We start from the raw sequence: 56,228 nt of genomic DNA on the forward strand, positions 1-56,228 counted from the left end.
CTCCGAGCGCCTTGCCGAAGCCGGTATCGAACCGTCGGTTGGCAGTGTCGGCGACAGCTATGACAACGCTTTGGCCGAGACAATCAATGGCCTTTACAAGGCCGAGGTGATCCACCGGCGAGGCCCATGGCGGTCGTTCGAAGCGGTCGAATATGCCACGCTGGAATGGGTCGACTGGTTCAACAACCGACGACTGCTGGAGCCCAACGGCAATATCCCGCCCGCCGAAGCCGAAGAACGATATTATGCCATGCTGGACGACCAACCCATGGCTGCGTAACTTAAACCAAATGGCCTCCGACAAACCCGGGGCGGTTCACATCGAAGCAGTCGAGCGCCGCGAGGATCAAATCAAGGCGAAGTTCGTTGCTGCGTCTGCAAACCGGCCTTGTGTTCGCGCATCGTATCGAGCTTCGCTGTTAACTGGCGGAGAACCCGCGAGCGATGCGCGTAAATATTATGGCGCGTCCCCATCCGTCCATTTGCAAGCTCGCTGGACAAGATGGAGTGGGAGCACGCGCCGTCTCTCAGCCGCACCGGCGCCTAGGGCATGGAGTGCGATAAATCCTATATGGGGTTGCATTGCCGTAATTACTACAGGCGGCTCATCCCTTATTTGCCGATGTTGCGCGAAGGGCAGCGTATAGCGGCCCGACGCACTGAAGCTCCCTTTCGGTGAGCTATAGCATTTTGGCGCCGGGAAGATGCTGTTGAAGACCGGAGGCGAAGTGAGATCAGTGTATTCGCATCCAGATAGGCCCCGCCGAAGGTGAAAGTTAGGTTTTCCATCGCGACAGCACGCCGTCGACCTCGATGCCCTGAACCCGCGCCTTGCCGGCATTGATGATCAACGAAGTATTGGACAGATCGTTGGTCGAGTCATTATCACCGTCGAACTCTGCGGAATGCCGCCGAGGATCGATTGCAGATTCTTACGCCGGCCTTCTGATCGTCTGGGGCAGATCGTTTCGGTGGAGCATCATATAGGCGGATAGGGCGGCGGGTTGTCATGGGGCGAGGTAAGCTCATCCTGAATGCATAATATAATGGAGAGATCATGATGCATGCGCCTTGGTATCCCGGCTGGAATGTCGTCGGAGTGATGATCTCGCTCCAGGTCGGTGTCATCGGCACGATCATTTATGCATTCGCCGTGATGGCGGTCCCCATTTCCGAAGCACTGGGCGTTTCGCGCACGGCCCTGATGCTGGCGCCGATTTTCGGGCAGGTCGGCGTGGCGCTGTCGAGCGCGGGGATCGGGATAATCCTGGATCGCTTTTCCGCCCGTCAGGCCACGGTGATTGGATTGCTTGCCTTTCTTGTCGGGCTTGTCGGCATGGCGCTTGCAACGCAATTGTGGCAGCTCCTGATGATTTTCGGCACGCTTTTCGTCCTTGCCAAGCAACTCACCGGCCCGCTGGCCGGACAGATCATTGCCGCGAAATGGTTTGTAAGACGTCGGGGGGCAGCCCTGAGCCTGGTGACGATGGGATCGTCCATCGGCGGTTTCGTCGTGCCGCTGCTGATCGGTTTTCTGATGCGCAGCATGACCTATAATGATGTGCTGCTGCTGCTTGCCGCGTTGTGGGCCGCGCTGTTGCTGCCCGCGGTGCTGATCGGCCTGCAAGGGCCGCCCACAGAGGCGTTGTTGCGCGAGGAAGCGGCGGGATCGATGCAGCCTCAGTCATCCGCTCTTCAAGCCATGGTGCCTGTCAGGGCCCTGCTGGCCAACCGCAACTTCCTGGTGGCCACCGGGGCGGCAATGATCCTCGTGTTCGTCACCATGGGCGTGCAATATCATATGGGCGGGATCGCTCATGACATGGAAATGGACATCACGGGCGGCGCGCAACTGCTCGCGAGCTATGCCGTCGCCAGTTTCCTGGCCAAGTTCGGATGGGCGGCTGTCGTGGACAAATTCGATTCCCGGATCGTGTTCATCCTTGCGGCCTTGCTCATCGCCCTGGGCGTCTGTGCGCTGATGCTGGCGAATTTCCGGACGATGCTTCTGGGATCGGCGCTGATCGGATTGGGAACGGCCGCCATCATGCCGCTGCTGGCGGTTATGCTGGCGCGCGAATTCGGATCGGGATCGATAGGCAAGGTGCTGGGCATTGCCTTTACCGGCGTGCAGATTTCCGCGCTGGCGCCTGTCAGCGTGGGCCTGCTCCGCGATATTGGCGGCAGCTATCACCTGCCGCTGACGGTTTTTGCCGGGCTGGTGGGAGCTGGAATGCTTGCGATCCTCTTTTATCACAGCGATGCGCCACCGCCGGCCCGGTTGCCCAAAGGCGCATCCGCAGCCGTCGATTGATTGGCTGGCCATTGGGCAGGCGGGGCGCAGGCAAAGACCCGGCGGATCAGGTGAGATAGCGGGCGCGAATACGGTCCCCGGTTACGCCGTCCACGCCCAGCACGTCCACGATATAGCCATCGATCGATCCGCATCGCTGCGCGATCGCGTCCCATGCGCTTGCCAGATAGGCGGGTTCGACCGTCAGGACCGTGCGGGCGCCTTCGGTGTCGACGGCGATCTCGTAGGTTTCCTTCAGCCCGCGTATCAAAGCAGGGAGCCGGGCGTCGATGTTGCCCGCGACATTGCTCAGCAGATAATCTTCCATCAGATCGTCCCGGTGCACCTGGAGCAGATGGTGGGTGAAGGCGGCGAGCAGCCCGGTGCGGTCCTTGCCCGCGGTGCAATGGATCAGGACGCCTCCTTCCGCATGGGCGAGCGCCTGGAAATAACGACGGAACAGGTCGATATGCTGCGGCTCGAAGGGAAGGTCCCGATAGTGATCGATCATGAAGGTCCGCATGCCGCTGCCGCCTTGGGGGGCATTGCGCAATGCGAGGATATGGGGCGCATGTTCGGAGGCATCGACCATATCGCCGGACGTCAGGGCAGTTAGTCCCAGACGTTCCAGCCAGACCGTCGGCTGGCGGCGCTGTTCCGGGGCGCGGCGCAGATCGACGACGGTGCGGATGCCGAGCGACGCGATTCGCGCTTCGTCCGCCGCGCTTGCCCGCGCATGGTGGGCGGAGCGGAAAAACACGCCTTTTTCCACATGCGCCCCATCCCTCGTGCGCCAGCCTCCATAGTCGCGGAAGTTGTTGACGCTGGTCAATGGCAGGATGCGGGTCCATTCGATTGCTGGCCGTGCCCGTTCAAGGCTGCTTCCTTCACGCCTGCGCCACGGCCTGTTCGACCAGTTCCCGCACGGCTTTCAGATTGACGTTGGTGGAGGCGGTATAGGGCAGGGCATCGACGATCAGATATTTGGCCGGGATTTGCGGCGAGGCGAGGCGGTCGCGCAGGTGGCTGTCCAGTTCCCCGGCGGTCGGATTATGTGCCGGATGCCGCTCGATCACCGCCACCGCGACATGCGCGGGGCGGTTGCGCGCGACGATGCCGATCGCCAGATTCTGCGATATCCCTTCCCCTCGCAGCCAGCCTTCGAGCGAATTGCTGAAGGCCGTCAACTGACCCCAGCTCCGCCAGCGCCCGCCAAATTCCATCGCGTTCGTGGCTGGATCAGCCCGCATATTCTCGCTGATACGGCCCGCTACATCCACATCACTCTCCATGCCGGCTTTTGTCGGGTGCCATATCAATATGACGGCGCCCGACTACAAGCGTCCGCTGAGGTTATCGAGCTTGCGATGGAATGCCGGTGATGTGAAGAGTCATCTTCCGGACGTTTTGGACGGACGCTGGTCGAACCTTCGGCCGAACACTTCCTCGGCCACGCGATTTTTCAATATCTCGAAGACATGCCGGGGCCGGGTAAGAAAGAACTGCGCTTTGCCCAAGCGAGGATTCTCGCCCGGCATCTGGAGCCGCGATAGCGCTGTCGAAGGTCGTAATTACGTCCATGTGATACATGCCTGCTGCGGCTTGACGGCTGCGCCTGTCGATGCTGCATGACGCGAACAGGACAGGAGATGATGATGGCAAATGTGCTCGATCGCGAGTCGACGGCAGAAGAGGCGCTTGGAAAGATTGATCTTTCGGGCAAAGTGGTCGTCATTACCGGCGCAACTGCTGGCCTTGGTGAGGAAAGCGCGCGAGTCATGGCAGGCGCCGGCGCGCATGTCGTCATCACCGGCCGTAGCCAGGAAAAGCTGGCCGCTGTCGTCGAGCGTCTTCGCGCCAATAGTCCGGACGCGCGGGTCGATACGGTTATGCTGGAGCTGGCCGAACCCGAAAGCGTACGGGCCGCGGCGCGGCGCATCCTGGAAATCGCACCCCGGATCGACATATTGATCAACAATGCGGGCGTCATGGCGCCTCCGCTCGAACGCAATAGCCTGGGCTGGGAATCCCAATTCGCGGGCAATCATATGGGGCACTTCATTCTCACCGGTATATTGCTTCCCGCAATAGTTGCCGCAGCACCCTCCCGCATCGTCAATCTCAGTTCTTCGGGTCATCAGATCGCGCCGGTGAACTTCGACGATCCCCATTTCGAGCATCAGGATTATGATGCCTTCATCGCCTATGGGCAGTCGAAGTCAGCGAACATCCTGTTCACCGTCGCACTGGCGGATAAGTTGAAGGACAGGGGCGTCACCGTGAACGCTGTCATGCCGGGCGTGGTCAAGACCCCGCTTTTCCGGCACATCGGGGGGACCGGTACGATTGGCAGTTCCGGCATGTTCGTCAAGGAAATCCCACAGGGCGCGGCCACCCAGGTCTGGGCCGCCGTGTCTCCGGATCTGGAAGGGGTGACTGGGCGCTATCTGGAGGATTGCGGATTCGCGCCCGTGAACGACGATCCCGCGAGTGTGGCGACGTTCGGCTACCGCAGCGCGGCGATGGACAAGGCGGCGGCTGCGCGTCTGTGGTCATTGTCCGAAGAACTCGCGGGCGAGCGCTTCGACACATAGCCCCGGCGCCGGCCGGGGTGGGCGGCGAACGGATCGCGCGCGTCAGCCGGGTGAAGGGATCGAAGGGAGGGCTTCGTTTCGGACGAGATCTCGCCCCCCCCCCTTGGACAACGACTATTGCGTGGCAATCGGGAAGATTCCGCTGAACAATAATCGACATGCCGGCAGCTCTGCGCGGCCCTGAAGCCCTGAATCATGGAGGGCTGCCGAAAGCCTTGCCATCGGAGAGGCAAAGCTCCGCCTGTGCCGATGTCCGGTAAAGGCGGTTGGCTGGCGGTTCCGGTGTTGCTCAAAGAGCAATGAGCCTGTCCGCCATGTGCATTTTCAACCACGAAGCGCTGATGTTTCTCATAATAATTGTGTAAAATCAGTATATTACGTAAATGGCACGCCATTTGCTGAGAGTTCCCCGTCTTGCCCACGCATCAGCCTGGGCGCACTCACCATTGGGGGAAGCTCATTGTTTAGGAATAGGATCTTTCTGCAAGCAACCCGGGTCGTCGGCCCAGGTGCGCTTGCCATTCTGGGAGCTGGCCACGCAGGTATCGGCTATGCCAATGAGGCTCCGGCGGCTCCCGAAGAAACCGTGCCGGCCGACGCTTATTCCGCGGAAGCGGGCGGCATCGTCGTCACCGCGCAACGCCGCGAAGAACGGTTGCAGGATGTGCCGGTCGCGGTCACCGCGCTCGACAGGAATCTTTTCACCGTAGGCGGGCTAGGCCGCTCGGCCAATGAGGTGTTGAACCTGGTTCCCAACGCGTCGGCGGGCACGCAGCAGCATGGCCGCCCGCGCTGGTGGATTCGCGGCGTGGGCGCGGGGCAGCAGCAACTCGATCTTGCGAGTCCGGTCGGCTTTTACCTGGACGATGTTTATATCAGCAACGCCAGCGCCACCGGCCTGCCGCTGTTCGATCTGGAGCGCGTGGAAGTGCTGCGCGGGCCGCAGGGCACGCTATGGGGCAAGAACACCACCGGCGGCGCGATCAACGTCATTTCCAAACGGCCCTCGCTGAACGGTTCGGACGATAATTATGTGAAGCTGGAATATGGCAGCTATGACGACAAGATCGCCGAGGCAGGCGTCGGCACGACTCTTGTGGACGACAGGCTGGCGGCGCGTGTCTCCTTCCGCTTCGACGATCGCGACGGGCGGTTCGACAATCTCTTCACCGGCGATAAGTCGAGCCAGGTCAAGGATATCGTCTTGCGCGGGCAGTTGCTCGCCAAGCCGAGCGATACGCTGGAAGCGCTGCTCAGCGTCCACTATCGCGATTATGACACGGACGGCACCTACTGGACCACGGCCAGCTATGCCGCCGATGGCGCGGTCCGCAACGGCTATGCGCCATCGACGGACATCAACGACATCAGCACCAACGCGTTGGAATGGAGCCGCAGCAAGCAGTTCGGCGGATCGCTGCATCTCGATTGGGACGTTGGCGACTTCACGCTGACGTCGATCACCGGCTATGAGCGGTTCAAGACGCGTGGGGCGGGGGACAGCGATTATACGCCGCTGGAAATCTCGCGCAGCTATTCGCGGGCCCGGTCCAGCCAATGGACGCAGGAGCTGCGCCTTGCATCCTCCCAGAAGGATCGCCTGAGCTGGATCATCGGTCTTTTCTATTTCAACGAGGATATCCGCTCCAACAGCTATTCGGCCACGCTGCCGCAGGGTTCGGTTCCGGCTTTGGCGGGAACGACGGCGCCGGACGCCTTCAGCGACACCATCTATAGGCACAAAGCCGAAAGCGGCGCCGTGTTCGGCAGCGCCACCTTTGCCTTCACCGACAGCGTGAAGCTGACGCTGGGTGGCCGCTGGACGCGCGAGACGAAGAAGGTGGACTTCGACCGGCTGTCCTCGCCCACGGCGGATGCTACCGGATGGAGCAACTATGCCCAGTGGTGGAACAGCTATACCGGGACATATGGCGGGCCGGGGACGTTCAGCGGGTCGCTCAAGCGCACATGGGATGCGTTCACCTATGACATCACGCCGTCCTGGAATATCGACCGCAATAACCTGCTTTATGCGAAATTCTCGCACGGTGTGAAGTCGGGCGGGTTCAATACGGCGGCAACCCTGCCCGTCGCGCTGATCGCCGTCCGGCCCGAAAAACTCGACGCCTATGAAGCCGGTTACAAGTCGAGCTGGCTCGACGGGCGCCTGACCTTCAATGCCACGGCCTTCCATTATGACTATAAGGATGTGCAGGTGAATGTCGTCGGCCCCAATCCGGGAGCCGTGGGCGGCGCGACCGTCTCCTACCTCCAGAACGCGGCCAAGGCGAAGGTGGACGGGGCCGAATTCGAACTGACCTTCGCGCCTGTGGCAGGGCTGCAGTTCAATGCGGCGCTGGGCCTGCTGGATACGGAATACAAGACGTTCCAGGTACTGAACGGCGGCGCGAATCTGGCGGGCGCGCAGTTCGTGCGTTCGCCCAAGGTCACGTTGAACGCGGGCGCATCCTACAGCTTCGCCGTGGGCGACCTGGGCAAGATCGAGCTTGCGGCGGATGCGCGCTACACTTCGCGGCAATATTATTATGTGACGCCACAGGACAAGGTGAACCGCTATTATCTGACGCAGAAGCCCTACACGCTCACCAATGTGCGGGTCACTTACACGACCAGGGATGAAAGGATCAGCGTCACGGGGTTCGTCAACAACCTGTTCGACGTGCGCTATCTGAACCATGCGCTTCCGGGCGCCAATCCGGCCTTGGGCGTGACCGGCGATACGGTGGCATGGGCCGATCCGCTGACCGCGGGCGGAGCGGTGTTCTTCCGCTTCTGAAAGCAAGGCGGGCCGGGGCGTGTCCCCGGCCTGCCACGGCGGCATGACAAAGGGCCGGGGCATTGACCCGGCCCTTTGTCATGGGCGTTGAAAGACGTTTATTCGGCGGCGGCCAACAGCGTGCGCGCCTGACGGCCCAGCAGGGGCAGCACTTCCTCGCCGATGCGCCAGGCTTCCTCCAGATGCGGCGTTCCGGCGAGGATGAAGGCGTCGGCGCCGCGCGCGATCAGATCGGCGAGCCGCGCCGCGCATTGTTCGTAACTGCCCACGATCCCGAGGGCAGGACCGCCTCGCAACAGGTTGAACCCGCCCCATAGATTGGGCGCGACGATCAGTTCGTCATAGCGGCGCGCGTCGGTGGGGCGCAGCGCCGCCTGCCGCGATGCGCCGACCGAGTCCGTCGGCTGGCCGCGCCAGCGTTGGCGGGTTTCCTCGCTGACATTTTCAAAGCCGATGCGGATATCGCGCCATGCTTCCTCCTCGGTCGCGCGCGCGACAAGGTCCACGCGAACGGCGCATTTCTGTTCCCTGCCCAGAGCGGCCGTGCGTTCCTTCACGCGCGCGAACTTGTCGCCGAGCTGGTCGAAAGGCTCCAGCCACGACAGATAATAATCGGCATGGCGCGCCGACGTCCGCAAGGCGGCGTCGGAAGATCCGGAGAACCAGATTTCGGGAAATTCCTCGCGCCGGAGCAGGGGCGGCAGGCCGCCGCCGCGCAATTGGTAGAAGCGGCCGTCATAGGAGACGTTCGGGGAATCCCAGACGCCCCGGAAGATGTCCAGAAACTCGCTCGTCCTGCCATAGCGGTCGTCATGGGCGAAACTGTCGCCCCACCAGAGCTGGGCTGGGCCTCCGCCGCCGGTGATGATGTTGAACAGCAGGCGTCCGCCCGTCGCGCGTTGCAGGCTTGCGGCCATGCGGGCGGTGTGGACGGGGTTGCCGAAACCGGGCTGGAACGCGATCATGAAACGGAAACTGCGAGTTTCGCGCGCCAATAGTGGTGCGATGACCCATGGGTCGTCGGTATTCGGGAAGGAGGGGATGAGGCCGCCCAGAAAGCCGACGCTCTCCGCCGCCTTCGCGATTTCGGTGAGGTGGTCGATATAGGTGAAGCCGTCCGGCTCCCCGTCCCGGCCAAGACCGGGCGCGATATTGCCGGGCTTGAGTGGCGACCAGTCGCCGCGCTCATAGCCGCTGGTGTGCAGGCTGTTATGGCATCCATGCGTCGGCAGGCGCCAATAGAAGTCGATGGACATGGCTTTCTCCTTCAGGCCGCCTTGCGCGCCGCGCCGGTGCGGGCGCGCAGGCGAGGCAAAAGATGCTGGCCGACGCGATAGGCTTCCTCCAGCGTGGGCACCGCTTCCAGCAGCAGTTCGGTGACGCCCGCCGCGGCATAAGCGGCCAGTTGATCGGCCGCCTCGTCATAGGAGGCGACCAGCGTGCCGGACGCGAGTGGAAGATGCTGGACATCGTTTTCGGCACCGTCGCGATCTTCCCGCACCAGTAGCGGCTGGATCAGACCAGCGGCGACCTGACGTCCTTCTACCGCAGTCAGTGTGTTCAGCGTGGCGATGCGCTCAGCCAGCACGTCGACAGGGCCAGGAGCAAAGAGGTGAACATCGGCATGGCGTGCGGACAGGGCCAATGCCCCGTCATCCTCGCCCTGCAGGAAGAGCTTGGGGAATCGATGCTGGTTGAGGGGCGCTTCGAAACCGCCGTCCAGAACCTCGAAATGCCTGCCCTGAAAGGTGAAGGGCCGATCCCGATGCACGCCGCGCGCGACGGTCAAGAATTCGTCCAGCCGTTGCCGCAGGTCCTCGTCCGGCACGAAGTCCGCCTCTGCCTCCCGGCTCGCGGCGTTTTCTTCGGCTGCGATCGCCCAGCCCAGACGGCCATGGGTGGCGCGCTGGAAGGTGGCCGCCTGCTTGGCGGCATAGACCGCCGATCCCACGGAGGCCGGAAATTCGGGCACCACCAGCAGGCGCGGTGTTTCGCGCGCGACGATGGCCGCGATGATCCGGCTTTCGTCCGCCTCGCTGCGATGCCGCACGAACAGGCCATCGAAGGCGGTCTGCGCCACGGCTCGCGCGACCTGCACATAATAGTCGAAGCGATTGCGGCTTGTCGCGCGCCGGTCGCGGATGAAGGCGGGCAGCGCGTGCTCCGTGCCCGGTTCGGACCGTAGGGGTTCGGCGGCGGGGTCGAGCCGCCAGTGGATGTTGAGGGTCATGCGGCGTCCCTTTCCTCTGCAAAGGCGGGTGTGGCGAGCGTGCCGGCGAACACGGTTTCATGGATGGATCGGCGGCCGTTGGGCGCTTCGCTTGCGTGAAATTCCGGGTCCAGGCCTTCTATCTCACCTTTGCGGCCCAGCGCGATGATGGCTTCGATGGCAAAATCGTCGGGAATATTCAGCCGTTCGCGGGTTGCCGCGCGGTCGAAACCGCCAATGCCATGCGTATGCCAGCCCAGCAGCAACGCCTGATGGGCGAAGGCCGCCCACGCCGCACCTGCGTCGAAACTGTGGGAGACATTGTCCACCGTCTCCCCGCGCCGGTCGAGCTTGAGCGCGGACAGGATCAGGACCAGGGCCGACGCACGCGCCGCCCACAGGCGGTTGCGCGGCATCAGCAGGTCCAGATAGCGTTCCCAATGCGCATCGCCCGGACGCGCGATCAGGAAGCGCCAGGGCTGGGCATTCATGGCGGACGGCGCCCAGCGCGCCGCTTCGAAGGCGCTCCTGAGCACCGCATCGGGCACGGCCTCGCCGGTGAAGCTGCGCGGCGACCAGCGGTCGGTGAAGAGTGGATCGACGGGATGATCGGCAATGCGGCTCATCAGCGCACCTCCCGGCTGGGAAGGTGGACCAGATTGTCCCTGGCTTCCTCGGCATCCGCGCCCGACGTCAGTTCCGCCAATATTTCGTCCTTCAACCGGTGCAGCAACGGCGAACGACGATCGCGCGGATGGGGCAGGTCTACTTCGACGATATGGCGGATGCGGCCCGGATTGGGCGACATCACGATCACGCGGTCGCCCAGGTAGAGCGCTTCTTCCACGTCATGCGTCACCATGACCATGGTGGAGCGCTGCGTCATCCAGATGCGCTGCAATTCATTCTGCACATGAACGCGGGTCAGCGCGTCGAGCGCGCCCAGCGGTTCGTCCAGAAGCAGCAGCTTGGGCTCCGTTACCAGCGCGCGGGCGATCGCGGCCCGCTGCGCCATGCCGCCCGAAAGCTGGTGTGGATAGGCTTTCTCGAACCCGGTAAGGTTCACCAGCGCGATATGATCCGCGACGATCCGGGCGCGCCGCGCCTTGGGCGTGTCCGTGTTGAGCAAGGCCAGCTCGATATTCTGTTCCAGCGTCATCCACGGAAACAGGCGATGGTCCTGAAAGACGATGCCCCGGTCCAGGCTGGTGGTGGCGATGCGTTCGCCGTCCAGCCGCAATTCGCCGCTATAGTCGGTGTCGAGGCCGACGATCAGGCGCAGCAGCGTGGACTTGCCGCATCCGGACGCCCCCACGATGCTGACGAACTCGCCGGGCCGCACGTCCAGATTGATATTGTCCAGAATCCGGCGGGCCTGCCCGCCGATCTGGAAGCTCTTGTCGAGATCGCTGATGGTCAGCGCCCCGCGGCTCGCGGCGGTGGGCGGCCTGTCTTCGCGCGCATGGGGATAGGGACTCATGCCTTGTCTCCTTGTCATTGGACCGAAGGTTGCCAGCGCAGCAGGGACTGGCGCAGGCGGCGGAAAATCTGGTTGATGAGGAAACCCAGCGCGGCGGTGACGGCGATCACGACCAGCATGACGTCCAGGCGCTGCTGCACCTGCGCTTGGCTCATCGCGACGCCGAGGCCCGAGCCAGCGCCCGTCAGCAGTTCCGTGCCGATGGTCGCGATCCAGGAAAAGGCGAGCGCCTGCGTGATCCCCGTCAGCACCAGCGGCATCGCTGCGGGCAGGAGGATGAAGCGGATGCGCTGCGCCGTGTTGAAGCGCAGGATGGAGCCGACATCCAGATAGCGGCGCTCCACCTGGGCGACACCGGCGTGGCTGTTCAGCATCGACGGGAAGAAGGCCGACATGCTGATGACGATCAGCTCCGTGCCTTCGCCCACGCCGAACCACAGGCCCATGAGCGGCAGCCAGCCGATCATCGGCACCTGCCGCAGTGCGTGGAGCAGGGGGCCGAGCGTCCGGTCGACCGGACGCCAGATGCCCATGGCGACGCCCGCAGCGACGCCCAGCGGCGCCCCGATGGCAAGACCGGCAAAGGCGCGCTTCAGGGTCGACAGCGTGTCGCGCAGCAGGTCGCCGCTGTGCAGCAGTTCCGCCAGCGCCCTACCCACCGCGGCGGGCGGCGCGAAGGTCGCGATCTGGGCGCTCGTCCGCCAGTGCCACCAGAGGATGAGCAAGGCCGGGACGACAAGGCCGATGGCGGCCCTGACGGGGAAACGGGCGAGCCAGCCGTTCATGCCGTCCTCCATCGGCTTGCGCGGCTTTCTATCCAGCGCGCGCCGCGATCGAGGAGGAAGCCGATCAGGCCGCTCACGATCACGCCGGCCAGCACCACGTCGATCTGGAAAAGCTGGCGGCCCATTTCCATCATCTGGCCGATGCCGCTGTCGGCCGCCAGAAGTTCGGCCGCCACCAGCACGACCCAGGCGCGGGTCAGGGATATGCGCAGGCCCGTCAATATGGCGGGCACCGTCGCGGGCAGCAGGATGCGCCGGATCAACTGGAACAGGCGGAGGCGATAGATTTTCGCGACCTCGAACCAGTTGCGGGGCACGCCGCGAATGCCGTCGAAGGTTGCGAGCGCCATGGGAAAGAAGGAAGCTATGGCCACGACCGCCACTTTGAAAGGCTCGTCAATGCCCAGGAACATGACCATCATCGGTACGAAAGCGATGACCGGGACTTGCCACAGGGTCAGGAATGTGGGCGAGAAGGCGGCCTCGGCCAGCTGCGAAAGCGCTATCGTCGCGCCGAACGCCATGCCCGCCAGCGCGCCGATGACGAAGCCGATCAGCAGCCTTTGCAGGCTGTCGCCGACATGCCGCTGCAATTCGCCCGATGCGGTCATGTCCGCTAGGGCTTTCGCGACTCCGCTGGGCGGCACCAGCACCTGCGGGGGGAACAGGCCGGTGAGACAGGCAAGCTGCCAAAGCGCCAGCAACGCCAGCGGTGCCACGAAGGAACTGAGCGGCAGGCGCTCCAGACGGAAAGTGCGGCCCGTCTGGGCGAGGATCTGATAATCGAAGGCGCGGGTCGCCATCAGCGCTGCTCCTGCGCACTTTGCGACCAGAAACCCTCCAGCTTCAAATCCTTGAGCGCCTGTTTGACGAAACGGTCGTCCAGCAGGGCGTCTGCATCGACCTTGTTGCGGATCAGCCCGCGTTCCAGCGCATAGTCGGCGACGGAATGATAATGGGTGCGGAGCGCCGGGCTGAATATGGGGGAGAAACGCTCACGCCACGGAATGTCGGAATTGGCATAATCCTTTGCCACGATTTCTTCCGGCATCGCGCCGCGCGCGGTATCGCGGATGACTTGCGCCTTGTTGGCTTCGTCCGAAGACCATGCCGCCGCCCGGACGAAGGCTTCGACAACGATCTGCGTCAGGTCGGGATGGACGTCCACGAAGTCCTTGCGGCCGAAAAGTTCAGCGCGCATCCGCCAGTCGGCGGGCGCCTGCCGGGTGGACCAGATGACGCGCGCAATGCCCTTCTGTTCAAACAGCAGGCCATCGGACATCAGCACGGCAGCGTCGACGCTACCCGATTCCAGAGCGGCGGGCGTCGCGGCGGGATTGATGTTGACGATTCTGAAATCGTCCAGCTTCAGGCCCTTGCTGTCGACCAGCTTGGAAAAGGGCAGTTCCCACGGCCTGCCGCGATGAAGCGCGATCCGCTTGCCCTTGAGGTCGGCGAGGCTGTTCGCCGGCAATCCCTTGCGGACCACCAGATAGACGTCCTGACCCTGCCCGACGGGCGCGACGATCTTCAGCGGGACGCCGCCAGCCACCGCGATGGCCGCGGGAAAGTCGCCATAAGCGGCGAAATCGATCCGTTTGCCGGAAAACCCTTCATTGATGAGCGGCCCGCCGACAGCGGTGGACACGGGCGAGAAAACCAGATCCACCCCCTTTTTGGCCAGTTGCTCCTTCAGCCATCCCTGTTCGATGACGACGCCGTTGAGGCCGTTGAAAACCTGCTTGCCCTGATAGGGAAAAGCGATGGAAGCGATCGTCACCGTCTTCACCGCGCCTGCGCCATCGGCATTCCCTGATCCGCTGCACCCCGCGATGAGCGTGCTGGCGAGCAGCGCCATGGCAAGGATCAACCTGTCTTTGAATCGCGGAAGGAGGGAACGCTTGTTCAGATATGCCGCTAGGGAGGCTCCATGCTGCCAGATCGATTTTTGGAAAGGCTCGCTCGGCGAACATGCATGGGATGTGCCAAACCCGGAGTTCGGCTGTCCTGCGCGGGTCGTCTGGGCGGCGGCGGCGGCTGTCTGCTGATTTTGACGCAGGCGGAGGAGCCATGGTGCGCCAAATGAAGCGGTAAACCCGCCATGCTCGCGCGCAATCGGGCCATTCGGTCGGCGGTATGAAAGTGCGAAATTTTGGCATGGGCCTTGCGAATGGCCCTGGACATATGGTGGGTCTGGGCCGGCGCCGCCATGCCGGAGGCTGACCGATGTCTGGAGATGAGGATGCCGAACAGAGATGAGCGACCGGGCGCCTCGGTCGTGCCGAACAACCTGTGGGTGACGCGCTGCCCGATCCCGGCGGCTTCCGGCATCGCCTGCGCGAAGGGGTGGATGGCGGAGGCCTTCGTCCGCGACGGCATTGCTATAAAGCGCGTCCTTGAGCAGGGGTTGAATCTGGTCGAAAGCGACCCGGAAAATCAAGCGCGCCATCTGTTTCGCGAAGGCGGCAACATCCAGGCGCTTGCGGCGCGAGCCTTGGGAGCCGCCACGCGCGTCATCGGCCTGACATGGATCGACGAGCGACAGGCCATCATGGTGAGGCCGGACACGCCGCTGCTGCATCCTGCCGGCCTCAAGGGGTTGCGGTTCGCCCTTCCCGGCTATGCCCGTTCCCGCGGCGAAAGCATCGCGCGCGGCATGGCGCTGCACGGCATCAAAAGCGCGCTGGCGCTTGGCGGACTGACGCTGGACGATGTTCAACTGACGGAAATTCCCGCGCCACCCGTGGAGCGCGCCAGCGTGGAAGGGATGCGCCGTCTCTGGCTGGGGTTGGAGTGGCTGGCGGCAGGCCGGGTCGATGCCGTCTATGTGAAGGGCGCGGCGGGGGCCGAAGCCGCGCAGCGGCTGGGGCTGGACATCGGCATCGACCTCGACGCCTATCCCAGCCGTCTTGCGCGCGTGAACAATGGGACGCCCCGACCCATCATCGTCCACCAGCATATGATCGACCATCATCCCGAACTGGTCGAAAGATTCCTGGAGCAAAGCCTGCGCGCGGCCGATTGGGCGGCCAATAACCCTGTGGAGCTGAAAAGCATCCTTGCCGGAGAAACGCTGGCGGGGGTGGAAGGCGTGGACGCCGCCTATCGCAACAATTTCCATCGGGCCTTGCATCCGGACCTTTCGGACGACCGGGTGGAGATGTTGAAGATCCAGGCCAATTTCCTCTGGCTTCATGGCTTTCTGGAGTCGCCCGTGGACGTGGACGGCTGGATTTGCGGCGGGCCGCTCAACGCCGTTCTGAAGCGGCGGGCGCAATGCGCTCCACCGGTCCGGCCGCCGCTCTGAAAGCTCAGCTAGGCGAACGGATTTAATTTCTACTAAACTGGAAGACAATTAGCTGTTATCCTCCTGGCCGAGATGGAGGAGCTATGACGAGCATCTCGAAGACCCTTTCCAGCGATCGTTCGGACGTGGGGCTTGTGTCCGCCACCAACGGCGATGGCCGCCCTCTTCTCGCTTATGATTGCGAGACGCATCATGCCGTGGGGCCGCGCGCCCGCGCGCTGATCTTCAACGACCCGCGCTCGCGCGCCTTGCTCCCGCTGATCGAGAGGGTGGCCCCAAGCGATGCCAACATCCTCATCATGGGCGAAACCGGCACGGGCAAGGAACTGGTCGCCCGCTATGTCCATAGCCTCAGCGACCGGGCGGATACGCCGTTCGTCGCCGTCAATTGCGGGGCCTTTTCCGAATCCCTGATCGAAGGCGAACTATTCGGCTATGAGAAGGGCGCTTTCACCGGCGCCCATGTCGCGCGGCCGGGCTGGTTCGAGGCTGCCAATGGCGGAACGCTGTTCCTGGACGAGCTAGGCGACCTGTCCTTGCCGTTGCAGGTCAAGCTGCTGCGTGTGTTGCAGGAGCGGGAGGTGATCCGTCTGGGATCGCGCAAAGCCGTGCCGCTCAATGTGCGGGTCATTGCGGCCACCAATGTCGAATTGCAGAAGGCGGTGAACGAAGGGCGCTTCCGATCCGATCTCTTCTACCGGCTACAGGTCGTTTCCATCCCCCTGTTGCCGCTGAGGGAACGGCGCGCGGACATCCTGCCCCTTGCGCGGCATTTTCTGGAAATCTACGGTACGCGGCTGCGGGCCAATCGGCTGGAACTGAGCGCGGCGGCCGAAGAGGTCCTGTTCCAGCATGACTGGCCCGGCAATATCCGCGAACTGGAAAATGCTATCCATCGGGCCACCCTGATCTGCGAAGACGGGCGCATCCAGCCCACCGACCTTGCTTTGGGCAACCTGCTGGAAATGGGGGATGCCGTTTCCGGTTTCGCGTCGCTGGAAGAGGCCGCCCGCCCCTTTGTCGGGCGGTTGCTGAAAGGGGAGCATGCGGATCTGCTCGATCGGCTGGTCGCCTTTACCGTCCGGGAAGCTTTTCGCCAATGCAATGAAAACCAGATCAAGACGGCTGAAGCGCTGGGCGTCACGCGCAATGTGGTGCGGACGCACCTCAAGAATCTGGGACTGATCTGAAATCGGAAACGGCGCGCGGGTGAAAAACCAACAGGCGCGCTGTTCAATATCCCACAATCCTGCTTCGATGGTGTAACGGAAATCGGCTGAAATCAGCCATTTTTGGGTTGGCATGGCTCTTGCGAAACTACCGGACAACACAAGTCCGGAGAAAACGCGCCGTGTCGATACTGCTCAAACCCAAAGCCGCATCCGCCAACCGGCCCGACGAAATCTGGTTCACCCGCTGCCCGGTGCCGACCGCGACCGGCATCGCCTACAAACTGGGATGGCTGACCGACAGTTTCGAGGCGGACGGCATCGCCTTGCGGACATTGCAGGAATCCGGGTCGGACCTTGGCCGCCATCACTATGACCATCGCCTGCCCACCCTGATCCGCGAAGGCGGCAACATGCTGGCCATCGCCGCACGCGCGCAGGGAGAGCCGACGAAGCTGGTCGGCCTGACCTGGATCGAGGAAAGCCAGCTCATCCTCGCCCGGCCCGATTCCGGCATTGTGTCGGCGGCCGACCTCAAGGGCAAGCGGCTGGCTTTGCCGGGGTGGAGCCATAATGACATTCCCAGCCATGTGCGCGGCACCAGCATCGCGCGCGGCATGTCGCTGGCGGGATATAAGGGCGCGCTGGCCTCCGCCGGGCTGAGCTTCGACGATGTCGATCTGGTGGAAACGCCCGACCGGCTTCGCAATATCGGCGGCAGCGGGCGCGACCTGCTGCCCCGCGGCCAGAGCCGGCGCAGCGGCGTGGGCCGGCTCTGGCCGATCGAGGCTCTGGTCGAGGGCAAGGTCGACGCCATCTATGTGAAGGGCGCGGCGGCGCTCGATCAGGCGCGCGAGGCCGGGCTGGTCGTCGCTATCGACCTCGATGCGCTGCCCGACCCGCGCTTCCGCGTGAACAACGGCACGCCGCGCCCGATCACGGTGCACCAGAGCCTGATCGACGATCATTTCGATCTGCTGGTGCGCTTCCTAGCCGTCACGCTGCGCGCCGCCGACTGGGTGGCGGAGCAGCCCGACCGCCTGCGGGACATATTGGAATATGAGACCGAAGGCAGCCCGCAGGCCGTGGATCAGGCTTATGCGCGCCTGCACGAGGGGCTGCATCCCACGCTGGACGCGGAGCGGCTGGCCCTGTTCGACAGCCAAAAGAAATTCCTTTTCACCCACGGCTTTCTCAACGCCGATTTCGAGCTGTCCGGCTGGGTCGATCCGCGCCCGCTGGAGGCTGCAAGGGCACTGAACGAACAGCGCACACCCCTTCCCACTCTGTAACCGCAAGGAAATAAGCCATGTCCGACACATCAGGATTATCCAGGGACGTCATTGCCTTCATCACGCAGGCGGCGGACGATGCGCGCCGCGCTTTCCGGCTGCTCCGCGAAACGCGGACGATCTCCGCGAGCGGGACGCTGGGCTTTGCCGTGCGCGTGCCCGAAGAGGACAAGATCGTGACGCTGAGCTATGCGGGCCTGTGGGAAGACGATCCCGACAAGCCGCGTGTCAGCGTCATCGATTTCGACGGCAACCGCCTGTGGGGCGAGCAGACGGGCGGCGAGGCCCGTTACCTCAAGATCTTCAGGAAATATCCCGATTTTAAGGCGATCAGCCACGTCCACACGCCGCATCTGGGCGCCTATTCGCAGGCGCATCAGGAATTGCCTCTGCTCTATGTGCCCAACCGCCGTTTCCGCTTCACCGCGAAGCTGCCGGTCTATATCGACCGCCGCCAATTGGAGGCGGACTTCATCCTCGCTTCGATCGAGCAAGACCGCGACGTGCCCGGCATCGTGGAGGCCAATGGCGGCGCGACCATCTGGAGCTGGAAAGGCATTCGCGACCTCACCAACACTATCGTGCTGCTGGAGGAAGGCGCGCAGTTCCAGATTCTGGGACAAGCGCTGGGCGGGTCGCAGCCCTTTGGTCCCGGCGTTCTGGAACAGCAGTGGAAGATGGGCAAGCTGGTGCCGCCCGACGCGCGCGTCGATGACGACGGCACCATCCACCTGCCCCAGCCCGCCGTCGAAGCGGCGGAATGACCCAGTCTCCGGCACCTCATCCACGGTGCCGGAGCGCCCCTTTCGGAGCTATCCCCCATGCGTGACAAGAAGCGCCAACTCGCGCTCGCCGTTTTCCTGACCCGTCACGGCCATCATCCCGGAGCCTGGCGCCAGCCGGGAACGGCCAGCACCGGCAAGCCCGATTTCCGCTACTGGGCCGATCTGGTCCGCACCGCCGAGCGCGGCAAGCTGGACGCGGCCTTCTTCGCCGATTTCGTGGGCCAGAGCGGCGACAGCACCAGAGGAATCGAGCGGCGCCACGCCTTTCTCGACTTCGAGCCGCTGACCGTCATTTCCGCGCTCGCCAGCATCACCAGCCATATCGGGCTGGTGGCGACGGTGAACACCAATTTCGAGCAGCCCTATGCGCTGGCCCGCCGTTTCGCCTCGCTCGACCATATCAGCGGCGGGCGGACCGGGTGGAACATCGTATCTTCGCTGGCCGACGGCGCGGCGAAAAGCTTCGGCATCGACCAGCCCGCCAGCCATGCCGAACGCTATGCCCGCGCGGACGATTTCGTGGAACTGGCCAAGGCGCTGTGGAACAGTTGGGAAGACGACGCCTTCGACGGCGCGGACAAGGAGAGCGGCGTCTATCTGAACGCCGATGCCGTACACCCCGTCCATTATCGCGGGCCTTATTACCGGATCGATTCCGTGCTCGACATGCCGCGCCCGATCCAGGGCTATCCGGTGTTCGCGCAGGCGGGCAATTCGGAAACCGGCCGCGATTTCGCCGCGCGCCATGCCGAGATGATCTATGCCGCCGCCCAGTTCATCGAGGATGCGCAAGCCTTCTACAAGGATGTGAAGGCGCGCGTCGCCAGCCATGGCCGCGATCCCGATACGCTCAAGGTCATGCCGGGCCTGTCCTACACCATCGGCTCCAGCCTTCAGGAAGCGCAGGACAAGTTCGGCGCGCTGGAGGAGAAGGTCGACTTTGCGGGCGACCTCAACCTGATGGGGCAGGATGTGAGCGCCTATCCGCTCGACGGGCCGCTGCCCGACCTGCCGGAGCCCGAGAATGGCAAGGGGCGCTGGCGGCAACTGACCGCGCTGGCGCGGCGGGAGAACCTCACCATCCGGCAGCTTTTCCTGCGCTTCAATGCGGTGCGTGGGCATCGCGTGGTGTTGGGAACGCCGGTCGATATCGCCGACCAGATACAGGACTGGTTCGAGCGGGATGCGGCGGATGGCTTCAACCTGATCCCGCCCCTGCTGCCCAGTTCGCTGGAGGATTTCGTGGACCTTGTCGTGCCGGAGCTTCAGCGCCGGGGCCTTTTCCGCACGGACTATGAAGGCAACACCCTGCGCGAGCATCTGAACCTGCCGCGCCCCGCCAATCCCAACGACCGCACGGCGCGCGCCGCCGTGCCTATTCTTGAAACCGCCCAATAGGAGTCCTTCGTCATGACCGAGAAACTCGATACGCTCTGGTACACACGATGCCCGGTGCCGACCGGCCTTGGCATCGCGATCCAGCAGGGGTGGCTGGAGGATGCTTTCCGCGCGCAAGGCACGAGCCTGTCGTCGCTGCTGGAATCCAGCGATTTTTCCAAACGGGAGTCGCATTTCTCGCACACTGTCCGGAACAGCGTCCGGCATGGCGGCAACATCCCGGCGATCAGCGCGCGGGCGCGGGGGCGCGATACGCGCGTCATCGGCCTGTCCTGGGCGGATGAGACGCAGTTGATCCTCGCCAGCCCGGAATCCGGCATCACGTCCGTCCGCGATCTCAAAGGACGCCGCTTCGGCCTGCCCAACTGGAAGAATGTGGAAATCGACTTTTCCCGCGCGCAGGCCGTTCGCGGCCTGGAAAACGCGCTGCGGCTGGAGGGACTGGAAGTCGCCGATGTCGAGATCGTCGATCAGGACATCGACACCCATTATAGCGAGGGTCAGGCGGAAACGATCGGCGGCACGCTCGCCTGGAACGGGCGCAGCACCAGCCGGGCGCGGGCCAATAATCTGGAACTGATCGCGCTACTGCGCGGGGAAGTGGACGCCATTTTCCTAAAAGGGGCACATGGGGCGCAGGTCGCGCACCAGTTCGGGCTGACGACGGTGATCGACACGGGCGTCCATCCCGATCCGCTGGTCCGCGCCAATAACGGCACGCCGCGCACGCTGGCGGTGGACGGCCATCTGATCGACCATCATTTCGACGCCGCCGTCACCATCGTGGAGCAGGTGCTGCGCGCGGAGGCGTGGGCACAGGCGCACCCATCGGAGGTTCGCCGCTATCTGGCGCGCGAGACGAACAGCAGCGAATATTGGGTCAGCATCGCCTATGGCGAGGACGCGCAGAAAAGGTTGAAGACCGATCTGGCCGAACAGTCGGTGGCCGCGATCCAGGACTTCACCGATTTCCTCCATCGCTGGAACTTCATCCCGCAGAGCTTCGACGTGCGGGACTGGATCGACGCGCGGCCGCTGGAAGCCGCGCAAGCGCTGCCCATTGCCGTCTGAGTGGCGAAGGCACCGGAATCATGGGGGATAGGGTGAAAGTGCCGGACGCTTTTTTGCGACGCAGCCCTCTGCTGCGCTGCCTTGCCATTTATGGAGAGATGCCCGGCCGGTTCCTGCTGACCGCCACCCTGCTGGCGGGCGTCAATATCGCGCTGGTCGGGCAGCAGGTGCTGGTCGGCCATGCCGTGCAGGAAGCGCAACATGGCAAGCTGGTGCGCATCGGCCCGGACGGCCTGCTCGACTATGATCGCGCCTGGTTCTGGGTGGCGCTTCTCCTCAGCCTCTCGCTCGCCCGCGCGGCCGTGCAATATGGCGCGGGCCTGCTGTCCCTCTCCATCGGGCAGCGGCTGCTGACCATCTTGCGCGAGCGTATCCTTGTCCAGATCCAGCGGCTCGACCTTGCCTATCACTGGCGGCATGGCGTGGGTGAAATGGTGACGCGCATGACCCGCGACGCCGACAAGGTGCGCGACGCGCTCATCAATTTCTGGCGGCAGATTTTCGAGACGGGGCTGATAATCGCCATCTCGCTGGGGCTTTTATGGGTCTATTCACCCTGGCTGGCGCTGGCGCCCGCCCTGCTTCTGCTGGCCGGTATAGCGATGCTGTGGTCGGAAGCCGATGCGCTGGTCGCTCTGGATCGGCGGATCGGCGACGCCTATGACGCAGTGACGCAGGACCTGTCCGAAGGGATCAACGGCGTTCGCGTCATCAAGGCTTTTTCCCTCGGCGAAGCGCGCACGGCCCGCTTCCAGCGCCATGTCGACCTGTTCCGGGCGGAAGCGCGCGCGGCAATCCGCCATGCCTCCCGCCGGGTTCCGCTGCCACAGACGATCATCGCGCTGTCCCATGCGTGGGTGCTGGGCTTTGGGGCATGGATGGTGGCGCATGGAACGCTGGGCCTGGGCGCGCTGGTCGCGGCGATGCTGGTGGTCAATATGCTGGTCCTGCGGATCGAAGGGATCGGCCGCCTGTTGCAGGTGATCGCCGACGCCCGCGCATCGGCCGCGCGCATCTGGGAGGTGCTGGATGCCGAGCCGGTGATCCAGTCGGGCGGCAAGGCTTTACCCGCCGGGGCGATCGGCTTCCGTTTGTCGCATGTGTCGGCTTCTCCGCTGGGCGACGGCGCCGCCGTGCTGCGCGACCTCCATCTGGAAGTGCGGCCGGGCGAGGTCGTTGCGCTGGTCGGGGCCACGGGATCGGGCAAGAGCATGCTGACGTCCCTCCTTCCCCGGCTGGTGGAGGCGGATGAGGGACGCGTCGAGCTGGGGTCAGAGGCGCAGGGATGGCAGGATGTCCGCGAGGGCGACCTGCGTGAATTGCGCCGCCGCGTTCATGTGCTCCCGCAGGAAAGCTTCCTCTTTTCCGATACGCTGGCCGCCAATCTGCGCCTGTGCGCGCCCGACGCCACCGATGCGCAACTTCACGAGGCGTTGGACAAGGCGGCGGCCGGGGAACTGCTTTCCCGCCTTGGCGACGGGCTGGAAACCCGTGTCGGGGATCGCGGCGCCACGCTGTCGGGCGGGCAGAGGCAGCGCGTATGCCTTGCCCGCGCGTTGCTCGCCGACGCCGACATATTGGTGCTGGACGACGCCACCAGCGCGCTGGATGCGCGGACCGAGCGGCGGGCGATCGACAATATCCGGAGTCTGCGGAATGGACGGGCGCGGCCGCTGACCATGCTGATCGTGGCGAGCCGCCTGTCGACCGCCCTTGCCGCGGATCGCGTCGCCCTATTGTCGGGAGGGCGCATCGTCGCGGAGGGGACGCACGCGCAACTGGCGAACGACAACGCGGCCTATCGCGCGCTGATGGGACTATGACGGCATGAACGCATTTCGTGGCGACAGCGCCCTTTCCGACATCGAACTGGAAGAGAAATTCTCGCAGCGCGCGCTGAATCAGAGCGTCGTGGGCAGGCTGCTGCCGTTGATCGCGCCCATATGGCGCCAGATCGCGGCGGTGATCGGAATCGAGATCGTGCAGGTGCTGGCGATCTTCGCGCGGCCCTTGCTGATCGGTTTCGTCATCGACCGGGGCCTGCGGCAGGCAGGCCCAGGCGTCGACGCGCCGATCATCGCATGGGCCTGCGTCGGCCTTGCCGCCACATGGGGGCTGCGCTTCGCCCTGGGCGGGCTTTCGCAATATTATGCGGGAATCGCGGCGATCCGCGTGCTCAACGATCTGCGAACGCGCGTCTTCGCCCATGTCCAGACGCTGAGCGTCGGCTATTTCGACCGCACCAAGGCGGGCCGCATCATCGCCCGCGCGGACCGCGATGTCGATACGCTGGAGCCGCTGCTGATCCAGGGGCCGCCCGAGTTCCTGTCCGCCATTTTGCGCCTGTGCCTTTCGGGCTTCCTGTTGTGGCTGATCGCGCCGTCGCTGCTCGCGGGGCTGGCGGCGGTCGTGCCCATACTCCTCATCGCCACTTTGCTGTTCAAGCGCGTGTCGCAGCGCAGTTGGGCAAAGGTTGCGGAAAATCGCAGCCGCTTCACCGCGCATCTCGTCGAAACCGTGGCGGCCGTCCGCCTCATCAAGCAGTCCGGGCGGGATCAGGAAAATCTGGCGAAATATCGCGGACTGCTGGAGGATTTCAACAGGTCGCTGATCTTCGGCACGGTGCGTTCGGGCTGGTTCGCGCCGTTCACCGGACTGCTCACCACGGCCGGGCTGGCGCTGACGCTGGTGGTCGGCGGCAGGGGCATCGCGCTGGGCACGCTCACCCTTGGCGAGCTGGCGCAAAGCCTGTTCTACGTCTTTCTCTTCCTGGCGCCCTTGCAGGAGTTCAGCGACCTGTTCGAGCGCTTCGCCAACGGCACGGCCTGCGCGCAACGCATCTTCCTGCTGCTCGATACGAAGCCGGAAATCACCGACAGCCCCGCCGCATTGTCGCTGCCGGCGGTCAGGGGAGAAATCGAGTTTCGCAATGTCAGCTTCGGCTACAGGCCCGGCCGGCCGGTCATTCGCGCGCTCGACCTTCAGATCGGGGCTGGTGAGCTGCTGGCGATCGTCGGGCCGACGGGCCATGGCAAAAGCACTCTGGTTCAATTGCTGACACGATTTTACGATGCGGATGAGGGCGCGGTCCTGCTGGATGGGCAGGATATCCGCACCATCTCCGAACGCAGCTTGCGAAACCATGTCGGTGTCGTTCTTCAGGACAATGTCCTCTTCGGCGGCACCGTGCTCGACAATCTGCGGCTGGCGAAGCCGGAGGCGGGCGATGACGAACTCATCGCGGCATCGCGGCGGATCGGCGCGCATGACGTTCTGCAATCGCTTCCTCATGGCTATGCCACGCAAGTCGGTGCGCTCGGCAGTCAGCTCAGCCAGGGGCAGAGGCAGCTCATATGCCTTGTCCGCGCCTATCTTGCCGACCCGTCGGTCCTGGTGCTCGACGAAGCCACATCGGCCATCGACGTGAGCACCGAACGACGCATTCAACAGGCGCTGCGCGTCCTGTGCGAGGGGCGCACGGCACTGGTGATCGCGCACCGGCTGGAAACCATTCGATCGGCCCATCGGATCGCGGTGATCGAAAACGGGCGCATCGTCGAACTGGGGCCGCATGAAACGCTGGCGGCGGCGGGCGGGCATTATGCCGCCCTTTACGGCGCTTATGAGCGATCCGCGGGATTGGGGCCTGTCCCTCAACTCGCGCGTCGCCAACGCCATCCCGACGAGGACCATGTTCCCTCCGCCTGAACGCGGGACGACATACAGCCGGGATGCCGTGACAAGGATGAAAGCTTTCCCTGGGGTGTCCATGTGCTGATCGCTCATCATGTCGCCATTGTCGGCGGTGGTTTCAGCGGCACGCTGCTCGCCATCAACCTCCTTCGCTATGGCGCGCTCCGCGTCACCCTGGTCGAAAGGGAGCCGGACCGGCTGGCGCAGGGATGCGCTTATGGCGCGGCGCAGCCGAACCATGTCCTCAATGTCCGCGCCGGGAATATGAGCGCCTTTCCGGACGAGCCGGATCATTTTGTGCAGTGGCTGGAGCGCGAGGGACTGGGAACGGCATCCTGCTTTGCGACCCGCCGCGACTATGGGCGCTATCTGAGCGCATTGCTGGCGGACATGCAGCGGCAGGCCGGGGACAGGCTGACCATAATGTCCCGCAATGTGGAGGACGCCTTCTTCCCGCCCAGGGGCGGTTGTCTGATGCTCGCCGGTGGGGGACGGGTGGAGGCCGACATGGTCGTGCTGGCGCCGGGGAATCTCCCGCCGCATGATCTTGCCCTGTTCCGCCGATCCGCTTCGCCCGCTTATGTGCCCGATCCCTGGGCGGCCGATCTGGGCGAAGGGCTGACCGCCGACGATAGGGTGCTGCTGGTCGGCACGGGCCTTACCGCCGTGGATTGCGTGATGACGCTCGACGCCGCCGGGTTTCGCGGGCGGATCGTGGCGATATCGCGCCGGGGACTGATGCCCCAGGTCCATGCCCCGGCTCCCGGCTTCGAACCGCGCCGCGAACGTCCAAGGGGTGGCATCACGGAACTGGTGCGCGAGGTTCGCGCGCGCGCACGGGAAGTCGGCTGGCGCAACGCCATCGACGAGTTGCGGCCCTTCACGCAGGATATATGGGGCGCGGCGGATTTTTCCGAACAGTCGCGCTTTCTTCGCCACCTGCGGCCCTATTGGGACATCCACCGCCACCGGATCGCGCCCCGTGTCAGCGGCCGGCTGGAAGAGTTGCGGGCGCAAGGGCGGCTGCAAAGCCATGCGGGCAAGATCGTCCGGGTCAAACCCCGCGATGCGCGCGGATTGGAAATCGGATGGCGGGCGCGGGGACGTCGGGAGGAAGAGAGCCTGCTTGCCGCCAGGGCGATCAACTGCACGGGGCCGCTCGGCGATATCGGCCGGAGCCGCGACGTTCTCTTGCAGCGTCTGCATCGGCGGGGCCTCCTGCGCGCCGACCCGCATCATATCGGCATCGACGTGGATCGGGCGGGCAGGGCGGTGGGCGCCGATGGCATCGCCCATGAGCGGCTCCATGTGGTCGGGCCGATGACGCGCGGGGCGCATTGGGAAATCGTGGCCGTGCCCGATATCCGCAAACAGGTGTGGACCCTTGCGCGCAGCATGACGGGATCGCACTGGGTCGCCGCCGAAGGGCTTTGAACAAGCCTATCGCGCCATTGCCGCCATTCTCGCTCTGCGGGGCCGGGCAGGAACGGCTAACGCGCCGGTTCGTCCCTGCCGTCCGCGGTCACGGCAGGGCGTAGGCGACCAGTTGGTCGCTCACGGGCGTTTCCATGAAGTGATGGCCGCCCGCCATGATGACGAGATATTGCCTTCCGTTCTGGGTGTAGGTCATCGGCGTGGCCTGGCCGCCGCCCGGCAGCTTGGCGCTCCACAATGTCCTGCCGGTGCGCAGGTCGATGGCGCGGATCAGATTGTCCGTCGCGGCGGCGATGAAGATGAGGCCGCTTTTCGTGACCACAGCGCCCCCGTTGTTGGGCGTGCCGATGGTGAGGGGAAGCATTGAGGGTATGCCGAAAGGCCCATTGGTGCGGGCCGTCCCGAACGGCCGGTCCCAGATGGTGCGTCCGGTCGCCAATTCGATCGCCCGGATGCCGCCATATGGCGGCTGCTTGCAGAGCATCCCGGTGAATTTCAGGCGCCAGCCGGCATTCACATCGATGGCGTAGGGCGTCCCCGCCTGCGGGTCGCCCGCCCCCTCCGCGCCGCCGATGTTGCCGCGCGCCTGATCGCGCGGCGCCCAGCCAAGCTTGTTCGCCTCGGCGCGCGGAACCAGCCGGACATAGTTGGGCATGTCGTTGTAGTTGGCGACGATCACGCCCCGGACCGGATCAACGGCCACGCCGCCCCAATCCGTGCCGCCGTTATAGCCTGGATATTCGATGGAACGCCGACCGGATTCGGGCGGTGTGTAGAATCCCTTGTAGCTCGCGCGGCGGAACTGGATGCGGCAGATCATCTGGTCGATCGGCGACATGCCCCACATGTCCTTTTCCGTCAGATCGGGTTTGCGCAAGTTGTGGTAGAGCGAGACGCGCTGGAACGGGGCGCGCTCCCGCGGCTCCACCCCGCCGCCCGGCGCCCGGATCTGCCCTATGGGCGTCAACGGCTGGCCGGTGCGCCGGTCCAGGATGTAGATGTCGCCCTGTTTGCTGGGCAGCACCATGGCCGGCACCGGCCCGCGCGGCGTGGGGAAATCGACCAGCGTCGCCTGCGCGCCGAAATCATAGTCCCACACATCCTTGCGGACCGCCTGGAAGGACCAGCGCGGCTTGCCGGTCGTGACATCGATCGCGACCAGCGATGTCGCATAGCGGTTCTCCTGCGGCCGGCGCAGGCTGCTGTAATAGTCGGCGGCGGCGTTGCCCATGGGCAGATAGACAAGGCCCAGTTGCTCATCGCCCGAGGCGATGGTCCACATGTTCGGCGTGCCGCGCGCATAGGTCTGGCCTTCGGGCGGCGGCCCGCTGCGTTCCGGATGCATCATGTCCCAGGCCCAGCGCATCCTGCCGGTCATCGCGTCATAGGCCTGGATGACCCCCGACGGCGCCCAGCGGTCCTGCCCGTCGAGCACCTGATGGCCGGTCACGATCACCCCCCGCACGATCGTCGGGGGCGAGTTGATCGACACATAACCGGGAGGAACCTTGCCCATGCCGTCGGTTATCGAGACCTGCCCGCGATTGCCGAACCCGGCGCACGGCCGGCCGGTGCGCGCATCGAGCGCGACGATGCGCGCGTCGAGCGTTCCCAGGATGATGCGCCGCGCACAGGCTGCATCGGTCCCGGCACCGGGCGCTGCATAATAGCTGACGCCCCGGCAGGCGGCGGTGTAGGGAATGGCGTCATCCTTCACGCCCGGATCGAAACGCCACTTCTGCCTGCCCGTGGCGGGATCGAGCGCCAGTACGATGCTTTTGGGGGTGCAGAGATAGAGGGTGTCGCCGATCTTCAACGGCGTCGTTTCGGCCCCATAGGTATCGCGAATCCGCTTGGAATGCGGCATATCGCCGGTGTGGATCGCCCACGCCCGTTCAAGGCCCGCAACATTGGCCGGCGTGATCTGCGCCAGTGGAGAGTAGCGCCGAGCGCTGTTGGTGCCGCCATAGGCCGGCCAGTCAGCCCCCGCGGCGGCAAGGGACGGATCGGCCATGGCATAGCGATCGCCCGGCAGTCCGGCTTGCACCGGCGGAATGTAATTGCCCGCGATGCTCCAGCCGAAGGCGATTGCCGCGATCAGCGCGGCCGCGACGCCGATACCGGCGCGGCGCCAGCGGCCGGGCTTGCGCGTCATCGTCGGCACGACCAGCATCACGGCGATCAGCAATATCAGCGGCGCCACCAGGCGCGGCACCAGCGCCCATGGACGGAGGCCCACTTCCCAAAGCGCCCAGCAGAAGGTCGCGGCGAAGATCGCGCCGTAGAGCCAGGCACCGGCGATCCTTCCACTTGCCAGAAGGATGCCCGCCGCCCCCATGGCCAGACCGGTGAACAGATAATAGGCCGAGCCGCCTTCCGTCAGGAGCAACGCCCCGCCCAATGCAAGCACAAGGCCGATGAGCGCAATCACCGATCCCAGGATGATGGCCGCCATGTTCCTGCGGGCCGGGGGTGTTTCTCTGTTCATCGCTTTCCTCCATGCGTCCTGCGATGCTCAGCGCTAAAAGCATCGGCGGGAAGCTCCGTTCCATCGCAATGGCAGGGCAGAACGCATTGCCGATGAAAAATCACGCCGGACAAACCGCGTGGACGAGGGGAGGGAACGCTATCGATCCCCGGCCGTTTCCGGTTCATGCCAGTTGCCGTCCCCCTTCCGCTTATCCTTGGGTTGCTGCTGTGCAGCATTGCCCTGCTGGTCGTGGGTATGTTCCTGCGAAGCCGTGGCTATTTCCGCTCACGCCGTGCATGGCTCGTCTGGACCATTATCAGCGTGCTCCCGCTCCTGGGAGGGGGCCTGTTCCTGTTCACCAAACATCAGATCGATATGGCCACGGGGAAAACAGGGATCAGGAACGATCCGGCCGTGCCCGGAAGGCCATGACCCGCCCACGGTCATGCGATGATTGTTCGCGGCCGCCGGCGAACGGAAGAAGGGGAAGGTCCGCAATCCACGCATAAGGCCGATTGAAAGCGGCGGATCAATTCTCCTCCTCGGTCGACCCGAGCACGTCCTCCTCATCGTCCATCTGCGGTTCTCCGGCAAAGGCGTCGTTGTCGATATGGCCCGACCGCACCATGTCCGTCATCCGGTCGACCAGATCGGGCGCGTCGTCGGGCGTGATCTGCGCCGGGTTGGGGCGTCCGCCATGTTCACTGTCTTCGGCGAGGTCGGTCGCGCGGTTCCGCGCCGATTCCGTCACATCCTGCGCTTGCGTGCCCTTTTCGGTCTGTTCGCTGTTTTCGTCCGGTTCGTTGGAAGGAAGCTGGTCCATGACTTGATCCTTTCGGTGCTCGATCCCGCTGTCCCAACGGATCACTTCTCCGACTGTTCCGGAAAAGCGCTGGACAGCAAGCCGCCAAGGCGGCAAGAGCCGCCCGATCCCTTTTCGCGCAGCATCGAAGGAATCCTCATGTCCCGCAGGCTGATATCTTCCGGTTCGCCGTTCGAGGCGCATGTCGGCTATTCCCGCGCCCTGGTTCAGGGCGACTGGTGCTTCGTGTCGGGCACCACCGGCTATGATCCCGAAACTCGCGCCATGCCCGAACGCGCCGCCGATCAGGCGGCCAATGCGCTCAAGGTCATCGGCGCGGCGCTGGAGGAAGGCGGCTTTTCCTTCGGCGATGTCGTGCGCGTCAATTATTACATCACCGATCCGGCTTATTGGGACGAGATCGCGGCGCCCCTGCGGGCCGTCTTCGGGGACATTCGCCCCGCCGCCACCTGCACCGTCACCGGCCTCATCAAGCCGGACATGAAGATCGAAATCGACGTCACCGCTTTCAAAGGATAATCCGCCATGATCACCATGTATGGCATCAAGAATTGCGACACGATCAAGAAGGCGCGCAATTTCCTCGACAACAGCCGCGTTTCCTACAGCTTCCACGATTACAAGGTGTCGGGCGTCGACGAGGAGCGGTTGCGCGGCTGGGTGGACGAACATGGATGGGAAACCATCCTGAACCGGTCGGGCACGACGTTCCGCGCCTTGCCGGAAGGGGACCGCGCCCATATCGACGCGGACAAGGCGGTGCTGTTGATGATGGCGAACCCGTCGATGATCAAGCGGCCCATCCTGGATGTGGGCGGCCGCACCATCGTCGGTTTCAAGGCATCGACCTATGAAACCGCGCTGGAGGGCGCGGCGGCGTGAAGCGCGGAGCGGGGCTTCGTTCCTGCTGACCTTGTCAAATGACGGACATGAGCGAATAACGGAACCATGCTTTCGCAGAAGACCCGCTATGCCATTCGCGCACTACAGCATCTGGCCGATCGCTACCGTCAGGGTCCGGTTCCGCTCACGGAAATTTCGACGCAGCAGAATATCCCCGCCAAGTTCCTGACGGTGATCCTGTCCGAACTGGCGCGCGAAGGGCTGATCGAAACGCAGCGCGGGCGGGACGGCGGCTATTGGCTGGCGCTCTCGCCCGTCGATATCAGCTATGGCGATATCGTGCGGCTGACGCGGGGATCGCTCGCGCTGACCCCTTGCGCCAGCCGTTTCGCGCACGAGACATGCAATAACTGCCTGCCCGAATCGGAATGCCGCTTGCATCGGGTGATGCTGCGCGTGCGGGACGAAACGGCCAAGGTGCTGGACGGAATCAGCCTCGCCGAGCGGTTCGACATGGAGGAAGCGGGACAGGATCGGTAGGACGGGACTTGCGCCGGGCGAGCCTCTTCGCCACATCGGGCGCATGACCATGCCTCCGCTCAAAGCCGCGATCATCCCTGTCACCCCCTTGCAGCAGAATTGCACGCTGCTGTGGTGCACGGCCACCAACAAAGGCGCGTTCGTCGATCCGGGCGGCGACCTTCCCCGGTTGAAGGCGGCCGCCGAGCAGCAGGGCGTCACCATCGAAAAGCTGCTCGTCACGCACGGCCATATCGACCATTGCGGACAGGCGGGCATATTGGCGAAGGAACTGGGCGTTCCGATCGAAGGGCCGCACGAAGCCGACCGCTTCTGGATCGACCGCCTTGCCGAGGACGGCGGCCGCTTCGGCATAAATGGCGAGATATTCGAGCCGGACCGCTGGCTGGCGGACGGGGACCAGGTGACGGTCGGCGATCTCGTGCTCGACGTGCTGCATTGCCCCGGCCACACGCCCGGCCATGTCGTCTTCCACCATGCCCCCAGCAAGCTCGCCATTGTCGGCGACGTGCTGTTTCAAGGGTCCATCGGTCGCACTGACTTTCCCATGGGCAATCATCAGGACCTGATCGACGCGATCACGGGCAAGCTCTGGCCGCTGGGCGGGGACACGGCTTTCGTCCCCGGCCACGGCCCCATGAGCGATTTTGCCCATGAACGGCGGAGCAATCCTTTCGTCGCCGATACGGTGCTGGCCTAGAGCATTTTCAAGTCGGGTGGGATCACCCGACGACTCGGGAAATGCGGAAAACAAAGACAATATAGAGCATGATCCGATTCAATCTCATCGGATCATGCTCTAGACAGCCGCCGCCAGCGCGGACGGCGCGGGGATTTCCCGTGTGCCGTAATAGGCGGCATAGAGCGCCGCGCCGGCCAGCGCGACCATGATGATCCAGGTGAGCAACGCTCCGACGGCGCGCAGGGTGCCGCCGCTTTCCGCGTCCATGCCCAGCCCGTGCAGGATTCGCGCAGCGGCATAGGCGAGCGCCCCGATCCACAGCCATAGCGATGCGCCCAGCGCCATTTCAATGAGCGCGAACAGGATCAGGACGATCGGCGTATATTCGATGAAATTGGCGTGCGCGCGCATCCGGCGCGCCAGCAGGGCGTTGCCGCCGTCGCCATGCATCGTCTTGTCGGCCACCCGGATTCGCACGCAGCGGCTCGCCAGCCACAGGTTGATGAGCGCGCAGGCGGCGGCAAGCGTGAGCGTGATCGGCAAAAGCATGATGTCCTCTCCCCCAGGGACGTGATTGGATGCCGCAGCATAAGACGCGTGCGCGGGAAGGGACAAGGAAGGACTTGCGCCCCGGCCAAAAAGCGGTATAGGCGCAGGGCTTCGCGATCACCCGGGCCGCATGGGTCTGCGGCGCCTGTGGCGTCCGCTTCCATCGGATGTCGGCCAGTCGCACAACCAGATTTTTATTTACGGAATAAGGTGCCGACATGGCTGTCCCCAAGAGGAAAACGTCCCCGTCCCGTCGCGGTATGCGCCGCAGCCACGATTCGCTGCGCGTCGAAGCGTTCCAGGAATGCTCGAACTGCGGCGAACTGAAGCGTCCGCATAATCTGTGCGACGCCTGCGGCCACTATAATGGCCGTGAAGTCGTTGCCGTCGGAGCCTGACGACATCCTTTCCGCCGCAAAGGTGATCTGACGTGTCCAGCCAACCGCGAATCGCAATCGACGCGATGGGCGGGGATGAAGGCGTGCGCGTGATGATGGCGGGCGTGGCTTTGGCCCGCCGCCGTCATGACGGCCTGCGCTTCATCCTGTTCGGCGATGAGGCGCGGATCAAGGCGGCGCTCGACAGCCACCCCAATCTGCGCGCGGCATCCGAAGTCGTGCACAGCGATTCGGTGGTCGAAGGCAGCGACAAGCCCAGCGTCGCGATTCGCAAGAAGCGCAGCTCGATGAGCATGGCGATCGCCGCCGTGAAGGCGGGCGATGCCGGCGCCGCCGTGTCGGCGGGCAATACCGGCGCGCTGATGGCGATGGCGAAGCTCGCGCTGCGCACCATGCCCGGTGTCGACCGGCCCGCGCTGGCCGCCATGCTGCCGACGCTCGGCGACAATGACGTCGTCATGCTGGACCTTGGCGCGAACACGGAATGCGACGCGCGCAACCTCGTCCAGTTCGGGGTGATGGGCGCGGCCTATGCCCGCATCGCGCTCGACCTCGACCGGCCGCGCGTCCGCCTGCTGAACATCGGCACGGAGGAACTCAAGGGCACCGACGAAATCCGCGATGCCGCCGCGATCCTGCGCGCCGCCGAAATGCTGCCCCTGTCCTTCGAGGGCTTCACCGAGGGCGACAAGATCGGCCGCGGCGATGTCGATGTGATCGTGTGCGACGGCTTTTCCGGCAATGTCGCGCTCAAAACCGCGGAGGGCACCGCCCGCTTCGTCACCGACCTGCTGCGCAAGGCGTTCACCAGCTCGCTGCGGTCCAAGATCGGTTTCCTGATCTCCAAGCCCGCCATGCATCTGCTCAAGCATCACCTCGACCCCAATAATCACAATGGCGCGGTCTTTCTGGGCCTCAACGGCGTCGTCGTGAAAAGCCATGGCAGCGCCAATGACAAGGGCGTGGCCAACGCCGTCCATGTCGCCGCGCGCCTGCTGGAAGAGGACATTACCCGGCGCATCGCCGCCGACATGGCCGGGGTGGCAGCCCTGTCCGCCGCCGCATCCAAGCAGGAGTTTCCAGTCAAGTGATCCGCCGTTCGATTCTTCTGGGCACGGGTTCGGCTCTGCCGGCGCGCAAGGTGAGCAATGCGGAACTGGCGCAGACCGTCGACACCAGCGACGAATGGATCGTCGAACGAACCGGAATCCGCGCCCGCTATATAGCGGGGGAAGGTGAAACCACCGCCTCGCTGGCGACCGATGCGGCGCGCGCCGCGCTCGACGCCGCGAAGCTTTCGTCGCAGGACATCGACCTCATCATCCTGGCGACCGCCACCCCGGACCAGACTTTCCCGGCCAGCGCCACGCTGGTTCAGGCGGCGCTGGGCATCAACGATTGCGTCGCCTTCGACGTGGCGGCGGTCTGTTCGGGCTTCCTCTATGCCGTGACCGTGGCCGACAGCATGATCCGCTCGGGCGCGGCCCAGCGCGCGCTGGTGATCGGCTCCGAAACGTTCAGCCGCATCCTCGACTGGGAAGACCGCGGCACCTGCGTCCTGTTCGGCGACGGCGCGGGCGCGGTCGTGCTCGGCGCGGAGGAAAGCGAAGCGGGCACGCGGGGCATCCTCGCCTCGAAACTCCATGCCGATGGCCGCCATAACCAGTTGCTCTATGTCGACGGCGGCCCCTCGACCACGCAGACGGTCGGCAAGCTGCGCATGAAGGGGCAGGAAGTCTTCCGCCATGCGGTCGTCAACCTCGCATCGGTCCTGACCGAAGTGCTCGCGCTGGCCGATCTCACGCCCGCCGACATCGACTGGCTGATCCCGCATCAGGCCAATGCCCGCATCCTCGACGCGACCGCGCGCAAGCTGAAACTGCCGCCGGAAAAGGTCGTCATGACCGTCGACCAGCACGCCAACACCTCCGCTGCGTCGGTGCCGCTGGCGCTCGATCTGGCGATGCGCGACGGACGGATCAAGCCGGGCCACCTGCTCGTGCTCGAAGCCATGGGCGGGGGCTTCACCTGGGGCGCCAGCCTGTTACGCGTCTAGCGGCTTTCGCCCTGATAAAGTGCAGTTTTGAAACACTTTCCTATCCTTATGCCGCCTTGCAAAAAATGCACTTTTCCGGCACATTCGCCGATGGGGTATTAATCGGGGAAGTCATATGGCAGGCAGTGGAACCTTGACGCGAGCCGATCTTGCAGAAAGCGTCAATCGTCACATTGGCCTTTCGCGCGCCGAAGCGGCGGCGCTGGTGGAATCCATCCTCGATCATATGGCCGACGCGCTGGAGCGGGGGGAGAATGTGAAAATCTCCAGCTTCGGCACTTTTGTTCTGCGCGACAAGAATCAGCGCATGGGCCGCAACCCGAAAACCGGCGTGGAAGTGCCGATCGAACCGCGCCGGGTGCTGACCTTCCGCGCCAGTCAGGCCATGCGGGACCACGTGGCGGGCGCCTGAAACGCCGTTCCCGTCTTTTTTGGCGCATATCGTGGCTTTGTCCCGGTTGCCTTGACTCGCCTATGGGTGCAACATTGTCGTCATGGAAAAGGCAGAGGGCGCGTTTTTGACCATCAGTGAGCTGGCTGGCGAGCTTGGTCTTCCCCAACATATCCTGCGCTATTGGGAAACCCGCTTCCCGCAGCTTCGTCCGCTGCAACGAGCAGGCAACCGGCGTTATTACCGCCCGGCCGATGTCGATCTGGTGCGCCGGATCAACCAGTTGCTCAACGTCGAAGGCTTCACCGTGCGTGGTGCGCAAAAAGCGCTGGCCGATGGCGATGGCCAGCCTCCGCCAAAGCCGCAGCCGAACCAGCCCGGAACCGATCTGCTCAGGCGGCTGGAGTCGATCCGCATCACATTGGCGCGCGCGCTGGGCGAATAACGGCCTGCTGATTTACTTCCTCACGTTCCTGCGCAGGCAGGTGCAGTTTTCGTTTAATCGGGACAAACAATAGGCGATTACGCCGTTTACAAACCCGCGTGATGCAATGGTTGTTTTCGGCCAGAAGCGGACGCTCGTTCTTCCCTTCTCCCCTGGGGGAGAAGGATACGCAGCCTTGCCGAACGAAGAGAGGCTAGGCGTAGTTGGATGAGGGGGAGAGGTTACAGAGCGGCGATCCTATGGATCGCATACCCCTCACCCAGCTACGACTAAGCAGCAAGCTGCCAAGTCTTCGCAACCCTCTCCCCCAAGGGGCGAGGGATAAACTTATGGCCGAAATCCACCCATCACCGCCATTCGTCCTGACCCCCCGGTCACGCCCTAAAGCGAACGGGCATAGATTAGATCGCGGAACGGCACGTCCCCGACCATGAAGACGGTTTCGCCGATTTCCGCAAAGCCATGCCGCGCATAGAAACGACGAGCCTTCTCGTTGGCGGGGTAGACGGCCAGCAGCAGGCGCTGCGCCTTTTGCGCCCGCGCTTGCTCCATCACCCGTTCCATCAGCGCGTCGCCATTGCCCTTCCCCTGCCAGTCGCCCAACAGGTAGAAGCGTTTCAGCTCCACATCCTGTCCCTCGACCACCGGGACAGGCAGGTCCGGCGGCGTCAGCATCGCATAGCCGACCGGTGCGCCCAGGGGCGTCTCCCCGATCAGCACGGTCCGGTCAGGATCGGCCAGCGCCGCGCGATAATAGGCTTCCCCATGGGCGTTTCGGATATGGTCGATCAGCGGTCCGCCCGGATGGTCATGGGCAAAGCTGGCGAGGAACGTCGCGCCGCCCAGCACCGACAGGGCAGGGGCATCGCGCATCTCCGCGCGCCGCCACAGGATCGGCGTCACCGGACGCGGCTCAGTGCGTGCCCGGCCCCAGCGCGGGGTCCAGGTCGCGGGGGCGCGTGAAGCTGATCAGTGTTCCGATATTCTCCCGCGCGTCGGCCCAGCGGCCGATGGGCAGGTCGATGACGGCAATGCTGGCGGTGGGGAATTTCACCTCCAGATCCTCACGCAGGGGATTGTCGCCGGCTTCGGGCACCAGTTCCAGGATCAACTCCTCGAAGCCCGGATTATGACCCGACATCAGCGCATGATCGGCCTCGTCGGGCAGATCGCGCACCACGTCCAGCAGCGTCGCGGCGGACGCCAGATAGATGCGCCGGTCCCAATGCGCGTCCGGCCCTTCGCCATAGCCGGAAAGGAATGCATCCAGCGTCTGCACCACCCGGACGGCGGGGGAGGCGACCAGCCAGTCGAAACGCATCTTTTCCGCCTGCGCGAACCGGCCCATCAGCAGGGCTGCCTTTTCCCCCCGGCGGTTGAGCGGCCGGTCGAAGTCGCGCGCGACCGGATCGTCCCAGTCGGACTTGGCGTGGCGCAGCAGGGTCAGGCGCTTCATTCTCTCTCCGGGGCGGGCGGATCATGGATGATTCCCTGATCCCCTAGCGTCATGACTTCGCCAAGGCCATCGCTATATTGCGCGTTGGCGCTGACCGCGATGATCGCTTCGTCCAGCGTCAGACGGCGGATCGGCGTGCCGGGCGGAAAGGCGGACAGCAACCGGCTCGGCATCGCGGCGGACAGGATGACGAAGCTGCCCTTGTCCCTCGCCCGGCGAATCAGCCGCCCGAACGCCTGCGCCAGCCGCGCCCGGATCAGCCGGTCGTCATAGGCGCCACCGCCCTCCGCCAGCTTGCGCGCGGCGTGCAGCACGGTGGGCTTGGACCAGGGCACCCCCTCCATCACCACCAGCCGCAGCGAATGGCCCGGCACGTCCACCCCGTCCCGCAAGGCGTCGGTCCCCAGCAACGAAGCGCGCGGATCGTCGCGGAAGATATCGACCAGCGTGCCGGTATCCATGGGATCGACATGCTGCGCGTAGAGCGGCAGTCCCGCCCGCGCCAGCCGGTCGGCGATCCGCGCATGGACCGTCCGCAACCGCCGGATCGCGGTGAACAGCCCCAGCGTCCCGCCGCCCGCCGCCTCGATCAGCCGCGCATAGGCCCCTGACAGCGCGGCTATGTCGCCCCGTTTGATATCGGTGACGATCAGCACTTCGGACCGCGCCGCATAGTCGAAGGGGCTGGACGCCTCGAACCGTTCCGCCCCGCGCGGCAGGTGGGCCGCGCCGCAGCGCCGCTCCGCATTGTCCCAGTCGCCGCCGCCCTTGAGCGTCGCGGAGGTGACGACAACCCCCTGCGCGGGCTTCAGCACCGTCTGGACAAGCGGTCTCGTGGGATCGAGCCAGTGGCGATGGATGCCGATGTCGAACTCACGTCCCTCGATCCGGTCGACCGCCAGCCAGTCCACGAAATCCGCGTCCGCCGGCCCCCCGATCCGCGCCAGCAGCGCCAGCCAGGCAGAAACCAGATCGCATCGCCAGCCCAGCGAGGCGATGGCCCCCTCGACCCGCGCCCGCGCCGCGCCATCCAGCCAGTCGGGCGCATCCTCGATCACCGCTTCCAGCCGCTTGGCGAGCCGGGTGAGGGGCCGCAGCAGCGCGTCCAGCGCCAGCGTGGCGTCCTGCGCGGCCTCCACCAGCGGGCCGTCCGGCTCGGCCAGTTCCGTTTCCAGTCCATAGCCCGCATCGGCCTCACCGGCATAGGCGGCGCGCGTATAGACCGTCCCCCGCACCGCTGAGAGCAGCGTCTCGACCGGCCCGAAAGGCTCGCCCGCGACGATCCGTTTCAGCCAGTCGTCGGCCGGCAATGCCCGCGCCGCGTCCGCCGCCATGCGGATCGCCTCGCCGCCCGCCTCGTCATAGCTGGCTAGGTCCGACAGCCGCGCCGCCAGTCCCCGCCGCCGTCCGCGCGATCCGCTTTCCGGTCCCATGATCCAGCGGCGCAGTTCGATGGTCTCCTGCCCCGACAACGCGACCGAGAAAGTCGAATCCGCCGCATCGAACAGGTGGTGGCCTTCGTCGAAGACGATGCGTTGCGGCTGTTGCCCGGTTTCCCGCCCGCGCGCGGCGTTGATCATCACCAGCGCGTGATTGGCGATGACGATATCCGCCTCCGCCGAAGCCTTTACTGACCGCTCGATGAAGCATTTGCGATAGTGCGGACAGCCCGCATAGATGCACTCGCCTCGCCGGTCGGTCAGCGCCGTGGAGCCATTGCGCCGGAACAGCGTCGGCAGCCATCCGGGCAGGTCGCCGCCGATCATGTCGCCGTCCTTGGTGAAGGCCGCCCAGCGCGCCACCAGTTGCGCCAATATCGCCGCCCGCCCCGAAAAGCCGCCCTGCAAGGCATCTTCGAGGTTCAGCAGGCAGAGATAATTTTCCCGCCCCTTGCGCACCACCACCCGCTTCGCCGCGGTGGCGGGATCGGGGAAGAGGCGGGGGCTTTCGCGGTCCAGTTGCCGTTGCAGCGCCTTGGTATAGGTCGACACCCACACCGTCCCCTGCGCCTGGCTGGCCCAGAGCGAGGCGGGCGCGAGATAGCCCAGCGTCTTGCCGATGCCCGTCCCCGCTTCGGCCAGCAGCATGTTGGGCTGGTCGCGATGGGCGCGCGGCCGGAAGGCGCTCATCGCGGCGGCGGCATAGGCGCGCTGGCCGGGGCGCGGCTCGGCATTCGTGCCGGTAAGACCGTCCAGCCGCTCCAGCACCTGCCCTTCCTCCAGCGCGATTACGCGGGCGGGCGGGCGGGGCGGCGTTTCCTCCCATTCGGGCAGCTTGGAAAAGAGCCAGCGCTCCGCTTCCCCGGGCCGCGCGATCCGGGGCGCGACCAGCGCCGCCCAGGGCCAGCGCAGCCGATGCAGCGCCTGCGCCGCCGTCCATGCGCCTTCCCGTTCTTCCCACATGGGGGATTCGATCCGGTCGAGCAGCCGCGCCGCCGCCATCTGCAACAGAGCGGGGATATCCGCCTCGCTGGCGATCGGCGGCAGGTCCAGCGCCTCGGTCAGACCCTTGGGCGTGGGCACCAGAAAACGCGCCGGATGGACGAACGCCCACAACTCCAGCAGATCGAGGCCGTTCACATCGGGATAGCCCAGCCTCTGTCCCGTCAGCGGCGCGTTCAGGATCAGCGTCGGCGTCTCCGCCGTGCGGCTGATCGCCTGCCCCTTGGCGATGCCCTGGGTGCGGTCCCCATCGCGCAGCCAGATGCCGCCATGGCTGGCATGGAGCGCGGGCAGGGCGGACGGATCGATCACTCGTCCGGCTTAGGCGAGCCGGAACAAAAGGGAAACCCGAAAAGCGGCTTTTAACGCACGCGCCGTCCGAACCCGCCCTGCATCAACGGCGCATAGGAGGTGGCGGGGGGCCGATTACCGGCGGCGGGCTGATAGGCCGCGATGGGCGCACGCCGCGCGGCGCGGGCCATCTCCAGCTTTTCCAGCAGCGGCCCTTCGGTCAGTTCATAGGGGAAGCGGATGCCCATCCGGTCCTCTTCCGACCAGCGGACCGTGCCGAACACGACATGGCCGTCAAGGTCGATCTGACATTGGGTCTTGGCGGGCAGGGAGCAGCCCACGACCTGCGCGCCGCCTTCGCTCAGATCGACGATCGTCCCCTCCAGACTGTCGAGCACAGTAGTGATGACAATCGGGATGTCGACCGCGATGCGGATACGGGCGCGCTGAATCTGCATGGCTCCTCCTCAATCCTGCTATGGACTTATTGGGTAAATGAAATCTGAAAAGGGCCGGCATCTTGATATGGATTTAGCCGCGAAAGGGCGTTTTCTTTCGGTCCTTTCACCGCTAGTGGCTGGCAGCATGACCGTTTCCGATATTCTCCGCACCGCCGCGGCGGCGTCCAAGGCCTGGCCTTATGAGGAAGCCCGCAAGCTGTTGAAGCGCTATCAGCAGGGCGTGCCCGAAAAGGGGCATATCCTGTTCGAAACCGGCTATGGTCCGTCGGGCCTGCCGCATATCGGCACCTTCAACGAAGTGCTGCGGACGACCATGGTTCGCAACGCCTATCATGCGCTGTCGGACATCCCCACGCGCCTGATCGCGTTCAGCGACGACATGGACGGCCTGCGCAAGGTGCCGGACAATGTGCCCAACCAGGCGATGCTGACGGAATATCTGGGCAAGCCGCTGACGCAGGTGCCCGACCCGTTCGAGAAGTTCGAGAGCTTCGCGCATCACAACAATGCGATGCTGCGGGCGTTCCTCGACCGCTTCGGCTTCGATTATGAGTTCGTCTCCGCGACCGAACGCTATCAGTCAGGCGCGTTCGACGAGACGTTGAAGCTGGTGCTGCGCCGCTATCAGGCGATCATGGACATCATGCTGCCGACGCTTCGCAAGGAACGGCAGGCGACCTATTCGCCCGTCCTCCCGATCAGCCCGAAAAGCGGCATCGTCCTTCAGGTGCCGGTCGAGGTGATGGACGCCGACGCGGGCCTCATCCGGTTCGAGGATGAAGGCGAAATCGTCGAACAGTCGATCCTGTCGGGCGGCGCAAAGCTGCAATGGAAGGTCGACTGGGCGATGCGCTGGGTCGCGCTGGGCGTCGATTATGAGATGGCGGGCAAGGATCTGATCGATTCGGTCACGCAGTCGTCCAGAATATGCCGCGCGCTGGGCGGCCGCCCGCCCGAAGGCTTCAACTATGAGATGTTCCTGGACGAAAAGGGCGAGAAGATCTCCAAGTCCAAGGGCAACGGCCTCAGCCTCGAACAATGGCTGACCTATGGGCCGGAGGAAAGCCTGGCCTTCTACGCCTATCGCGAACCGAAGAAGGCGAAGCAGCTTCACATGGGCGTCATCCCCCGCGCGGTGGATGAATATTGGCAGTTCCGGGGCAATTACCCCAATCAGCCGGTCGAGCAGCAACTGGGCAATCCGGTCCACCACATCCATGACGGCAAGCTTCCGCAAGGATCGCTGCCGGTGACGTTCGGCCTGCTGCTGAACCTTGTCGGCGTGATGGGCGACGCGACGCGCGAACAGGTCTGGGCCTATCTTAGAAACTATGTCGCGGACGCCAGCCCGGAAGCCTATCCCGATCTCGACCGGCTGATCGGCCATGCGCTCGCCTATCATCGCGATTTCGTCGCCCCGACGCTCAGGAAGCGCGCGCCGCAAGCCAATGAAGCGGCAGCGCTGCGCAAGCTGGACGAGGATTTGGCCGCGCTTCCCGCCGACGCTTCGGCGGAGGATATCCAGAATATCGTCTATGCCATCGGCAAGGATGAAGCATTCGGATTCGCGGAACTGCGCGACTGGTTCAAGGCGCTCTATCAGACACTGCTGGGCGCCGATCAGGGTCCGCGCATGGGCAGCTTCATCGCACTCTATGGCATCGGCAACAGCCGCAAGCTGATTGCAGAGGCGCTGGCGGCCTGAGCCTTCACGGGGGAACTTTCCGGCCCCTCATACGTTTCGCGCTTGGTCCACCCCCTTTCGGACTGGTGGCGTTTGCGCGCCATCGGCCGCGCGCGCCTGGAAACGGGCGGCGCGGCCAAGGCGTGCGGTAATTTGCTGTCGGGCAAATCATAAAACGGCTCCGGGCAAGGGAAACCCGGAGCCGTTCTCGCCTTGCGGCTTACCAGAAGAAGTCGCGATGAACCTGGACCACGCGGCCGGTGCGGATGTTCACCAGCAGCACGTCATTATAATGCCGCACCCAGCGCAGATTATTGCCCGGACGCGGCAGGCGGTAACGATAGGGATCGTTGATATAATAGCGTGAGTTGTAATAGGCCGGACGCAGTTGCGCGCCGACGTTCCAGCGCGAATAGCGGAAGGGCGCGCGCCAGTTGCCGCCGCGATAGACGTCGCGGTGCGTGCGGCGATAGTCGCGCCAATCCTCACGATATTCCTGGCGGGCGTCCCGCACATCGTGGCGCGCATCGCGCACATCGCGACGGTCGCCCTGGCGTTGGGCGTGGCGCAGGTCGCGCCGTTCCTCGCGGATTTCGCGACGGTCGTGGCGCAGCTCCGCGGCCGACTGGGCCGTGGCGATCCCCGGCACGGCAGTCGCTGCGATCAGGCCCAGAATGACGAATTTACGCATACTCTGTCTCCCATCAACGGACGCGGAACGCGGGTGCGCCAACCGGTGGGCGGCGGCCTGTTCCTTCGTCGAGGACAGGGATATGCGCCCGACCACCTGAACCGACCGGAAATGAAGCCGTCAGAAACCAGTCATTTATGTCGCGATGTGTAACAGCGTCGGCAGACGGCAAGACTGTCAGGGCGCCCACTTCCGCTCGCGGAACCATTTGGTGACGACATATTTGACGCCGCGCGAGACAGGCCGCGCCGCGTGCAGGCTGTATTCATTGGGCGCGCCCTGCCGATCCAGATTGTTCCAGATCAGGATCATCCCCTCAACCGGCGGCACCATGAATTCGCAATTGGGGAAGTGCGTTTCCCCTCCTTCCTCGACGGCGGAAAGATAGATCATCGCTGTCCAGCACCGCTGCCCGCCGCTTTTCAGCATCCTGGGCCAATAGCTGGCGGCGGCCGGGAAATAATCGCAATGGACCTTATATTCCTGTCCCTGCGTATAGCGCTGCCCCTGTAGCGTTTCCCCGGTTTCGGGCGCGATGCCGGTCAGCGCGCAGATCCGCTGCGTGATCGTTTCGACGATCGGACTCCAGGGACTGAGATTGCAGCTATGACTGGTGCGATATTCGGCATTGGCGCTGCCGGAAAAAAGCGTGGACGGTTGGGCGCCCGCATCGATCAGTTCGCGCAGGCTCGCACATTCCTCCGCGCTCAGGAAATCCTGCCGGCCGTAGATTTCCAGATGCGGCGTTTCGATCCGGTGCACCATGGGATTGCGGTCCAGCCGTGTGCGGACGGCCTCGCCAATGCGCGCCCGGGCGGCGGACGCGACGCCGCCATCATCGATAATCTCGCTCATCGCGCTCTCCTGCCACCGGGCGGGCGGGCGGTGCAAATGAAAATGGCCCGAAGCGCAAGGCTTCGGGCCAGGGCGTTCCTGAAGGCCAGTTCAGGAGCTTGTCACCAGAAGAAATCGTGGATCACGTCCACCACATAGCCATCACGTATGTCGACCAGCAGCGCATCGTCATAATAGCGGACCCACCGCAGCGTGCCGTAAGCGGGCGGCAGGCGGTAGGACCAGGGGTCGTTCAGCCAGTAACTATTGGTATAGAGCGGCGCGCGCAGGAAAATCCCTACGGAAAAGCGGCGGTAGCCATAATCCCATCCGCGCGGCGCATGATAGCGGCCGGCCCGATAACGGTCGCCATAGCGCGTGCGATAGTCGCGCCAGTCATAGCGCCGGTCGTTGCGCCAGCCATTGTCCCAGCGCCGCTGGTTGTTCCAGCGCGTCCGATCATCGAAGCGGTTCTGGGCCGAACCGCGATTCCAGTTGCGGTTGTCCCTGTCGTTCCAGCGATTGTTGTCCCAGCGGCGGTTGTCGTCGACGCGGCGATCGTTATTCTGGCGGCCGCGCCATTCCTGCCGTGTGTCCGGGCGATTGCCGCGATTGGCGTCGCGCCAGTCCCGGCGATCCCGATTGCCTTGCACCGCGCCGTTTTGCCGGCCGGGGCGCGCGTCCTGTCCGGCTTGGCCGCGATTGCGGTCATTCCCGTTCCAGCGCGAATCGGCGCGTGGCTGCGGCGCGGGCCGCACATTGGGCGCAGGGCGATCCTGCCGCGCAGGCGGCTGCGCGCCTGGTGCCGGCCTTTCGGCGCGCGGCGTCGCGGGCCGGTCGGCGCGCTCGCGTCCCGCGCCGCGTTGGGCATCGCCGCCGGGCCGGGCCTGACCTTGCGCCTGACCGGACGGCTGCTCCACGCGGCCGCGCATCCGTTCGCCCCAGCTCTGGGCGTAGGCGGGTGCGATCCCGCCCAGCGCCGTTGCGGCCATCAGGCCCGCCAGCATGACTTTCCTGAACATCGTCCTTGCTTTCCTCAACGGGGCATGGCGCCCCTCATGCCACCCTTATGCGGGCAGGGCGATGTCGCGGCGCTGAACCGCGCCGTCAGCGATTTGAAAGAATCGGCGGCGGTATGTTTGGCAAGCCGACGGTGATGCAATGACCGCTTTCGGCCTTTCAGCCATTAGCCATCTGGCGCACCCCGCTAACGAGGCATCGCCCAGGGAAGCGGCATCAGGGTTTCCGCAGTGCAGGCACGGTGCGCGCTGCTTCTTCGGGCGTGATGCCGGGGGGCGGCGCGGCGGCGACCTGTTCCTCGCCGCGCATGATCCGTCCCGCGCGCTTTATCGCGCCGCGCAGCCGGGGATAGATGCCGCAGCGGCAGATGTTGGTGATCGCCGCGTCGATTTCCTCGTCGCCCGGATCGTTGTTCCGCCGCAGCAGCACGGACGCGGCCATGACCATGCCGGGGATGCAATAGCCGCATTGCGATACATTTTCCGCCGCGAAAGCCTGCTGCACCGGATGGCCCCGGTCGGGAGACAGCGCTTCGATGGTGGTGACGAACCGGCCTTCCGTCTGGGCGAGGCTGACCTGGCAGGCGCGCACGGCTTCCCCGTCTATGTCCACGGTGCACGCGCCGCAATCGCCGGTGCCGCATCCATATTTGGTGCCGGTCAGGTTCGACGCATCGCGCAAGGCCCACAGCAGCGGCGTGTCGGGGTCCATGCGATACTGGACCGGCCGGTCGTTCACCGTGAAGCGCGTCATTTCGTCTCCGCCGCCTCCTCATCCTCGGCCTTGTGATAGAGCACTTCGTTGCGGATATGGATGGTGCGCGATGCCAGCCGGATTTCCTGGATGAAGATGGCGAAGGCGACCGCCAGCACGATCATCGCCAGGCTGAACAGGATCGCGATGATCCTGCCCAGATGTGCGTCGAACAGCTCCGCCGCGAACAGGAGGATGACGACCAGGCAGATGGCGCAGGCGCTGGCCACCGACAGGAAGATCGCGCCGTTCACCACGCTCATGCGCCGGTCGAGCACGCGGATTTCGCTCACCATGCGGTCATGTTCCTTGCCGCGCGTGGACAGCACCAGCTTTTCCACCGTCCGCGCCCGGTCGATGATGCGGGCCAGCCGCCCGACGCACACGTTCAGGAACGCGCCGATGCCCGCCAGCAGGAAGACCGGCGCCAGCGCGAGCTGGATCGTCTGCGCGACCTGCGAAACCTGGGGCAGGGGGATCATATCGCCGCGCTGTCCTGATCGTGCGCGACGGCCTCCATATGTTCGCCCGGCGTCATATTGGGCAGGCCCCAGCCGATCTGCGCCCATGCGCGTTCGTGGAAATAATAGAGCAGGATCTTGGTGATGACCTCGGTCGAGGCGATGGCGCCCGCCGCCTTCATATTTTGCGTGAACAGGAGGCCCAGGAAGAAGGTGTCGATGCTGCCCAAGGTGCGCCAGCTTATCGCCTTCACCAGTGATCGGGGATTGGACTCCTTGCCGCGAAACAACAGCATATCCGGTCACATCCCCTTCGAAACCCGCGCCGGCTCCCGGACGCTCCGCCCGCATATCCACCATCCTCGCCGCGCGGGCAAGGGCAGGCCGTCATATCGACGCCAGCCCCGTCCCAACGGATCAGGCCGCGCCCTTGGCGGGCGTGTTGACGCCCATGGACTTGAGATATTGCTTGATGTTGCGCGCGGCCTGCCGCAGCCGCTGCTCATTCTCCACCATGGCGATGCGGACATAGCCTTCGCCGTCCTCGCCATAGCCGACGCCCGGCGCGACCGCGACCTTGGCATGGGTGAGGAGCTGCTTGGAAAATTCCAGGCTCCCCATATCTTTCAGGGCAGGGGGCAGGGGTGCCCATGCGAACATCGACGCCCTGGGCGCGGGAATGTCCCACCCGGCCCGGCCGAAGCTTTCCACCAGCACGTCGCGGCGCTTGTGATACAGTTCGCGGTTCTTCTGCACGATATCCTGCGGCCCGTTCAAGGCCGCGCAGGCCGCCGCCTGGATCGGCGTGAACGCGCCATAGTCGAGATAGCTCTTCACCCGCTTGAGCGCGGCGATCAGTTGCCGGTTGCCCACCGCGAAGCCGATGCGCCACCCGGCCATCGAATAAGTCTTGCTGAGCGACGTGAACTCGACCGCCACATCCTTCGCGCCGGGCACTTGCAGGATGGAGGGCGTTGGATTGCCGTCATAATAAAGCTCGGAATAGGCGAGGTCGCTCAGCACCCAGACCTTGTTCTCCTTCGCCCAGGCGACCAGCCGCTCGTAGAAGGCGAGGTCCACCGTCTCCGCCGTCGGATTGCTGGGATAGCCCACGACCAGGATCGACGGGCGCGGCACGGTGAAGGCCATCGCCCGATCCAGCGCCTGCCAATATTGCTCGTCCGGCGTCGTCGGCACGGAGCGGATCGTCGCTCCCGCGATGATGAAGCCGAACATATGGATCGGATAGCTCGGATTGGGCGCCAGCACGACATCGCCCGGCGCGGTGATCGCGGTGGCGAGGCTGGCGAGGCCCTCCTTCGAACCCATGGTCACGACGACTTCGGTTTCCGGGTCCAGCTCCACGCCGAAACGGCGGCCGTAATAGTTCGCCTGCGCCTTGCGAAGGCCGGGAATCCCCATGGATTGCGAATAGCCGTGCGCGCCCGGCTTCTGCGCCACTTCGCACAGCTTGGCGATGACATGGTCGGGCGGCGGCAGGTCGGGATTGCCCATGCCAAGGTCGATGATGTCCTCCCCTGCCGCACGCGCGGCGGCCCGCATCGCGTTGACTTCGGCGATGACATAGGGAGGCAGGCGCTTCATGCGGTAGAATTCTTCGGACATTAGGGACTTTCCTGAAAGCTCTCCGTGGAGGATAGTGGCCCTCGCGCTGCTTCGCGGAGCCGGCCCGGCTATATACCGGACCACGGCATCGCGCCAGAAAAAGCGCAGGGCCTGGGAGAGGACAATGGCGATGGACAGACTCGAAAATATCGAACCGCACATGCCGACCCTTGTGGAAATGCAGCAATGGACGCAGGTGATCGGCCGCGCCCAGCAATTGATGCTGGAACAGGCGGCGGGCGCGACCGGCGGCCATTTGCCCTTCGATCCTGCCACGGTTTCGCGCATCCAGAGCAGCTTCGCCAACGAAGGCCTGGCCCTGTGGCAACGCTTTCTCGATGCGGGCGGGATGCTGTGCGATGCGCCCGCTCCCGCGCCGGAGGACAGCCCGGCCGCCCGCAAGGACCGCCGCTTCGCCGATCCGGCCTGGACCAGCCATCCCTTCTACGACCTCATCCGCCAGAGCTATCTTCTGACGTCCGACTATCTGCTGCGCATGGCCGATGCGGTGGACGGCCTCGATCCCAAGCAGAAGGCCAAGCTGCGCTTCGCCACCGGCGGCTTCGTCGATGCGATGGCGCCCAGCAATTTCGCGCTGACCAATCCGACCGTGGTGGAAAAGACGCTGCGAAGCGGCGGCGAGAATCTGGTGAAGGGCCTCCAGCACATGCTGGCCGATCTGGAAAAGGGCCAGCTTTCCCACACCGACGGCACCGCCTTCGAAGTCGGCCGCAACATCGCCGCCACCCCCGGCAAGGTCATCAAGGAAACACCGCTCTACCAGCTCATCCACTATGAGCCGACGACGGACAAGGTGCTGGAAACCCCGCTCCTCATCTTCCCGCCCTGGATCAACCGTTTCTACATCCTCGACCTGTCGCCGGAAAAAAGCTTCGTCCAATGGGCGGTGGACCAGGGATTGAGCGTCTTCCTCGTCTCGTGGAAGTCCGCCGACGCGTCGATGAAGGACCTCGGCTGGGACGATTATATCCTGCGCGGACAGGTCGACGCGATCGATACGGTGCGCGATCTCCTGGGCGTCAGGAACGTGCATACCATCGGCTATTGCGTCGCCGGAACGACGCTCGCCGCCACGCTGGCGCTGCTGGCGGCGCGCGGGCAAGCGGAGAAGGTCGCCAGCGCCACCTTCTTCACCGCGCAGGTCGATTTCAGCAAGGCGGGCGATCTCTGCCTCTTCGTCGACGATGAGCAGCTAAAGCTCGTGGAACAGCTTTCGACCGGCGGCTATCTCGACGGGCGCTACATGGCGGCGACCTTCAACTTGCTGCGCGGGCGCGACCTCATCTGGAACTATGTGGTCAACAATTATCTGCTGGGGCAGGATTACCCGCCCTTCGACCTGCTCTACTGGAATGGCGACACCACCAATCTGCCCGCCCGCTGGCACAGGGACTATCTGACCCAGCTCTACCGCGACAATCTTCTGGTCCAGCCCGGCGCGCTCAGCATCGACGGCACGCCGATCGACCTGCGCAAGATCGAAACGCCCGCTTATGTGCAGGCCGGACGGGAGGATCATATCGCCCCTCTCGAAAGCGTGTGGAAGATGATGGAGCATCTTTCCGGGCCGACGCGCTTCCTGCTCGCGGGATCGGGCCACATTGCGGGGGTCATCAACCCGCCCGCCGCGGGGAAATATCAATATTGGTCCTGCGCGGAGCCGCAGCCGACCCTGGATGACTTCATCGCCGCCGCTACGGAAACCAAGGGGAGCTGGTGGCCCGACTGGATCGAATGGATTCGCGGCCATGGCGAAAAAAATGTCGCCGTCCGAGGCGGGCGCAAACCCGGCCGCGGCAAGCTCAAGGCTGTGGAAGATGCGCCCGGTTCTTATGTAAGGACGCGATAAGAAAGGATTATTTCCTTTCCTTCCTGCCGCTGGGCGCATGATGCGTGACGATTTTGCTGCACTGCACAAAACTCTTGCAATTCTTTCCGCAAATGCATATTGTGCAGTGCAGCAAACGGAGGAAGGCTATGGCCGTGACCCCAAGGACCCGGCGCGCCGCACCGCGCGCCAAAAGCGGCGGCAAGACGATGTCCGCCGTGGACGTGCTGAAAGCGGCCGAATCCGCGATCGGCGAAAAGCCCGGCAGCGACGCGCCCAAGAAGGCCGTTCCTGCCGCTGCAAAGCCCGCTGCCCCGCGTAAGCCGGTCGGCAGGCCTGCCAAATCGGCGTCGGACGCCGATCCGGTCGTCGTGGCCGCCGCCGTCATGGCGGTGGACGCCGCGCCCGAACCCGACAGTGAGGGGGCTGAAACCTTTGGCAAGCCGAAGCGTGCGGATTCGCCTGCCAGCACCAAAACGCCCCAGCCGCGGCCAGTGACAGAAGGAACGACGACGATGAACGAGATTATCGAAAACGGAAAGAAGTTCGCCGAGGATGCCAAGGCGAAGATCGAAACGGCTTATGCCGACTTCAACGAAAAGGCGAAGGCCGGCGTTGAAAAGTCGACCAAGGCATTGGAAGAAATCAGCGACCTGACGCGCGGCAATGTCGAAGCGCTGGTCGAATCCGGCAAGATCGCCGCGAAGGGCGTTGAAACCCTGGGCCAGGAAGCCGTCGACTACAGCCGCAAGAGCTTTGAAAAGGCGACCGCCTCTTTCAAGAGCTTCTCGACCGTGAAGACCCCGACCGAGTTCTTCCAGTTCCAGAGCCAGCTCTTCGCGACCAGCTTCGACGACTTCGCCAAGGAAGCCGCCAAGAGCAGCGAAGCCCTGCTGAAGCTCGCGGGCGATGTCGCCCAGCCGCTCGCCGCGCGCGTGTCGGTCGTCACCGACAAGGTGAAGACGCTGGCCAAATAAGGCGGCACGAACCGAATCAAGAAAGGGGCGCGCTTCCGTCAGGGAAGGGCGCCCCTTTTCCGTCGGCCCCTTTCTTGTCGGCCCTTCCTGTCGGATCGTCTTTGTTGCCCGCTTCGGCGATGCAAACGGATCGCCGTTGTTGCGATGGCCTGACTCGTCTCCTCTTGTCATCAGGCCCCAAATCGCCATATCTTCGTCCATCATGGACAGCATCATCACCTCTACGGCGGCGCGGCCGATCCTGATGGCGGGCAAAGATGGGGACGATCGCGGCGAGACGCCCGGCGGTTCGAACGTCGGCGTCGCCACGCGCACGCGCACGCGCACCAAAAAACCGTCGCTCTATAAGGTTCTGATGCTGAACGACGACTATACGCCGATGGAATTCGTCGTCCACGTCCTCCAGCAATTCTTCCGCATGGACATGGAGGAAGCGACTCGCGTGATGCTCCACGTTCACCAGCGCGGCGTCGGCGTGTGCGGCATTTTCAGCTATGAAGTGGCCGAAACCAAGGTCAATCAGGTGATGGACTTCGCACGGCAGAATCAGCATCCCCTGCAATGCACGCTGGAAAAGGCCTGAGGTTCATTCCCCGGTCTGCCTTCGCCGCGTATCGGTCCCATCGGGCGAAGGATCGGCCGGAGGGGGAGACATGCCCTTGATGCGCGCTCCAGACTCCGCGCCTCCGCGTTCCCGCGCGAAAAAATCGGTCCGTCCGCCCATTGCCGATCCGGTCTAGGCCGCCGCCGTGAGCAGCCAGGCCGCCGATCCCCTATATGACCTTGCCATCATAGGCGGCGGCATAAACGGCTGCGGCATCGCCCGCGACGCCGCCGGACGCGGTGTGTCCGTCCTGCTGCTGGAAAAGGGCGACCTGGCCCAGGGGACGTCCTCCGCCTCGACCAAGCTCATCCATGGCGGATTGCGTTATCTGGAACATTATGAATTCGGACTGGTCCGCGAATCCCTGTCCGAACGCGAACGGCTCTGGAAGATCGCGCCGCACATCATCCATCCGCTGCGTTTCGTCCTGCCATGGGTGCCGGGGCTGCGCCCGCGCTGGCTGCTGCGTCTCGGCCTGTTTCTTTACGATCATATCGGGGGCCGGCGCGCGCTGCCGCCCACGCAATCGATCGACCTGCGCCGCCATCCCGCCGGCGCGCCGCTCAAGCCCGGCTTCGGGCGCGGCTATGTCTATTCGGACGGATGGGTGGATGACGCCCGGCTGGTGATCCTCAATGCCCGCGACGCGGCCGACCGGGGCGCGAGCATCCATACGCGCACCGAAGTCATGCGCCTTGAAAGGGCAGGGGAATATTGGACCATCCATGCCCGCCGTGCATCCGGGGAAACGGGCCGCTTCCGCGCGCGGATCGTCGTCAATGCGACAGGGCCGTCCGTGCTCGACCTGCTCGCCCGCGCGGACTTGCCCATCAATCGCGAGATCCGGCTCGTCCGCGGATCGCATATCGTCGTGTCCCGGCTGTTCGATCATGACTGCGCCTATTTCTTCCAGCTTCCCGATGGACGCATCTTTTTCGCCATTCCCTATGAGCGGGACTTCACCCTGATCGGCACTACGGACAGCGATCATCACGGCAGTCTCGACCATGTCGCCGCCAGCGCGCAGGAGGTGGCGTATCTTTGCGATGGCGCGAATCGCTATTTCGCCCGCGCGATCGCTCCGGCGGACGTGATCTGGACCTATGCCGGCGTGCGGCCGCTGGTGGATGACGGGTCCGGCAAGCCCGAAGCGGCCACGCGGGGCTATCGTCTCGACCTTCAAGATGGGGAGGGGGAGGCGCGGATGCTGAACGTCTTGGGGGGCAAGATCACCACTTATCGCCGCCTTGCCGTCGAGGCGGTAGACAGGTTGAAGCCGTTCCTGCCCAGCTTGTCGGGGAAGGATTGGACCGCCGGCGCGCCGTTGCCGGGCGGCGATTTCCCGATGACGGGCCTTGCCGATCTGCTTTCCGGACTGGCGCGCGACTATCCCTTTCTCGATCGCGGAGAGGTCGATCGCATCGGCCGCGCCTATGGCACCGCCGCCCGCCGCTGGCTGGGCGATGCCCGGCGGCTCGACGATCTGGGCATCCATTTCGGCCATGGCCTCACGCAAGCCGAAGCGCACTATCTGATGACGCGGGAATGGGCGCGGACCGCGCGGGATATTCTCTGGCGGCGCACAAAGCTGGGCCTGCGATTCGACGCGGACCAAAGCGCGCGCCTTTCGCGCTGGATGGAGGAGAGGCCATGACGCAGCGCCCTATTCTCGTGCTCGATGCCGGCACCACATCCACGCGGGCGATGCTATACGCGCCCGACGGCACGCGGATCGCCACGGCGCAGGCGGCCCTGACCCAATATTATCCGCATCCGGGCTGGGTCGAACATGATGCGGAGGAGATCTGGCGGCGCAGCCTCGCCTGCGCCCGCCGGATGGTGAAGCGCGCGGGCGGCGCAGACCGCATCGCCGCCATCGGCATCACCAACCAGCGTGAGACGGTGATCGCCTGGGACCGTCATAGCGCAAAGCCGCTGCACCGCGCGATCGTCTGGCAGGATCGGCGCACCGCCGACCAGTGCGACGCCTTGCGCGAGGCAGGGCACGAACCGATGCTTGCGCGCCGCACCGGCCTTGTCGTCGATCCCTATTTCTCCGCCACCAAGATGCGCTGGCTGCTCGACCATGCTCCGGCGGTGCGGGATGCGGGCGACAGGCTTTGCCTGGGCACGGTGGAAAGCTGGCTGGTGTGGAAGCTGACCGGCGGCCTGCACGTCACCGATGCCAGCAATGCCAGCCGCACGCAGTTGATGGCGCTGGACGAGGACGGGTGGAACGCCGATCTGTGCGCGCTGTTCGGCATCCCGCGCGCCGCCCTGCCGGAAATCGTCGACAATGCCGGGGCCTTTGGAGAAACGCGGCCCGACCTCCTTGGCGCGCCGGTGGGGATCTGCGGATTGGCCGGCGACCAGCAGGCCGCGACCATCGGGCAGGCATGTCTGCGCCCCGGCGACGCCAAGGCGACGCTGGGCACGGGCGCCTTCATCCTTGCGAACATGGGAGAAGCGATGCCGGCATCGAGCCATCGGCTGCTTGGCACGCTGCTCTATCGGATCGGGAGCCGCCGCGCCTATGCTCTGGAAGGGTCGATCTTTGTCGCGGGCAGCCTGATGCAATGGCTGCGTGACCGACTGGGCCTGATAGAGAACGTGCAGGACAGCGCCGCGCTGGCCCGATCCGTGCCCGATAATGGCGGGATATTCATGCTGCCCGCGCTGGTGGGACTGGGCGCGCCGCACTGGAAGCCGCAGGCGCGGGGCGCGATCGTCGGCCTTACGCAGGGAACCACGCGCGCGCATATCGTTCGCGCCGCGCTTGAGTCCTTGTCGCACCAGATCCATGACCTTGCCGACGCCTTCGCGGCGGACGGGGCGCCATGGCGCGTTCTGCGGGTCGACGGAGGCATGAGCGCGAACGACTGGATCGTGCAGGACATGGCCGACATGCTGAGCCTTCCGGTCGATCGGCCCCTTGATGTCGAAACCACAGCCTTGGGCGCCGCCATGCTGGCGGGCGTGGGCGCGGGACTGTTCGGCTCGCTGGAGGAAGCGTCCGTCATGGCGTCGCAAGCCATGCGGTTCACGCCCGCCATGGGCGTGACGAAACGGGCCGCCCGCTTGCGCGGATGGCGCGCGGTGCTGGCCGCCCATGCCTGACCCCTGCGCGACAGGATGGGCGCGGGCGCATATTTGCGGGACCGTCGTGAGCATATGTTAACCAGCAGCGGTTAGCAGAGTCCGCGACATGCGGCCCTCTCCTCGCCTCCTTTCCCTGCTTGCGCCAGTGCTGATCGGGGGCATCTATTTTCTGGCCGCTTCCATTTCGCTCATCCTGTCGCGCTTTGAAGGCGGCATTGCGTTCATCTGGGGGGCGAATGCCCTTTTGATGGCGCAATTGCTGACGTCGCAGCGCATCTACTGGTTTCGCGCGATCCTGGCCTGCGCGCTGGCGAGCGCCGTTTCCACGGCCCTGTTCGGCATGGGGCCGGCCGCGGCGATTCCCATGATGCTGATGAACATGGCTGAATCATTGGCGGTGGCGATGATCTGCCGGCATTATGCGTCCGGCCGGAACATCATGGTCGCCCTGGTCCCATTGGCGATCTTCGTGGGCGCGTTGTGCGGCGTGAACGCTTTGGCAGGTTTGGGGTCCGCGCTGGTCGCCTCTCATCTGACCTCCGTGTCCTTCGGCGCCAGCTGGCTGCAATGGTATTGGGGCCATGTGCTGGGCGGCCTGATCTGCACGCCGGTGCTCGTCATGCTGATGCAGGGCGAATGGTCGCGATGGTTCCGCGCCACGTCCCCGCGCCTTCGGCTGGAAGCGCTTGGTCTGCTGCTCCTGTTGGGAGGGGTGACCTGCTATATATTCTATCAGGATCGCTATCCGTTGCTGTTCGTGCCGCTTCTCCCGCTGGTCATCATTTCCTTTCGCGCGGGCCATCACGGGGCCGCGGCGTCGATCATCGTCCTTGCCACAGTGGGCGGCGCGACGTCGGCGCTCAGCGACGGCTATCTGTCGTCGATCGCCGTGTCGCCCGGAGCAAAGACCCAGTTCTTCCAGATCTATCTGGCTTTCAGCTTTCTCCTGTCCCTTCCCGTGGCGGCCGAATTGAACGGGCGGCGCAGGCTGTTCCAGATGCTGCGCGAAAGCGAGGCGCGATACCGCATCATCGCGGAGCATTGCGGCGACATGGTGCTGAACCTCGGCACCGACGGGCGGATCGGCTATGCATCGCCGTCCGTGCTGGAACAGATCGGCTGCGCGCCGTCCCTGTTGATCGGCCAGCCGGCGGCCGACTTGATCCATCCCAAGGACAGGGCGCTTGTGGCCGCTGCCTGCCGCCGCGCGCTGGAGAAGCCGCGCGACATCCATCGGGTCGAATTCCGCCTGCTTCGCGCCGTCGATGATCTTGACTGGTATGAGATGGTGGCGCGCGCCGTCATGGATGAGCAGGACGACGCAACAGGCATCGTGTGCACCATTCGGGACATGTCCCGCCACAAGGCGCGCCAGCACGCGTTGCAGCAGGTGGCGTCCCATGATTCACTGACAGGCGCCGCGAGCCGCCGGGCCTTTCTGGAGCGGCTGGAGATGGAAATCGGCCGGCTGGGAGGCCGCGACCAATCCTGCCTGCTGCTGCTGGACCTCGACCATTTCAAGGCGGTCAACGACTCTCACGGTCATGCCGCCGGCGACAGGGTCCTGGCCGCTTTCGTGGAGCGTCTGAAGCCCGGTTTGCGGAGCAAGGACTGCATCGGGCGTCTGGGCGGCGAGGAATTTGCCATCCTGCTGGCGGATATGGATATCCACCGGGCCAGCGCCGTTTGCGAAAGATTGCGCCGCATGGTGGCGGATGAGCCGGTCCATCTTTCCACAGGGCAAAGCGTGACCGTGACGTTCAGCGCGGGGCTGGTCGAACTGGACGGCGTTGCGAACGCGGCGGCCATGCTGGAGGCAGCGGACAAGGCGCTTTACCGCGCCAAGAACAGCGGCCGCAACTGCCTGCATCTGGCGGCCTGATCCGAAGCGGTTTCCGCCTTCGCTTCTCCCGCGAAAAAGTCGAGATGATATGTTGTAACCTTGCCTGTTATCGCCTATGTAGCGCTCACCATGCAATCCCGCCTTCGCCAAGCCCTGTTGACAGGCCGGATCGACCGGATCGCCATGGGCCTGTCCGGACTATGCGTTGCCCATTGCTTCGCCACGGCGCTGATTCTGGGCCTGCTTGCATCGGCCGGCGGCTTTTTCGCAAGCCCGCTATTTCACGAAACCGGGCTGGTGCTTGCGATCCTGCTGGGAGCGGTCGCGCTGGGACATGGGGCGGTGGTGCATGGTTTCATGATGCCCGCCGCGATCGGTTCGCTCGGTCTGGGCATCATGGCGGGCGCCCTGACCATGGATCACGGGTTGCAGGAAAGCGTCTATACCTTGCTGGGCGTAGGCATTCTGGCGCTTGGCCACGATCTCAACCATCGCGCGGGCCGGTAAGCGTCCGCGAAGGGGCGGCGGGCAAAGCCGCTTCCGATCATCGTCTATCCATGCCGGCCCTGTCCGGATCGGCGGACGCGCTCAGCTATCCTTGCGGTCCAGCCGATGTTCGCCCTTCACCCAGCGG

The 56,228-nt window shown here is 64.7% G+C and carries 54 protein-coding genes (1 of these 54 running past the window's edge); 30 read left to right on the forward strand and 24 right to left on the reverse strand.

The window, feature by feature from the left end; translation table 11 throughout:
• Positions 1-280, forward strand: a 280-nt coding sequence (locus IQ35_RS11715) for an integrase core domain-containing protein (RefSeq protein ID WP_145073713.1), incomplete at its 5' end; no start/stop codon positions are given.
• 777 nt (positions 281-1,057) lie between these two features.
• Positions 1,058-2,314 carry an MFS transporter gene (locus tag IQ35_RS11720; protein WP_021244823.1) on the forward strand — a complete coding sequence of 419 codons (1,257 nt, stop codon included), beginning with the start codon at positions 1,058-1,060 and terminating at the stop codon, positions 2,312-2,314.
• Between the two features lie 46 nt (positions 2,315-2,360).
• On the opposite strand, the gene IQ35_RS11725 is transcribed toward IQ35_RS11720, so the two are convergent.
• Both IQ35_RS11725 and IQ35_RS11730 read right to left on the reverse strand, forming a co-directional pair.
• Positions 2,361-3,125, reverse strand: coding sequence for a tyrosine-protein phosphatase (locus IQ35_RS11725; RefSeq protein ID WP_158636663.1), 765 nt, complete (start codon positions 3,123-3,125; stop codon positions 2,361-2,363).
• 55 nt (positions 3,126-3,180) lie between these two features.
• Complete coding sequence (locus IQ35_RS11730) at positions 3,181-3,573, reverse strand: hypothetical protein (protein ID WP_158636664.1); 393 nt, start codon at positions 3,571-3,573, stop codon at positions 3,181-3,183.
• A gap of 369 nt (positions 3,574-3,942) precedes the next feature.
• Between IQ35_RS11730 and IQ35_RS11735 the strand changes: the two genes are divergently transcribed.
• Positions 3,943-4,887: an SDR family NAD(P)-dependent oxidoreductase gene (locus IQ35_RS11735; RefSeq protein ID WP_145073722.1), complete on the forward strand. Its 945-nt coding sequence runs from the start codon at positions 3,943-3,945 to the stop codon at positions 4,885-4,887.
• Between the two features lie 460 nt (positions 4,888-5,347).
• Positions 5,348-7,684 carry a TonB-dependent receptor gene (locus tag IQ35_RS11740; RefSeq protein WP_242003335.1) on the forward strand — a complete coding sequence of 779 codons (2,337 nt, stop codon included), beginning with the start codon at positions 5,348-5,350 and terminating at the stop codon, positions 7,682-7,684.
• 98 nt (positions 7,685-7,782) lie between these two features.
• On the opposite strand, the gene IQ35_RS11745 is transcribed toward IQ35_RS11740, so the two are convergent.
• The 7 genes from IQ35_RS11745 to IQ35_RS11775 are packed head-to-tail and all read right to left on the reverse strand — an operon-like array spanning position 7,783 to position 14,028.
• Positions 7,783-8,940: an LLM class flavin-dependent oxidoreductase gene (locus IQ35_RS11745; protein ID WP_145073725.1), complete on the reverse strand. Its 1,158-nt coding sequence runs from the start codon at positions 8,938-8,940 to the stop codon at positions 7,783-7,785.
• Between the two features lie 11 nt (positions 8,941-8,951).
• Positions 8,952-9,914 (reverse strand): LLM class flavin-dependent oxidoreductase, encoded by a 963-nt coding sequence (locus IQ35_RS11750; protein WP_145073728.1) that lies wholly within the window; start codon positions 9,912-9,914, stop codon positions 8,952-8,954.
• Positions 9,911-10,519, reverse strand: coding sequence for a nitroreductase family protein (locus tag IQ35_RS11755; RefSeq protein ID WP_021244830.1), 609 nt, complete (start codon positions 10,517-10,519; stop codon positions 9,911-9,913). Before IQ35_RS11755 ends, IQ35_RS11750 begins: the two co-directional genes overlap by 4 nt.
• Complete coding sequence (locus tag IQ35_RS11760; protein WP_145073732.1) at positions 10,519-11,373, reverse strand: ABC transporter ATP-binding protein; 855 nt, start codon at positions 11,371-11,373, stop codon at positions 10,519-10,521. The genes IQ35_RS11755 and IQ35_RS11760 overlap by 1 nt, the downstream gene beginning before the upstream one ends.
• 14 nt (positions 11,374-11,387) lie before the next feature.
• Positions 11,388-12,158 carry an ABC transporter permease gene (locus tag IQ35_RS11765; RefSeq protein ID WP_242003336.1) on the reverse strand — a complete coding sequence of 257 codons (771 nt, stop codon included), beginning with the start codon at positions 12,156-12,158 and terminating at the stop codon, positions 11,388-11,390.
• The gene (locus tag IQ35_RS11770; protein WP_021244833.1) at positions 12,155-12,961 is read right to left on the reverse strand and encodes an ABC transporter permease; all 807 of its coding nucleotides are present in this window, start codon (positions 12,959-12,961) and stop codon (positions 12,155-12,157) included. The genes IQ35_RS11765 and IQ35_RS11770 overlap by 4 nt, the downstream gene beginning before the upstream one ends.
• A complete protein-coding gene (locus IQ35_RS11775; RefSeq protein WP_242003337.1) occupies positions 12,961-14,028 on the reverse strand; it encodes an ABC transporter substrate-binding protein in 1,068 nt (355 codons plus the stop codon). The genes IQ35_RS11770 and IQ35_RS11775 overlap by 1 nt, the downstream gene beginning before the upstream one ends.
• A gap of 372 nt (positions 14,029-14,400) precedes the next feature.
• On the opposite strand from IQ35_RS11775, the gene IQ35_RS11780 reads away from it, so the two are divergent.
• The 9 genes from IQ35_RS11780 (at position 14,401) to IQ35_RS11820 (ending at position 26,307) form a co-directional block, all read left to right on the forward strand.
• The gene (locus tag IQ35_RS11780; protein ID WP_145073738.1) at positions 14,401-15,465 is read left to right on the forward strand and encodes an ABC transporter substrate-binding protein; all 1,065 of its coding nucleotides are present in this window, start codon (positions 14,401-14,403) and stop codon (positions 15,463-15,465) included.
• A gap of 83 nt (positions 15,466-15,548) precedes the next feature.
• Positions 15,549-16,655, forward strand: a complete 1,107-nt coding sequence (locus IQ35_RS11785) for a sigma-54 interaction domain-containing protein (RefSeq protein WP_184204914.1) — start codon at positions 15,549-15,551, stop codon at positions 16,653-16,655.
• 161 nt (positions 16,656-16,816) lie between these two features.
• The gene (locus IQ35_RS11790; RefSeq protein WP_184204911.1) at positions 16,817-17,926 is read left to right on the forward strand and encodes an ABC transporter substrate-binding protein; all 1,110 of its coding nucleotides are present in this window, start codon (positions 16,817-16,819) and stop codon (positions 17,924-17,926) included.
• Positions 17,927-17,943: 17 nt separating this feature from the next.
• Entirely contained in the window at positions 17,944-18,690 is a 747-nt protein-coding gene (locus IQ35_RS11795) for a class II aldolase/adducin family protein (protein ID WP_145073741.1), read from the forward strand.
• Positions 18,691-18,747: 57 nt separating this feature from the next.
• A complete protein-coding gene (locus tag IQ35_RS11800; RefSeq protein ID WP_145073744.1) occupies positions 18,748-20,109 on the forward strand; it encodes an LLM class flavin-dependent oxidoreductase in 1,362 nt (453 codons plus the stop codon).
• Between the two features lie 12 nt (positions 20,110-20,121).
• Positions 20,122-21,180, forward strand: coding sequence for an ABC transporter substrate-binding protein (locus tag IQ35_RS11805; RefSeq protein WP_021244840.1), 1,059 nt, complete (start codon positions 20,122-20,124; stop codon positions 21,178-21,180).
• 98 nt (positions 21,181-21,278) lie between these two features.
• A complete protein-coding gene (locus tag IQ35_RS11810) occupies positions 21,279-23,003 on the forward strand; it encodes an ABC transporter ATP-binding protein (RefSeq protein ID WP_242003338.1) in 1,725 nt (574 codons plus the stop codon).
• A gap of 4 nt (positions 23,004-23,007) precedes the next feature.
• Positions 23,008-24,888 carry an ABC transporter ATP-binding protein gene (locus tag IQ35_RS11815; RefSeq protein ID WP_145073750.1) on the forward strand — a complete coding sequence of 627 codons (1,881 nt, stop codon included), beginning with the start codon at positions 23,008-23,010 and terminating at the stop codon, positions 24,886-24,888.
• A 63-nt stretch (positions 24,889-24,951) separates the two neighbouring features.
• Positions 24,952-26,307, forward strand: a complete 1,356-nt coding sequence (locus IQ35_RS11820) for an FAD/NAD(P)-binding protein (protein ID WP_311768311.1) — start codon at positions 24,952-24,954, stop codon at positions 26,305-26,307.
• An 88-nt stretch (positions 26,308-26,395) separates the two neighbouring features.
• Here IQ35_RS11820 and IQ35_RS11825 read toward each other — a convergent pair whose 3' ends face one another.
• Positions 26,396-28,795, reverse strand: coding sequence for a membrane-bound PQQ-dependent dehydrogenase, glucose/quinate/shikimate family (locus tag IQ35_RS11825; RefSeq protein WP_145073753.1), 2,400 nt, complete (start codon positions 28,793-28,795; stop codon positions 26,396-26,398).
• Positions 28,796-29,306: 511 nt separating this feature from the next.
• Positions 29,307-29,600, reverse strand: coding sequence for a hypothetical protein (locus IQ35_RS11830; RefSeq protein ID WP_021244846.1), 294 nt, complete (start codon positions 29,598-29,600; stop codon positions 29,307-29,309).
• Positions 29,601-29,738: 138 nt separating this feature from the next.
• Between IQ35_RS11830 and IQ35_RS11835 the strand changes: the two genes are divergently transcribed.
• The 4 genes from IQ35_RS11835 to IQ35_RS11850 all read left to right on the forward strand — a co-directional run bounded on the left by IQ35_RS11835 (position 29,739) and on the right by IQ35_RS11850 (position 31,683).
• Positions 29,739-30,119, forward strand: a complete 381-nt coding sequence (locus tag IQ35_RS11835; protein WP_031291028.1) for a RidA family protein — start codon at positions 29,739-29,741, stop codon at positions 30,117-30,119.
• Between the two features lie 6 nt (positions 30,120-30,125).
• Entirely contained in the window at positions 30,126-30,482 is a 357-nt protein-coding gene (locus tag IQ35_RS11840; protein WP_021244848.1) for an ArsC family reductase, read from the forward strand.
• Positions 30,483-30,548: 66 nt separating this feature from the next.
• Entirely contained in the window at positions 30,549-30,983 is a 435-nt protein-coding gene (locus IQ35_RS11845; protein WP_021244849.1) for an RrF2 family transcriptional regulator, read from the forward strand.
• Between the two features lie 43 nt (positions 30,984-31,026).
• A complete protein-coding gene (locus IQ35_RS11850) occupies positions 31,027-31,683 on the forward strand; it encodes an MBL fold metallo-hydrolase (RefSeq protein ID WP_031291029.1) in 657 nt (218 codons plus the stop codon).
• A gap of 99 nt (positions 31,684-31,782) precedes the next feature.
• On the opposite strand, the gene IQ35_RS11855 is transcribed toward IQ35_RS11850, so the two are convergent.
• Positions 31,783-32,214: an MAPEG family protein gene (locus IQ35_RS11855; RefSeq protein ID WP_021244851.1), complete on the reverse strand. Its 432-nt coding sequence runs from the start codon at positions 32,212-32,214 to the stop codon at positions 31,783-31,785.
• Between the two features lie 218 nt (positions 32,215-32,432).
• Between IQ35_RS11855 and rpmF the strand changes: the two genes are divergently transcribed.
• The 5 genes from rpmF (at position 32,433) to IQ35_RS11880 (ending at position 35,504) form a co-directional block, all read left to right on the forward strand.
• A complete protein-coding gene (rpmF, locus tag IQ35_RS11860) occupies positions 32,433-32,612 on the forward strand; it encodes a 50S ribosomal protein L32 (RefSeq protein WP_031291030.1) in 180 nt (59 codons plus the stop codon).
• 65 nt (positions 32,613-32,677) lie between these two features.
• Positions 32,678-33,703, forward strand: a complete 1,026-nt coding sequence (plsX, locus tag IQ35_RS11865) for a phosphate acyltransferase PlsX (RefSeq protein WP_031291031.1) — start codon at positions 32,678-32,680, stop codon at positions 33,701-33,703.
• Positions 33,700-34,668: a beta-ketoacyl-ACP synthase III gene (locus tag IQ35_RS11870; RefSeq protein WP_021244854.1), complete on the forward strand. Its 969-nt coding sequence runs from the start codon at positions 33,700-33,702 to the stop codon at positions 34,666-34,668. Before plsX ends, IQ35_RS11870 begins: the two co-directional genes overlap by 4 nt.
• A gap of 115 nt (positions 34,669-34,783) precedes the next feature.
• On the forward strand, positions 34,784-35,080 hold the full coding sequence (locus IQ35_RS11875; protein WP_031291032.1) for an integration host factor subunit alpha: 297 nt from the start codon (positions 34,784-34,786) through the stop codon (positions 35,078-35,080).
• An 82-nt stretch (positions 35,081-35,162) separates the two neighbouring features.
• Positions 35,163-35,504 (forward strand): MerR family transcriptional regulator, encoded by a 342-nt coding sequence (locus IQ35_RS11880; protein ID WP_021244856.1) that lies wholly within the window; start codon positions 35,163-35,165, stop codon positions 35,502-35,504.
• Between the two features lie 381 nt (positions 35,505-35,885).
• Here the strand turns inward: IQ35_RS11880 and IQ35_RS11885 are convergent, their stop codons facing one another.
• The 4 genes from IQ35_RS11885 to IQ35_RS11900 are packed head-to-tail and all read right to left on the reverse strand — an operon-like array spanning position 35,886 to position 40,150.
• Positions 35,886-36,407: a GNAT family N-acetyltransferase gene (locus IQ35_RS11885; protein WP_242003339.1), complete on the reverse strand. Its 522-nt coding sequence runs from the start codon at positions 36,405-36,407 to the stop codon at positions 35,886-35,888.
• 10 nt (positions 36,408-36,417) lie between these two features.
• On the reverse strand, positions 36,418-36,960 hold the full coding sequence (locus tag IQ35_RS11890; protein WP_021244858.1) for a SixA phosphatase family protein: 543 nt from the start codon (positions 36,958-36,960) through the stop codon (positions 36,418-36,420).
• Positions 36,957-39,713, reverse strand: coding sequence for an ATP-dependent DNA helicase (locus IQ35_RS11895; protein WP_145073756.1), 2,757 nt, complete (start codon positions 39,711-39,713; stop codon positions 36,957-36,959). Before IQ35_RS11895 ends, IQ35_RS11890 begins: the two co-directional genes overlap by 4 nt.
• 50 nt (positions 39,714-39,763) lie before the next feature.
• Entirely contained in the window at positions 39,764-40,150 is a 387-nt protein-coding gene (locus IQ35_RS11900) for a PilZ domain-containing protein (RefSeq protein ID WP_145073759.1), read from the reverse strand.
• A gap of 127 nt (positions 40,151-40,277) precedes the next feature.
• On the opposite strand from IQ35_RS11900, the gene IQ35_RS11905 reads away from it, so the two are divergent.
• A complete protein-coding gene (locus IQ35_RS11905) occupies positions 40,278-41,858 on the forward strand; it encodes a lysine--tRNA ligase (RefSeq protein WP_145073762.1) in 1,581 nt (526 codons plus the stop codon).
• Between the two features lie 199 nt (positions 41,859-42,057).
• Here IQ35_RS11905 and IQ35_RS11910 read toward each other — a convergent pair whose 3' ends face one another.
• From IQ35_RS11910 to IQ35_RS11940, 7 genes are all read right to left on the reverse strand, one after another.
• The gene (locus IQ35_RS11910; RefSeq protein WP_145073765.1) at positions 42,058-42,528 is read right to left on the reverse strand and encodes an RcnB family protein; all 471 of its coding nucleotides are present in this window, start codon (positions 42,526-42,528) and stop codon (positions 42,058-42,060) included.
• Between the two features lie 177 nt (positions 42,529-42,705).
• The gene (locus IQ35_RS11915; RefSeq protein WP_021244863.1) at positions 42,706-43,383 is read right to left on the reverse strand and encodes a prolyl hydroxylase family protein; all 678 of its coding nucleotides are present in this window, start codon (positions 43,381-43,383) and stop codon (positions 42,706-42,708) included.
• 101 nt (positions 43,384-43,484) lie between these two features.
• On the reverse strand, positions 43,485-44,384 hold the full coding sequence (locus tag IQ35_RS11920) for an RcnB family protein (protein ID WP_242003340.1): 900 nt from the start codon (positions 44,382-44,384) through the stop codon (positions 43,485-43,487).
• 214 nt (positions 44,385-44,598) lie between these two features.
• Positions 44,599-45,135: a (2Fe-2S)-binding protein gene (locus IQ35_RS11925; protein ID WP_021244865.1), complete on the reverse strand. Its 537-nt coding sequence runs from the start codon at positions 45,133-45,135 to the stop codon at positions 44,599-44,601.
• A complete protein-coding gene (locus IQ35_RS11930) occupies positions 45,132-45,617 on the reverse strand; it encodes a DUF2721 domain-containing protein (RefSeq protein ID WP_021244866.1) in 486 nt (161 codons plus the stop codon). Before IQ35_RS11930 ends, IQ35_RS11925 begins: the two co-directional genes overlap by 4 nt.
• Positions 45,614-45,892, reverse strand: a complete 279-nt coding sequence (locus IQ35_RS11935) for a DUF2061 domain-containing protein (protein ID WP_145073768.1) — start codon at positions 45,890-45,892, stop codon at positions 45,614-45,616. The genes IQ35_RS11930 and IQ35_RS11935 overlap by 4 nt, the downstream gene beginning before the upstream one ends.
• Positions 45,893-46,013: 121 nt before the next feature.
• Complete coding sequence (locus tag IQ35_RS11940) at positions 46,014-47,222, reverse strand: LL-diaminopimelate aminotransferase (RefSeq protein WP_021244868.1); 1,209 nt, start codon at positions 47,220-47,222, stop codon at positions 46,014-46,016.
• Positions 47,223-47,346: 124 nt separating this feature from the next.
• On the opposite strand from IQ35_RS11940, the gene IQ35_RS11945 reads away from it, so the two are divergent.
• The 7 genes from IQ35_RS11945 (at position 47,347) to IQ35_RS11975 (ending at position 56,101) form a co-directional block, all read left to right on the forward strand.
• Positions 47,347-49,092, forward strand: a complete 1,746-nt coding sequence (locus IQ35_RS11945) for a PHA/PHB synthase family protein (RefSeq protein ID WP_376699480.1) — start codon at positions 47,347-47,349, stop codon at positions 49,090-49,092.
• Positions 49,093-49,220: 128 nt separating this feature from the next.
• Positions 49,221-50,048, forward strand: coding sequence for a phasin family protein (locus IQ35_RS11950; protein WP_145073774.1), 828 nt, complete (start codon positions 49,221-49,223; stop codon positions 50,046-50,048).
• A 202-nt stretch (positions 50,049-50,250) separates the two neighbouring features.
• Positions 50,251-50,631 (forward strand): ATP-dependent Clp protease adapter ClpS, encoded by a 381-nt coding sequence (gene clpS, locus IQ35_RS11955; protein WP_021244871.1) that lies wholly within the window; start codon positions 50,251-50,253, stop codon positions 50,629-50,631.
• 166 nt (positions 50,632-50,797) lie between these two features.
• Positions 50,798-52,306, forward strand: a complete 1,509-nt coding sequence (locus tag IQ35_RS11960; RefSeq protein WP_145073777.1) for a glycerol-3-phosphate dehydrogenase — start codon at positions 50,798-50,800, stop codon at positions 52,304-52,306.
• A complete protein-coding gene (locus IQ35_RS11965) occupies positions 52,303-53,769 on the forward strand; it encodes an FGGY family carbohydrate kinase (protein ID WP_021244873.1) in 1,467 nt (488 codons plus the stop codon). Before IQ35_RS11960 ends, IQ35_RS11965 begins: the two co-directional genes overlap by 4 nt.
• A gap of 88 nt (positions 53,770-53,857) precedes the next feature.
• The gene (locus IQ35_RS11970) at positions 53,858-55,633 is read left to right on the forward strand and encodes a sensor domain-containing diguanylate cyclase (protein ID WP_021244874.1); all 1,776 of its coding nucleotides are present in this window, start codon (positions 53,858-53,860) and stop codon (positions 55,631-55,633) included.
• Positions 55,634-55,723: 90 nt separating this feature from the next.
• Positions 55,724-56,101 carry a MerC domain-containing protein gene (locus tag IQ35_RS11975; protein ID WP_031291038.1) on the forward strand — a complete coding sequence of 126 codons (378 nt, stop codon included), beginning with the start codon at positions 55,724-55,726 and terminating at the stop codon, positions 56,099-56,101.
• 81 nt (positions 56,102-56,182) lie between these two features.
• On the opposite strand, the gene glpX is transcribed toward IQ35_RS11975, so the two are convergent.
• Positions 56,183-56,228, reverse strand: partial view of a class II fructose-bisphosphatase gene (glpX, locus tag IQ35_RS11980; protein WP_145073780.1) — the end only. 938 nt of this gene lie beyond the right edge of the window; only the last 46 of its 984 coding nucleotides appear in the window; the start codon falls outside the window, past its right edge; the stop codon is at positions 56,183-56,185.

The organism is Sphingobium wenxiniae (assembly GCF_007830065.1).
GTDB classification, from domain to species: domain Bacteria; phylum Pseudomonadota; class Alphaproteobacteria; order Sphingomonadales; family Sphingomonadaceae; genus Sphingobium; species Sphingobium wenxiniae.

Excerpts from the sequence above, each read along its gene's own strand:
- IQ35_RS11720 (WP_021244823.1), top strand. The coding sequence starts at position 1,058 with ATGATGCATGCGCCTTGGTATCCCGGCTGGAATGTCGTCGGAGTGATG.
- IQ35_RS11735 (WP_145073722.1), top strand. The coding sequence starts at position 3,943 with ATGATGATGGCAAATGTGCTCGATCGCGAGTCGACGGCAGAAGAGGCG.
- IQ35_RS11745 (WP_145073725.1), bottom strand. The coding sequence starts at position 8,940 with ATGTCCATCGACTTCTATTGGCGCCTGCCGACGCATGGATGCCATAAC.
- IQ35_RS11750 (WP_145073728.1), bottom strand. The coding sequence starts at position 9,914 with ATGACCCTCAACATCCACTGGCGGCTCGACCCCGCCGCCGAACCCCTA.
- IQ35_RS11755 (WP_021244830.1), bottom strand. The coding sequence starts at position 10,519 with ATGAGCCGCATTGCCGATCATCCCGTCGATCCACTCTTCACCGACCGC.
- IQ35_RS11760 (WP_145073732.1), bottom strand. The coding sequence starts at position 11,373 with ATGAGTCCCTATCCCCATGCGCGCGAAGACAGGCCGCCCACCGCCGCG.
- IQ35_RS11765 (WP_242003336.1), bottom strand. The coding sequence starts at position 12,158 with ATGAACGGCTGGCTCGCCCGTTTCCCCGTCAGGGCCGCCATCGGCCTT.
- IQ35_RS11770 (WP_021244833.1), bottom strand. The coding sequence starts at position 12,961 with ATGGCGACCCGCGCCTTCGATTATCAGATCCTCGCCCAGACGGGCCGC.
- IQ35_RS11780 (WP_145073738.1), top strand. The coding sequence starts at position 14,401 with ATGCCGAACAGAGATGAGCGACCGGGCGCCTCGGTCGTGCCGAACAAC.
- IQ35_RS11785 (WP_184204914.1), top strand. The coding sequence starts at position 15,549 with ATGACGAGCATCTCGAAGACCCTTTCCAGCGATCGTTCGGACGTGGGG.
- IQ35_RS11795 (WP_145073741.1), top strand. The coding sequence starts at position 17,944 with ATGTCCGACACATCAGGATTATCCAGGGACGTCATTGCCTTCATCACG.
- IQ35_RS11800 (WP_145073744.1), top strand. The coding sequence starts at position 18,748 with ATGCGTGACAAGAAGCGCCAACTCGCGCTCGCCGTTTTCCTGACCCGT.
- IQ35_RS11805 (WP_021244840.1), top strand. The coding sequence starts at position 20,122 with ATGACCGAGAAACTCGATACGCTCTGGTACACACGATGCCCGGTGCCG.
- IQ35_RS11810 (WP_242003338.1), top strand. The coding sequence starts at position 21,279 with ATGCCCGGCCGGTTCCTGCTGACCGCCACCCTGCTGGCGGGCGTCAAT.
- IQ35_RS11815 (WP_145073750.1), top strand. The coding sequence starts at position 23,008 with ATGAACGCATTTCGTGGCGACAGCGCCCTTTCCGACATCGAACTGGAA.
- IQ35_RS11825 (WP_145073753.1), bottom strand. The coding sequence starts at position 28,795 with ATGAACAGAGAAACACCCCCGGCCCGCAGGAACATGGCGGCCATCATC.
- IQ35_RS11830 (WP_021244846.1), bottom strand. The coding sequence starts at position 29,600 with ATGGACCAGCTTCCTTCCAACGAACCGGACGAAAACAGCGAACAGACC.
- IQ35_RS11835 (WP_031291028.1), top strand. The coding sequence starts at position 29,739 with ATGTCCCGCAGGCTGATATCTTCCGGTTCGCCGTTCGAGGCGCATGTC.
- IQ35_RS11840 (WP_021244848.1), top strand. The coding sequence starts at position 30,126 with ATGATCACCATGTATGGCATCAAGAATTGCGACACGATCAAGAAGGCG.
- IQ35_RS11845 (WP_021244849.1), top strand. The coding sequence starts at position 30,549 with ATGCTTTCGCAGAAGACCCGCTATGCCATTCGCGCACTACAGCATCTG.
- IQ35_RS11850 (WP_031291029.1), top strand. The coding sequence starts at position 31,027 with ATGACCATGCCTCCGCTCAAAGCCGCGATCATCCCTGTCACCCCCTTG.
- IQ35_RS11855 (WP_021244851.1), bottom strand. The coding sequence starts at position 32,214 with ATGCTTTTGCCGATCACGCTCACGCTTGCCGCCGCCTGCGCGCTCATC.
- rpmF (WP_031291030.1), top strand. The coding sequence starts at position 32,433 with ATGGCTGTCCCCAAGAGGAAAACGTCCCCGTCCCGTCGCGGTATGCGC.
- plsX (WP_031291031.1), top strand. The coding sequence starts at position 32,678 with ATGGGCGGGGATGAAGGCGTGCGCGTGATGATGGCGGGCGTGGCTTTG.
- IQ35_RS11875 (WP_031291032.1), top strand. The coding sequence starts at position 34,784 with ATGGCAGGCAGTGGAACCTTGACGCGAGCCGATCTTGCAGAAAGCGTC.
- IQ35_RS11880 (WP_021244856.1), top strand. The coding sequence starts at position 35,163 with ATGGAAAAGGCAGAGGGCGCGTTTTTGACCATCAGTGAGCTGGCTGGC.
- IQ35_RS11890 (WP_021244858.1), bottom strand. The coding sequence starts at position 36,960 with ATGAAGCGCCTGACCCTGCTGCGCCACGCCAAGTCCGACTGGGACGAT.
- IQ35_RS11900 (WP_145073759.1), bottom strand. The coding sequence starts at position 40,150 with ATGCAGATTCAGCGCGCCCGTATCCGCATCGCGGTCGACATCCCGATT.
- IQ35_RS11905 (WP_145073762.1), top strand. The coding sequence starts at position 40,278 with ATGACCGTTTCCGATATTCTCCGCACCGCCGCGGCGGCGTCCAAGGCC.
- IQ35_RS11910 (WP_145073765.1), bottom strand. The coding sequence starts at position 42,528 with ATGCGTAAATTCGTCATTCTGGGCCTGATCGCAGCGACTGCCGTGCCG.
- IQ35_RS11915 (WP_021244863.1), bottom strand. The coding sequence starts at position 43,383 with ATGAGCGAGATTATCGATGATGGCGGCGTCGCGTCCGCCGCCCGGGCG.
- IQ35_RS11920 (WP_242003340.1), bottom strand. The coding sequence starts at position 44,384 with ATGTTCAGGAAAGTCATGCTGGCGGGCCTGATGGCCGCAACGGCGCTG.
- IQ35_RS11925 (WP_021244865.1), bottom strand. The coding sequence starts at position 45,135 with ATGACGCGCTTCACGGTGAACGACCGGCCGGTCCAGTATCGCATGGAC.
- IQ35_RS11930 (WP_021244866.1), bottom strand. The coding sequence starts at position 45,617 with ATGATCCCCCTGCCCCAGGTTTCGCAGGTCGCGCAGACGATCCAGCTC.
- IQ35_RS11935 (WP_145073768.1), bottom strand. The coding sequence starts at position 45,892 with ATGCTGTTGTTTCGCGGCAAGGAGTCCAATCCCCGATCACTGGTGAAG.
- IQ35_RS11940 (WP_021244868.1), bottom strand. The coding sequence starts at position 47,222 with ATGTCCGAAGAATTCTACCGCATGAAGCGCCTGCCTCCCTATGTCATC.
- IQ35_RS11945 (WP_376699480.1), top strand. The coding sequence starts at position 47,347 with ATGGCGATGGACAGACTCGAAAATATCGAACCGCACATGCCGACCCTT.
- IQ35_RS11950 (WP_145073774.1), top strand. The coding sequence starts at position 49,221 with ATGGCCGTGACCCCAAGGACCCGGCGCGCCGCACCGCGCGCCAAAAGC.
- clpS (WP_021244871.1), top strand. The coding sequence starts at position 50,251 with ATGGACAGCATCATCACCTCTACGGCGGCGCGGCCGATCCTGATGGCG.
- IQ35_RS11965 (WP_021244873.1), top strand. The coding sequence starts at position 52,303 with ATGACGCAGCGCCCTATTCTCGTGCTCGATGCCGGCACCACATCCACG.
- IQ35_RS11970 (WP_021244874.1), top strand. The coding sequence starts at position 53,858 with ATGCGGCCCTCTCCTCGCCTCCTTTCCCTGCTTGCGCCAGTGCTGATC.
- IQ35_RS11975 (WP_031291038.1), top strand. The coding sequence starts at position 55,724 with ATGCAATCCCGCCTTCGCCAAGCCCTGTTGACAGGCCGGATCGACCGG.